Raw genomic sequence first — 57,671 nt, forward strand, 5'->3', positions numbered from 1 at the left:
CAAGGGCTTGGCTTCGCCACCGACCAATTGCGTGGCCAGCGCATTGCGGTTGATCGCATGGTTGATGGCCTGACGCACCTTGAGGTTTTTCATGGGCGAGTTTTCAGTGGAGGTGCCCCGGGCATCCAGAATCAGGAAACCGATGCGCATGGTTTCGCCGCTGGTCACGGTCAGGCTCTGCATACCTTTAAGGTCGACTGCCTGATCCGGGGTCACGCGCCAAGTCCAGTCGACACCGTCGGTCATCAACTCGGCCAGGCGGGTTTCCGCATCCGGGATCACCCGGAACTTGAGGTGGCCGATATGGGGCTTGCCTTGTGGGCTGTCCGGAAAGTAGTCCTTGTTGATCTCCATCGTCACGCCTTCGCCAGCCACCACCGACACGGCTTTGTACGGCCCGGTACCGATTGGCTTGCGACTGAATTCGGCCAGGCCGACCTTCTCGAAATACTGCTTGGGGAACATCGGAACGGCGTTGGACAGGTATTCCAGGGCCGGAGGGAAAGGCTTCTTCAAATACAGGCGGACGCTGTAGTCACCGGTTTTTTCGGCGCTCTTGATCCAGTCGACGTTTTGCACGGTAACGACTTTCGCTTCAGGCGACACCACGTAGTTGAGGGTGAACACCACGTCGTCGGCGGTGAAGGCGTCGCCGTTGTGAAATTTGACGCCTTTACGCAGCTCAAAATCGATGGTGGTGTCGTCGACCTGTTTCCAGCCAGTGGCCAACATGGGTTGGTATTGGCCGCTTTTGGGGTCGCGGTAGATCAGGTTGTCCCAGATCAGCCGCCCGAGAATCACGCCTTCGCGTAGATCGTTGTGATAGGGGCTGATGTTTTCAGGCTCACTGTCGGAAGCGTAAACCAGGGTGTCGTTGGCTTTACCGGCGTGAGCCGGAAAACTGCTGATGAAGCCCATCAGCGCAATAGTGCAGGCGAAACCTTTGATGCCCATGCCGTCGTCTCCGTTGGCGAGAGTGGTTGAATCAAAGGGCAGCGAATCGCAAAAGCGGAAAGGGGGTAAAAAGATCAGGCTGTATTTTTTTTGATCTGGACACGAATGTAGGGAAAGGCTATCAATGCCACAAGAATAATATTTCGATACTTCCTTTGCCAAAAAGGCAAACCTTGGGGGCGCCGATGCAGCTGTATGGTGTGCAGTCCACGGCACTGCGCTATTTTCTTGAAGTGGCGCGATGCGGATCGATCAGCGAAGCCTCGGTACGGCTGAATGTCGCGGCGTCAGCGGTGAGCCGGCAGATTGCCAAGCTTGAATTGGCCCTGGATGCCAGCCTGTTCGAGCGTCGTGCCCGGGGCATGGTGCTGAGCGAGGCGGGGGCACGACTGGCGGCTTATGCGCGCAAGTCGCAGCTTGAGGCCGAGCAGGTGGTGCTGGAAATTACCGAGCTGCATGGCTTGCAACGAGGTCATGTGCATGTGGCCTGCTCGGAAGGCTTTGCACTGGAATACATGCCCAGGACCATCAGCGCGTTCCGGCGTGAGTATCAGGGTATTCATTTCACCTTGGAGGTCTGTGCGCCTGCCGAAGCGACCGAGAAGGTGCGTTCCGGTGAAGCCGATCTGGCGATGACCTTCAGCCTGACGCCGCAAAAGGAAATCAAGGTCGAACATGTCCTGAGCGGGGCGATTTTTGCCGTGGTCTCCAACGCTCATCCTTTGGCCGGGCGTGAAGCGGTCAGCCTCGCTGAGCTGCAACCCTGGCCCATTGCGTTACCCAAGGCCGACACCACGATACGGCAACTGTTCGACATCTGTTGCGGTGTACAGGGGCTGTTGTTCGACCCGGTGTTGACCACTAATTACGTTGCCTCGCTCTATAGCTTCGTCCGCGAAGAGGGGGGTATCAGCCTGGCCAGCGAAATGACCTTGCACAAGCAGGTGGCGGACAAGGCCCTGCAATGCTTGCCGATCCTCGATGAAGGCATGCATGCGCGGCGCATCGAACTGCAAAGCATGGCTGGACGCAATTTACCGGCAGCGGTTTGTGCCTTCAGGGATTTTCTGATTGCGGATCTGGCGAAAGCGAAGCTCTGAGTCGGGTGAATGTGTTTTCAATGCTTGAATGACGTCATTCGATTTTCTTGACCATCAGCCGCCGCGCTGTATTTGCTCCAGGATCAGGCTATCGGTGATGTTCATGTCATCCAGCAACAGAAACATCTTGCTCAGCACCTCGGCCATTTTCCTGTCGGTGTCGGCGAACGGCAGGTAGAACGCCGTGACGCCGCTGCCTGCGGGCACGCTGCACAGATAGTTGCCAGGTTCGATGTGGATGGCCGCGCTGCCCAAATGAACGCGGTAGTTCGCACGCTGGCCGCCAGCGCGAGCAAGCCCGTCGCTGCTCAGCTTGCCTACAACGACAGACGCAAAGGCGCTAGCATGAGCGTTTACTCATAGAAGGGACCATCATGCGAAACCTCCCTCCTTCCTCAAGCCTGCGCGCCTTTGAAGCCGCTACGCGGCACGCCACATTCACCGCGGCAGCAGAGGAGTTGCATGTCACACAGAGCGCAGTGAGCCACCAGCTCAAGCATTTGGAACAGCTCTGGGGATTGCAACTGTTTCATCGCGGTAGCTCGCTGCACCTGACCTCGGCAGGCGCAGCGCTTGCGCCCATCGTGCGGGAGTTCTTCATGAAGCTCGAGGCCACCTTGGCCGATCTGCGCGAGCAGAACGGGCGGCAGCGGCTGAGCGTGAGCACGACCTATTCTTTCGCCTTGAAGTGGTTGCTGCCCAGGCTGCCTGATTTGGCGCAAGCGCATCCGGAAATTCTGCTTACCTTGGACAGTACCGATAGCCCCATTAATTTCTCGACGACAGACCCGGACGTGGCTATCCGCCTGGGCAACGGGCATTTCCCTTCGCTGTTTTCAGAGTTTTTGTTCCGCGAGCAGATTTTCCCGGTCGCCAGCCCAGCCTTGCTTGCACGCTTTGGTACGCCTCAAACGGCCGCCGAATTGCTGCGCTATCCGCTGCTTACGCGCGATGGCGCAGCGTTGGTGCCGAAATGGGAGCAGTGGTTTGCCCAGGTGGGCGTTGAGGTTACGAGTTTGAAGGAAAGCATTCGTTACGCAGATACCAATATGACCATCGAGGCGGCGCTCCTGGGACAAGGGATCGCGCTGGCACGCAGCGGGCATGTCGAAGCCGAACTCAATGACGGCCGTCTTGAAAGGCTTTTCGAACTGCCGTGTGCATCGCCCCTGGCGTATTACTTCGTATGCCCCAAGGGGATCGAGACCCAGCCTCATATCACCCACTTTCGTCGTTGGCTGGTTACCCAGGCCCTGGACGCGCAGCACGCTTATGCATGAGGTTTTCTTCATGTCGGGATGAAGAGACTTTGCTTTTTTGGCGCTACTCGATCGGTCTAGGATGATGCATGCCTTTACACATCATCTGCCTGGTCTTGTTCGCCGCGCTGCTGCACGCCAGCTGGAATGCCATGCTGCGTGGGGGCACCGACCGTTTGTGGTCCATGACCATCATGTGCGTGGCGATAGCCTTGGCGAGCGTCATCGTGGCGGCGCTGCTGGCGCCGCCCGCCCGTGCCAGCTGGTTCTGCGTCGGACTCTCCGCTGTATTGCACGTGGGTTACAACCTGTTCCTGGTGCGCAGTTACAAGTCCGGCGACCTGGGCCAGACCTATCCAATCGCCCGCGGTGTATCCCCGGTCCTGATCGTCCTGGCCGCTTCGCTGTTCGTGGGTGAGCGGGTGGCGCCGAGTGGACTGCTAGGTATTGCGTTGGTGTCGACCGGAATCCTCTCGCTGGCTTATACCGGGCGCCGGCGGGCGTTACCTGACTTGCCCTACGCACTGGGAACCGGTTTTTTCATTGCCGCCTACAGCGTCGTCGATGGCATGGGTGTTCGCCTCTCCGGGGCGCCAATGGCCTACACCGCCTGGATGTGCCTGTTGTGGGGCGTGATGATGCCCCTGGTTTATATCGGACTGCGAGATGCCAGCAGCCTCTTTGCCTGGCGGCCAGGTATCGCCGCAGCCTTCGCTGGCGGGTTGGTTTCATTGCTGGCCTACGGCGTCGTGATCTATGCCATGGCCCATGCCCCGATGGGGGCGGTGTCCGCCCTGCGGGAAACCAGCGTCATGTTCGCCGCTTTGATCGGGTACGCCTTTCTTGGCGAAGCATTGACCTTGCGCAAGCTGCTGGCATGCGCCGTTATTGCGCTCGGTACGCTGGTTATCGGTTGACGCCACTTTTTTCATTGGGCTGTGAGGATTGATCATGAATGACCGTTCGCAAAACCCTATGATCCTGATCACCGGAGGCGGGCGCGGGATCGGGGCGGCGACGGCCCTGCTGGCCGCTGAGCAAGGTTACAACGTCATGCTGACCTACATCGCCGATGAGGCGTCGGCGTTGGCGGTGGCAGCGCAAGTCGAGGCCAAGGGGAGCCGTGCCTTGGCGGTACGTGCCGATAACGCCGACCCAGCCCAGGTCGCCGAACTCTTCGCCACCCTTGACCTGCGCTTCGGACGAATCGATGTGCTGGTCAACAACGCTTCGATATTGGCACGCCAATCTCGCTTGGAAGATCTTGGCTTCGAGCGCATGCAGCGAATCTTTGCGGTCAACACCTTGGGCCCGATGCTCTGCGCGCAACACGCGACCCGGCGCATGGCCTACCGTTATGGCGGGCGTGGCGGTGCCGTCATCAATATCTCTTCGGCGTCAGCCCGCCTCGGTAGCCCGAATGAATACGTGGACTACGCAGCGTCCAAGGGGGCGGTTGAAACGTTCACGACCGGTTATGCCAAGGAAGTGGCCCGGGAGGGTATTCGTGTCAACTGCGTTCGCCCCGGGCATATCTATACCCAGATGCATGCCAGTGGCGGAGAGCCGGGCAGAGTCGACCGGGTGAAGGAGACGATCCCGATGGGGCGTGGCGGCCAGCCGGAGGAGGTGGCGCGGGCCATTCTCTGGTTGGCGGGGCCGGAGGCTTCGTTTGTGACGGGCACCTTTCTGGATGTGACCGGAGGGAAGTAGACCGGCTGGCGAGGTCGTCCTGCAGAGAATAGGATTTGGGCTTGCAAGTCGCCGCTAATCCCTTGTCGGGATCGCGGCGAAATGAGGGGCCTGTCGCTACTTGTAATGTTGCTCAAACACCGCCAATTGCTCAGGCTTGATCAACTGAAACGGCACCCAGACGTCCGTTTCCACCGGCTCTCCCTTGATCATCTTGAGCGCTGCTTGTACCGCGCTGCTCGCCTGGGCCTTGGGGTCCTGGAACACCGAGGCGACCAGCATCCCGCGCTTGATCGCCGCGAGGCCGTCGGGCAAGCCGTCAATCCCGACGATGGCGACCTCGCCCTTGGCTTTGCCGGCCTGCTGCAAAGCCATGGCTGCACCGATGGCCATCTCGTCGTTGTTGGCGACGATGGCGTCGAACCGACTGCCCGCCAGCAGCCAGTTGCTGGTCAGGTCCATCCCCTTGTTGCGCTGCCACTCGGCACTTTGCTGCTCGACAATCTTGATTCCGGGATAGTCCTTGAGCACCTGTTTGACGCCTTCGGTGCGGTCGTGGGTGGCGTTTTGTGCCAGGTCGCCCATGATGATCGCGAGGTTGCCCTTGCCGCCGAGCTTTTCGGCCAGGTAGCGCATCTGCAGCTGTCCGGCCTCGATGTCATTGGACGCGACCGTGACGACGCCCTTGGGCAAGGTGCGCTCGTCCGGGTGACGGTTGACATAGACCAGCGGCGTCTTCGCTTCGACCGCGGCGCGGGTGATATTGGCCGTGGCGGAGGTGTCCACCGGCAGGACAATGACCGCGTCCACTTTCTGGTTGATAAAGCCCTGGACCTGGTTGAGTTGGCGCACCACATCGCCTTGGGCGTCCTCGAACTGGATCTGCACGTTTTCCTTTTTCGCGGCCTGGTCCAGGCCGTTACGCACGTAGGTCATGAAGTTGTCGTCGACCCTGGCGATGCTGACGCCGATGCGGTAGTCGGCGGCGGCCCATTGGCTGAACAGCAACAGCAGGGTGGCGAAAAGCAGTGTGCAACGACGCATGATGATTGTCCTTTTGTTGTTATGAGTTGTACGTCACCAAGAGATGAAAATCTGCCGCACGTCTTGAACACGGCGCGGCTTTATCCATCAAGCGTGAAGGCCTGCCGGAAACGCTCCAGCGCGACCTCGCTGTCACCGCTGGCCCAGCCTTCGAGGCCGACGACACCGCTGTATCCCATTCCGAACAAGGCCCTGGCAATGGCGGGATAGTGGATTTCACCGGTGCCGGGCTCCATGCGTCCCGGCACATCGGCGACCTGGATTTCGCCGATGGCGCTGCCGGCGCGCTGGATCAGTTCGATCAGGTTTCCTTCGCCGATCTGTGCGTGATAGAGGTCCAGGTTCATCTTCAGGTGCGGGCTGCCCACGGCTTCGATCAGCGCCAGGGTATCGTCAGCGCGGGCGAACGGCGTACCCGGGTGGTCGACTTCGGTGTTGAGATTTTCCAGCAGGAACACCCGACCCGCGTCTTCGCCCAGGCGGGCAATTTTTTCCAGCGTCTTGCAGGCGTTCAACCACATGCGCCCGGTGGTCTGGGCCACGGGTTTGACCGGCAGGCCCTGGTCACCCAGGCCGGTGCCATGCAGGTTCAGGCTGGGGCAGCCCAATTGAGCGGCGACCGCCAAGGATTCCTGGGCGCTGTCGAGCAGTTGCTGGATGCCCTCGGGATCGGTCAGGTTGCCTGAGATGTAGCCGGTCATGGAGGTGAAGTCCGCGCCGCTCGCTACGAGGGCTTGGATGTCCTTGGTCGTCCAGTTCCATATCTCGACGCTGAAGCCCAGGGCATGAATGCGTTTGACACGCTCGATGAAGGGCAGGTCGAGGAAGACCATTTCGGCGCTGATCGCCAGTTTGAACGGGCTGAAACTCATGACCGGGCTCCTTGCACGCGCACCGCCTTGCCCTGTTGGAAGGAATCGATACAGGCACGGGCAATGGCCAGTGCCGCCCGCGCGTCTTCACCGCTGGCAAGAGGTTTTTCACCGCTGCGCACGCAGTTGGCGAAGTGGTTGAGCTCGGCCACATAGGCATCCCGCAGCAGGTCGGTGTCCATGCGCTGGGTGTCGGCCTGGACCCCATTGGCCAGGTACCGCAGCAAGTCAGAGTCGTTGACGTTGCCCATGGTCAGCATGCCAGCGCTGCCGAATACTTCGCCGCGGACGTCGTAGCCATACACGGCCTGGAAATTGGCCTCGGCCGTGGCGATGGCGCCGTTATCGAAACGGATCGTGACCACCGCAGTGTCGAGAAACCCTTTGGCCTTGTAGGCCGGTGCGATCAGGGCATCGGCCATCACAAAAACCTCAACCGCCTCGGCGCCCGGATTCAGGTAGCGCAGGGTGTCGAAGTCATGGATCAGGGTTTCCAGGAAGATCACCCATTGTGGTGACGCAGCCGGGTTGTTCAGCGCTGGGTCGCGGGTCAACGAGCGCAGCAGTTGTGGCGTACCGATCCGGCCGGCGACCACGTCCAGGTGGGCGGTGCGGAAGCTTCTGGCGAAGCGCCGGTTGAAGCCGACTTGTAGCGTCACCCGAGCATCGGCAGCGGCGGCGATGGCGCGGTCGGCTTCGTCCAGGGTGATGGCCATCGGTTTTTCGCAGAACACGCCTTTGCCGGCCCGGGCCGCACTGATCACCAACTCGGCATGGCTGCGTGCCGGGGCGGCGATCAGCACGGCGTCGATGTCCGGGTCATCGAGTAATTGCTGTGGGTCGGTATAGACCTTCTGCACGTCCAGTTCTGCCGCCAAGCGTGCGGCTTGGCCGGGCGTAGGGTCGGCGATGGCGGCGAGGCAGGCGCCGGGGATGTGCCGGGCGGCGGTCAGGCCGTGAAAACTGCCCATGCGGCCGGCGCCGATGAGGCCAAGGCGAAGGGTCTTGGATGTGCTCATGAACATGACTCCCTTTATTGTTTTAGCGACTCGGCGGTAAGAATGTCCTCGTCTGTGCAAGCAGGGAGCAAGCGCTGTGCCAATAATTAACTTATTGATATTAAAGGGGATTTATTTGGTTTTATTCAAAATCATGTTCATTTAAATGACATGTCTATACTGACATGTCGAAAATATGGACATGGGGCCGAATAATGAACCAGCAACCTGCAGCATTGAGCGCCGAAGACCGTGACTACCTCACCACGCTGGGCCCCGCGTCGTTGAACCAAGGGCCAGGCACTGCGCTGGATGAGGCTTGGCGCGCGTGTTTGCAGGGGGCTATCGAACGGCCTGCGGGGATCCGTCGGGTGATTTGGGAATCCTGGTTGCGCAGCGTCCATGCCGGCCTCGACCCAGAAGACGGCGAGTACCGTTTTGTCGCGCCTGCCGACCTGACCGCGACACTGGCCGCCAACCGGGTGCTGATCGCCGCTGCGGCGCAAGTCATGCGCGGTTTGCTCGCCTATAACCCCAGGGGCCATATCAACCTGACCGATGCCGAAGGCACGACGTTGTATTTCTGTGGCCTGGACCTCACACCCATCGGCAGTCGATTGCTGGAGTCGGTACAGGGCACCAACTGCACCGGGCTGGCTATTGTCGAAGACCGTTTGGTGTATGTGCTGGCCGAGGAGAACTTCGGGCTTGGCCTGCGCCAGCGCCGGATGCATTGCGCCGCCGCGCCAATCCGCGATGCCCAAGGCCGGACGCTGGGTATGTTGACCTTGACGGCAGAGCCCGGCTGGTTTCATTTCCATACGTTGGGCACCGTCCAGGCTGCGGCCGAGGCGGTCTCCAGGCAGATGGCGCTGCAAGCCTTGCTGGAAGAACAACAGACAGTCCTTGAGGTGCTCAACGAGGGCTTGGTGGTTTTGGATGAGCAGGGCCGCATCAAGGCCCTCAACCATTACGCTCGACAACTGTTCCGCGTCGGCCATGACCTGCTCGGCAGTCCGTTCAAGAGCCTGGGCCAGAGCGAATTGACCGATGCAGTCCTGCTCGCGGGCGGGGACGGCGTGCGCGACCTGGACTGCACCTTTGAATTGCCCGACCGCAGCCATCTGGCCTGCCTGGTGTCGGTCTGCCCGCTGGAGCAAGGCGGGCGGATTGTGTCGTTGCGCGAGAACCGACGCATCCGGGAAATCACCCGGCGGATCATTGGCACCCAGGCCAGCTACACCTTCGAAACCATCCTCGGCCGTTCACAGGCGATTGAGGATGCACTGCACCTGGCGCGGGTTGCCAGTCGCAGTGATTCGACCACGCTGATCCTCGGTGAGAGCGGCACTGGCAAGGAGCTGTTCGCCCAGGCCATCCATAATGGCAGTGACCGTTGTGGCGGGCCTTTTGTGGCGGTTAATTGCGGCGCCATTCCCCGTGACCTGGTGCAGAGCGAACTGTTTGGACATGTCGAAGGCGCTTTCACCGGCGCGGCGCGTGGTGGGTCGGCAGGCAAGTTCGAATTGGCCGATGGTGGGACGATCTTCCTGGATGAAATCGGTGACATGTCCTTTGATGCGCAGGTCAGCCTATTGCGTGTCCTGCAGGAAGGCGAGGTGACACGGGTGGGGGCGAAAAAATCGCTGCGGGTCAACGTGCGCATCATCGCCGCCACCCATCGCAACCTGAGCCAGGCCGTGGCCGAAGGCGCCTTTCGGGAGGACCTTTACTACCGGCTCAACGTGCTGAACCTGACGGTGCCGCCACTGCGGATGCGCCGCGAAGATGTACCGTTGCTCGCGCGGCATTTTCTCGCGCGGTGCGCGCGGTCGCTACGCAAGTCGATGCAGGACCTTTCGCCCGCGGCGCTGGACATGCTTGGCGCCTATCACTGGCCAGGCAATGTCCGTGAGCTGGAAAATGTCATTGAGCGGGCGACCAACCTGGCGATGACTGAACTGATCGAGCCGAGCGATCTTGCCCTGGAAATCAGGCAGCGAGGGCGCCCATCGACATGGGGAAGTGCCCCCGGGCCGCGGATGGCGCCGGACCTGGGCACCCATGAGATGAATGCCATTATCGCCGCCCTTAAAGACACGCGCGGAAACATCCGCCTGGCTGCTCAACGGCTGAATGTGTCGCGTGGCGGGTTGTACAACAAGATGAGTCGGTTTGGGCTCAAGGTTGATGCGTTCCGTTCTTAGTGGGTGACGCATAGTAGGAATATCCCTACACGACCCTCTGTATTCCCTAGTCCTAAATAAGATTGCTCCGATTATTCATGGGGTGGCACCTAGCTATTATTCAAGGGCTGGGGTGGCATCCTGGTGCGAATCCAAGACAACCGCGCCTCGGGCAGTTCAGGGTGAGCGGTTGCGGACAGAGGAGGATCTGCATCGTGTTGAAATATATCGGTGTGACCGATCTTTGCGTAGGAATGTATGTCCAGGAGCTGTCCGGTTCCTGCATAGAGCGTCCGTTCTGGAGCAAAGGCTTCCTGATTCAGAATGAGGAGGTGCTGGAGAAAGTCATTGCCTCGGACATTGATGGTGCATGGATCGACCTGTCCAAGGGAGTGGACGTACAAGCCTCTGCGCCTGCTGAACCCACTGTGCAGGCTCAGCAGTCCCCGCGCTTGCCGACCCGATCGTGCACCGAAGTACCCGGACCGCGTCCGAGGGTGGCAATGAGCGAAGAGTTGTTGAGGGCGGTCAACCTTTGCTCCAGTTCCAAGGCGGCTGTCATGGAGATGTTCGGCGATTTGCGCATGGGCCGGATCGTTCAACTGGATCGAGTCACGGACATGGTGGGTGAAATCTCCGACTCGCTGTTACGTCATCCTGATGCACTGCTCAGCCTGGTGCGCCTCAAGACCGTCGATGAATATACCTACATGCATTCGGTAGCCGTCTGTGGGTTGATGATTGGTTTGGCACGTCAGTTGGATTTACCGCCGCTGCTGGTACAAGAAGCCGGGCTGGCGGGCTTGCTGCACGACGTGGGCAAGATGGTGATACCCACGGCCATCCTGGCGAAACCATTGCCCTTGAATGACACCGAACACATGACGATGCGCAGGCACCCCGAGGAGGGTGCCAGGATGCTGGCGGACAGCAGGCATTTCACCTCCCGTGTGCAGGACGTTTGCTTGCATCACCATGAGAAGGTCGACGGCAGTGGCTATCCCCATAAGTTATGTGGCACCCAGATCAGTCTATTCGCGCGCATGGCCGCTGTCTGTGATGTGTATGACGCCGTGACGTCTGACCGTCCTTATCGGGATCGCTGGGGCCCCGCCGAATCGATTCGAAAAATGGCGGGATGGAGCGGGCATTTCGATCAGAAAGTGTTTCACGCCTTCGTCAAATGCATTGGTATCTATCCGGTTGGTGCTTTGGTTCGCCTTCAAAGTGGCAGGTTGGCGGTGGTGACGGAGCAACACGCCGATTATTTGCTCACGCCCAGGGTGAAGGTTTTCTACTCGGCGTCGAGTCGTGTGCCGCTGCCTCCCGAATGTATTGATCTGGCCTGTGGGCAGGACAGCATCGTCAGCATTGAGTCGGAGAAGACCTGGGGCTTCAAGAGTCTTGAAGCGCTCTGGGTGGCCACGGGGCAGGGCAGCGAGTCGCGATTTGGCTGACGCGTGCGAGTCCCAGTTTGTTTACCAGCGCCTGTCGCTGGTTTTTTTTGCTGTCGTTTTGGGGGGCTGTCACCTTCGGGTAGGAATTCTCCTACCGCACCAACCGCAATCCTTAGGTGTAAATCAGGATGCTCCGATAGTTTCGCCGCCATCACTTGGCCATTATCTCTCCAAGTCAACAAAACCAGGCATCCCAAGGGTGGATGTCTTGCGCGGGGTCCCGTCGGATCCGCACTGAACTGGAGAGATGAAGGTGAAAGGACAGGCAATTTCTTCCCCCCTGATCTTGATGCTCCCCGCGGGACTGACGGGAGTGCTCGGGTGTGTCGCGATTCTGGTCAGCACGGACTTCAGTCTGCGCAATGCAGCCAGTTGTGCACTGGTCTTGCTCGGCGCGTTGCTGATGGGGGTGTGGAGCCTGCGTTTATTGAGCAATCGGCCGCACGCAGAGCAAGGCGACGATCAGCCACTTCACGTTGCGCTGACCGCTTCGCCGGATGAAGGATTGGGCGAGGTATGCGCGCAGGTACTGCCGATCTGGAGACACCAGATCGATGCAGCGCGCATCCTCAGCGAGGAGTCGATCCTCAAGCTGAGTAGCCGTTTCGCGACGCTGTCGGGGGACATCAGTGCTTCTGCTTCCCACGGCGCGGACCAGAGTTCGGGCGCGCGGTTGCTGGAAATTCTTGAAGTCGGCCAGCGGGACCTGGACTCGATCATGGTTGCCCTTCGCGATGCGCTTTTGCGCAAGGAGTCGCAACTCAAGGAGGTAATGCTCCTTTCCGATTTCACCTCTCAATTGCAGGAGATGGCCAAGTTCGTCGGTGATATTGCCCAGCAGACCAATCTGTTGGCACTCAACGCCGCTATTGAAGCGGCGCGGGCAGGGGATGCCGGACGCGGCTTCGCGGTAGTGGCGGATGAGGTACGCAAACTGTCCAGTTTATCCGGGGGGACGGGGCAGAAAATCAGCGAAACGGTCAATGCCGTCAACGCTGCCATCTCTCGCACCGTCGAGCTATCCCAGCACCAGGCGCAGCAGGATTCGCAAACCCTGGCTCATTCAGAGCAATTGGTGTCCCAGGTGATCGAGCACTTCCGGCACAACGCCCAGGCCATCGTCGATACCAGCAGCAGTCTTCAGCAGCAGAGCGAAAACGTTGCCACCGAGATATCGGGGGTACTGGTCGCCCTGCAGTTCCAGGATCGAGTCGGCCAGATGCTTTCCCTGGTCAACAACGACCTTGGCAAGCTGCACGGGCATATCGTCGAACGCCAGCAATTCGCGCTCGCCGGCGGCGCACCGGCCCCGATCATCGCGGATGCCTGGCTTGAGCAATTGGCAAGCACCTACACCATGCCTGAACAGCATGCGATCCATCACGGTAAGCCTGTGGTGAGCAGTACTTCATCCGAGATCACTTTTTTCTAGGGAGTTTCCCCATGAGCAAAACCATCCTGATTGTCGATGACTCTGCTTCCATTCGCCAAGTGGTGAGCATCACCTTGAAGGGCGCCGGATACGAGGTCATCGAAGGTGTTGACGGTCGTGACGCCCTGACCAAGCTCGACGGACGCAAGATCCACCTGATTGTCAGTGACGTGAACATGCCGAACATGGATGGCCTGAGCTTCATCAAGGCCGCTAAACAACTGCCGGCCTACAAGTTCACGCCCGTGATCATGCTGACCACCGAAACCGGAGAGGCCATGAAGCAACAGGGCCAGGCCGTCGGTGCCAAGGCTTGGATGGTCAAGCCCTTCCAACCGGCGCAGATGCTCGGTGCCGTCTCCAAACTGATCATGCCGTAGCACCGCCCAGAGTCCCTGGAAAGGAGGTTGTCATGACAAACACCACGGCTTGTCTGCGTCGGATTCTGGTTCTCGAAGGGCCGCTGACCATTTACACCGCAGCCGAACGCAAAGACCTGTTGCTGGAGCTGTTTCCGTTGGCTCAGGAAGTCGAAATGGATCTGGGCGGCGTGGACGAAATGGATACCGCCGGGCTCCAGTTGTTGGTGCTGATCAAACAGGAGTCGCTGCGCCATGGTTCCAACCTGCTGCTGAGCAACCACAGTACGGCGGTGCTTGATGCACTGGACATGAGTGGGTTGCACAGCTTTTTCGACCAGTCGGCTCCGGCCCTTCAGCAGAGAGGTTGAAGCCATGAGTTCGCCCATGAATCTGGACGACGTGCTACGAACGTTCATCGCCGAAAGCCAGGAGCTTTTGCTCCTGATGGAGGAGGCGTTGCTGCAGATCGAACAGGCGCCGGATGATGTCGACACCATCAACGCCTTGTTTCGCGTCGCCCATACCATCAAAGGTTCTGCCGGCCTGTTTGGCTTCACGCCGATCGTTGCCTTTACCCATGTGGCAGAAAGCGTGCTGGATCGGGTCCGTGGACATGAACTGCGGGTGGACGAATCGCTGAGTGCCTTGTTCCTGGACGTGCGGGACCACTTGTGCACGCTGATTGAATTGCTGGCCAGCCACGGCGACCTGCAAGGCATGACCGCAGAGCACGAGCGGCTGGGAGCGGCGTTGGTCGAGCGTCTCAACCGCTACCTGGAACCCAGTCCGGAACCGGTGCAGTCCCTGGCAACGTTCGAACCGCTGCAATCGACTTGCGTCATGCATTGGCATATCTCCCTTCGCCTGTGTCCCGACGTTTTGCGCAACGGTATGGACCCGCTGTCGTTGTTGCGTTACCTCAACAGTTTCGGCCAGATCAGCGCGGTCGTGTGCATCACCGAGGGCATGCCGGATATCTCGGCGATGGATCCGGAAACGTGTTACCTGGGATTTGAGCTGGGGTTTGTCAGTGACGCCGACCAGGCCACCATTGAAGGGGCCTTCGACTTCGTTCGTGAGGGCAGTCAGATCTGCGTGTTGCCGTGCAACGGTGACCTGACCGGCTTGCGGGCTTTGATCGGTCGTCTCGACGCCGAGCCCGATGCCATGGTCGAGGCCTTCATCGCCTGTGGTTCCGTCACCCGTGAGGCCTGGCTGGCCAGTCCTTCTTCTGGCGAGTCGACAGCCATTGCGGTTGCCCCCGTGGCACCAGACCAGGCAGCCCGCGAGGACGTCACCAAGAGTCGGGGGGCAAAAGAGGCCCGTCCGGCCGAAGGTAATCTGATTCGGGTCGACGCCGGAAAACTGGATCAATTGATCAACCTGGTGGGCGAGCTGATCATCGCCGGCGCTGGCGCCAATCTGGGGGCCATCCAAAGCGGCATTGGCGAGTTGATTGAAGCGACCAGCTCGCTCTCGCGTCTTGTCGAGGAGGTGCGTGACTGCGCCCTGACCCTGCGGATGGTGCAGATCGGCGGCACATTCAACCGCTTCCAGCGGGTGGTGCGCGATGTCTCCAAGGAACTGGGCAAGGACATTGCCTTGCAAGTACTCGGCGCCGAGACCGAGCTGGACAAGACGGTAGTCGAACGCATTGGCGATCCCCTGACCCACCTGGTGCGCAACGCCATGGACCACGGCATCGAATCTTCCCAATTGCGCCGAGACCGTGGCAAGCCGGAGCAGGGCACGGTTCGCCTCAACGCTTATCACGAGGCCAACAGCATCGTCATTGAAGTCAGCGACGACGGTGGTGGCCTGAACAAGCAACGCATCCTGGCCAAGGCGATGGAACGCGGTCTCGTCGCCGAAGGGCAACAGTTGCCCGACAGCGACATTCTCAATCTGATTTTCGAGCCCGGCTTTTCCACCGCCGACCAGGTCAGCAACCTGTCCGGACGCGGCGTGGGGATGGATGTCGTCAAACGGAACATCGTCGCCCTGCGCGGCTCGGTCAATCTGGAAAGCGAGGAGGGGGTTGGCACCACGGTGCGTATCCGCCTGCCGCTGACCCTGGCCATCATCGATGGCTTTCTGATCGGGGTAGGCAATGCCTCTTATGTCGTGCCGCTGGACCTGGTCGAGGAGTGCATCGAGCTGTCGACCGACGACGGCAGCAGTCAGGACTTCCTGGACTTGCGAGGCTCGGTTCTTCCAGTCCTGCGCCTGCGCGAGATGTTTGCCATCGACGAGCCTAACCATGGCCGTGAAAACATCGTGGTCGTGCATTACGCGGGGATGCGGGTGGGCCTGGTCGTCGATCAATTGCTGGGAGAGTTCCAGACGGTGATCAAGCCGCTGGGCAAGATTTTCGGTACGGCCCATGGATTGGGCGGCTTCACCATCCTGGGGAACGGAGCAGTAGCGTTGATCCTGGATATTCCCAAACTACTCGGGCAAGTCGCCAGCCGGCAGAAACACGGTATGACCCTCAGCCCTGAATTGACTCAATAGTTCTCCCTGGAGTACAGCATCATGACCGTCAAAAAAAATATCTCGCTGCTGGTCGCCTCAGCCCTGTTGGGCATCCTGATTCTGGTCAGCCTCAGTCTTTACCTGATGGGCGGGGTCAGGAGCACGGCCAGCTATGCGCAAGTCAACACAGTGCCCAGCCTGCAGTTGCTGGATCACGTGGCCCTGGCCCTGGCGGACAGCCACAGCCGGCAATGGCAGAGTCTGTCCGGAACTGCCGGTAGTGCCCAGCAAAGCGACAAGGAAACGGTGCTCCAGGCGCTGGATCGCTACCAGAAAGAGTTCGTCTCCGATGATCATGATGCGACGCTGCTCAGCGCCTTGCGCAGCACGGTCAATGAATATAACCGAGGCACGGAACGTTTCGATAATGCCCTCAAGAATGCCGTCCCCGAAGCCCGTAATCTGCTGCTCGACCTGGAGGTGACGCGCGAAAAGGTCACTTCCGCCTTGAACGATATCCGTCAGTACAACCTGGACCTGGGGCGCAAGAATGCGGCGGTCGCGGCATCGACCGAACAGACGGCGATCTACAGCATCGCGTTGGTCGGCGGCGCCACCTTGCTGGTCATCTGCTTGCTCGGTTTCTTCCTGGTACGCCGGCTGCTCCACACATTGGGTGGCGAGCCCGATGATCTCCGGCGGGTGGCCGAGCGGTTGGTGGCCGGGCAACTGGATGTGCAGGGCGGCAACAATGGCCCTGAACGTACCGGGCTGATGGGCTCCCTGGACCGGCTGAGCGGGACCTTGAACCAACTGATCAGCGAAATGAATCACATGTCCGCAGAGCACGATAAAGGCGACATCGACGTGCAGATCGATGCGGCACGCTTTGCTGGCAGCTATGGACTGATGGCCCAAGGCATCAACGATATGGTCAGTGGGCATATCAGCGTCAAGAAGCAAGCCATGGCCTGCATCAAGTCGATCAGTGAGGGCGACCTGCAGGCGTCCCTGCAAGCGTTCCCCGGCAAGAAAGCCTTTATTAACGTCACCATCGAGCATCTTCGCAGCACCATCACGGCGTTGATCGAAGAGATGCATCACATGTCGGACGAGCACGAGAAAGGCGACATTGATGTGCAGATCGACGTACAGCGATTCCAAGGCTCGTACCGTCAGATTGCCCAGGGCATCAACGACATGGTCAATGGTCACATCAGCGTGAAGAAACAGGCCATGGCTTGCATACGTTCCTTCGGCGAAGGTGACCTGTCGGCACCCCTGGCCCAGTTCCCGGGCAAAAAAGCCTTTATCAACGACAACATCGAGCAACTGCGCCGCAACGTCCAGGCGCTGATCGAAGACACCCAGATGCTCAGCGAGAATGCGGTAGTCGGTCGGCTCGATACCCGTGCGGACAGTACTCGCCATCAAGGGGATTTCCGCCGCATCGTGGCGGGGATCAATAGCACGCTGGACTCCATCGTTGCCCCTCTCAACGAGGCGATGGAGGTCATGGTGGCCCTGTCCGGTGGTGACCTGACCCGCAGCGTCAAAGGTGATTACCAGGGCAGCCTGCAAGACCTGAAGCACGCGGTCAATGAAACGGTGAGCAAGCTTTCGCAGATCATTGGCGAGGTGCGCAGTTCCGCCGATTCGCTGTCCAGTGCCTCGGAAGAGATTTCCGCCACGGCCCAAAGCATCAGCCAGTCGGCTTCGGTACAGGCGGCGTCGGTTGAAGAGACGTCGGCGTCGATGGAACAGATGTCGGCGTCGATTTCCCAGAACACCGAGAATGCCAAAGTGACCGATGGCATGGCCGGCAAGGCGAGCAAGGAGGCAAGCGAAGGTGGACAGGCCGTCAAGGACACCGTCTCGGCCATGAAAACCATCGCCGAGAAGATAGGAATCGTTGATTCGATTGCCTACCAGACGAACCTGCTGGCGCTCAACGCGGCCATCGAAGCGGCCCGTGCCGGCGAGCATGGCAAGGGCTTCGCGGTTGTCGCCGCTGAGGTGCGCAAGCTCGCCGAACGCAGCCAGGTCGCGGCACAGGAAATCGGCCAGGTGGCCAAGAACAGTGTTGCCCTGGCTGAGCGGGCCGGCAACTTGCTTGATGAAATCGTGCCCTCGATTACCAAGACCTCTGATTTGGTTCAGGAGATTGCCGCTGCATCCGAAGAGCAGTCCATCGGCTCGGAGCAGATCAATACCGCCATGTCGCAGATGAGCCAGATCACTCAACAAAACGCCTCTGCGTCCGAAGAGCTGGCTGCTACCGCCGAGGAAATGAGTAGCCAGGCCGAGCAGTTGCAAGAGTTGATGGGCTTTTTCACCTTGCAGGGTCGGGTTGCGGTTTCCGCCGTTCCACGGGCCGCTTCCTCCAGTCTGGGCGGCATGCAAAGCAGTGAGCATGCCCAGGAAGGCGGTTTCATTCGCTTCGGGAGTTGAGACATGGAACCTGCAGTCTTGAGCCATTTCGAGCATGCGCAGCAGAGTCCGTGTGACAGCGAATTCCTGCAATTCCTGACGTTTGTATCCGCCAGGGAGGTCTATGCGATCGATACCTTGTGCGTGCGAGAAATCATCGAGTACGGCCAGGTTACGAGCGTACCGATGATGCCGGATTTTATCCGCGGAGTGATCAATCTGCGCGGTTCGGTGGTGCCGGTGATCGATCTGCAGGCGCGCTTTAGCAAGGGCGCCACGCAGCAAGGCAACAGAACCTGCATCGTTATCCTGGAACTGGTTCAGGAAGACGAGCCGCAAGTGCTGGGTATCGTGGTCGACTCGGTGAGCGAGGTGATCGAAATCGAGTTGGCCGACATCAAGGCCGCTCCGGCGATCGGAAACCGGATCCGTGAAGACTTCATTCGAGGGATGGTCAAGGTGCGAGGTGCGTTCCTGACTGTGCTTCAGATCGACCAGGTGTTGTGTGTCAGTGAGATCGCTCGCCAGTTGCACTGAGTTGTAGCGCTCAGGCATGCCTACGTTGTCTTGAGATGGATGCTGCCGTCTACGGTGGATCCCTAGGAGTGAACCATGTCCATATCTGCCTCGCGCCTGCCTGCCCCGGGGACGGCAGCGCCACAGTACCTGACCTTCAGCGTGGGCCAGGAGATGTTCGCGGTAGGCACCCTGTGCGTACGGGAAATTGTCGAATACGGACCGATTACGCCGTTGCCGATGGCGCCAGCGAAGGTTCGCGGCATCACCAATCTGCGCGGAGCGGCCATTCCTGTGCTGGACCTCGGGCTGTGTTTTGGGGGCGTCCAGACCCTGGAAAACCCACGTACCTGCATCGTCATGCTGGAGGTCCACGGCAGCGGCGGCGCAGGCCTGGTGGGCATCATCGTGGATGCAGTCAGCGAAGTGCTGGAGATACCGGCCGAGCAGATCGAGCCGGCACCGGCACTCCAGGGCCGCCTTAGTCCTGCATTTGTGGTGGGAATCGGCAAGCTCAGTGACCGTTTCGTCTTGTTACTGGACATCGAGCACATGCTCAGTAGCGAGGACTGGTCGGCGCTGCTCCCTTCGAACATCAATGCCGACGGGCTAAGACCATGAACGTCGTGCTCTCCGACAACGAGTTCCAGCAGTTTCGAGCAATGATTCATGAAATCGCCGGGATCAGCCTATCCGTTGCCAAGAAACAGCTGGTCAGCGGCCGCCTGGCCAAGCGCTTGCAGTTTTTCAACTTGACCACCTACGGCAGCTATTACCGCCTGTTGATGAAGGACCGGACCGAGTTGCAAATGGCAGTGGACTTGCTGACCACCAACGAAACCTACTTTTTCCGCGAACCCAAGCATTTTGAGTTTCTGCGCGACGTGGTACTTCCCGAACTTCGTGGCAATGCCCCGGTACGTATCTGGAGTGGTGCCTGTTCCACGGGGGAAGAACCCTACACCCTGGCCATGGTGCTGGCCGACAGGCTGGGCACCCGGCTATGGGAGATCCTCGCTTCCGATATCAGTAGCCGGGTGTTGGAAAAAGCCCAAAGCGGACGCTACCCACTGGACGGTATCCGCGGCATTCCCGAAGCGCTGTTGAACAAGTACTGCTTGAGGGGCGTGGGTTGCAACAATGGCATTTTCATGGTCGACCGCGCGTTGGCGTCACGGATTACTTTTACTTCGATCAACTTGAACAATGCGCTGCCTTCGGTAGGGCAGTTCGACGTGATCTTCCTGCGCAATGTGATGATCTATTTCGATAACCAGACCAAGTCTGAAGTGGTGAGGCGCTTGAGCAAACACCTGCGGCCAGGCGGCTACTTCATCGTGAGCCATTCGGAAAGCCTGAATGGCATCAGCGATGAATTGCAGTTGGTCAAACCCTCTATCTACCGCAAACCGGACGCTTGAGATGGTTCAGGTGACCGAATATTTCCTGCAGCCCGGTGATGTGGCGTTCGGAGGACGCCAAATGCGCTTATGTACCGTGCTGGGGTCTTGTGTCGCCCTGGTGTTTTGGCATCCGCAACGCTTGTTGGGCGGCATGTGTCATTTCATGTTGCCTCGTCGGGGCGGGCGCGGCGCGGGACACCTGAACGGTCGTTACGCGACGGATGCGTTGTTGCTGTTGTTCGAGTGCATTCATCAGGCGGGCGCTCGGCCCGAGCAGTTTGAAGTGAGTCTTTTTGGCGGGGCTGACATGTTTCCCGGGGTGTATCGCGGTGACGCTACCGGGATCGGCCAACAGAACGTCAATGCCGCCAGGAGCCTGATCCAGGACCATGGGTTGCAGTGCCGGGCCTATCACGTCGGTGGCCAGGGGTATCGCCACCTGGTGTTCGATGTAGGCACTGGATGCCTTCAACTCAATCATGCCGACTCGGTACGCAAAGTATTCGAGTCGCCCAAGAGTAAAGCCATATGACGGATATCAAGGTCTTGATCGTGGATGATTCCGCCGTGGTGCGCCAGGTGCTGAGTGCAGCCCTGAACCAGGCCAGTGGAATCCAGGTTATCGACGTCGCCGCCGATCCGGTGTACGCCATGGAGAAGATGAGCAGGCAATGGCCTGACGTCATCGTGTTGGACGTCGAGATGCCACGAATGGACGGCATTACCTTCCTGAAAAAACTGATGGCGCAAAAGCCTACGCCGGTGGTGATCTGTTCGACGCTGACCGAGAAGGGCGCCAAGACCACCTTGCAGGCGCTGGCGGCTGGTGCAGTCAGTATCGTCACCAAGCCACAGTCCAACCTGCGACAGTTCCTGACTGAAAACGCGGACGAACTGATCCAGGCCGTCAGGGGCGCAGCGAAGGCCAACCTGCGACGCCTGGTGGGTGCCGCGGCGCCTGTCGAGGTGCCGCCCCGGCTCAGTGCCGACTCGATTCTGCCCCCTGCGTCCGTGGCCATGGCGCGTACGACTGAAAGTATCGTTGCCATCGGTACTTCCACTGGCGGCACCCAGGCTCTGGAACAGGTACTCCAAGGGTTGCCGCGGGTGTGTCCGGGCATTGTCGTGGTGCAGCACATGCCAGAGAAATTTACCGCCGCATTCGCCGAGCGCCTCAATCACGTTTGCGAAATCGAGGTTCGCGAGGCGGTACAGGGTGATCGCATCATTCCCGGGCGGGCGCTGATCGCACCGGGTGGCACCCATATGCTGGTCAAGCGCAGCGGTGCCCAGTACCAGGTGGATATTGTCCAGGGACCTCCCGTCAGCCGACATCGACCCTCGGTGGATGTCCTGTTCCGTTCGGTCGCACGCAGCGCCGGCAGCAATGCCCTTGGAATCATCATGACGGGCATGGGCGATGATGGTGCTCGTGGCCTCAAGGAAATGCGCGATGCCGGCGCCAGGACCCTGGGGCAGGATGAAGACTCTTGTGTGGTGTATGGCATGCCACGCGAGGCCTTCAAGCTGGGCGCGGTCGAGCGCGAGTTGCCACTGGAGCAGATTGCTTCGGCCATCCTTGGCGTTCGCGGACATCAGCCCTGAGATCGTGCCGTCGTTTCAGACCAGTCCTTCGTTCAAGGCGTAGCGCACCAGGTCTGTGCTGGTGGCAAAGCACATCTTCTCCATCAGCCGAGTCTTGTGGGTGCTGACGGTTTTATTGCTGATCACCAGTTGTTCGGCGATTTGGTTGACGCTCAGCCCTTGAGCCAGCATGCGCAGGATCTGGAATTCACGCGAGGTCAGGCTCTGCGAAGCGCTTTCGGGCGTTACGCCGCTGCTCTGAAGGGCGATCTGCTCGGCCAGTTGTGGATCGAGATAGCGCGCGCCGGTGCTCACCTTGCGGATCGCTGCCAGCAGCGCTTCCGGGTCGCGGTCCTTGGTCATGTAGCCCGAGGCGCCGGCGCGCAGCGCACGTTGGGCAATGTGGGCTTCATTGTGCATGCTCAAGATGAGCATCGGCAGCTTGGGGTAATGGGCGTGGATACGGCCGATCAGATCCTCGCCACTTGAACCGGGCATGGTCATGTCGAGCAGTAGCACGTCGATGTCTGTGTGGCGCAGCAACTCCAGGACCTGGGCACCATTTTCCGCTTCCGCCACCACGGAAAAATCCTTGACCAGCGCGAACAGTTGCTTGAGGCCTTCGCGCATGATCGTGTGATCGTCGGCCACCATTAAACGGATCATGAGTCGTGACTCCTTGAGACAGGTACGCGCAATTGAACGGTAGTACCGCTGCCGATGCTGCTGGAGATGGTGGTGGTCCCTCCCAAAGTCAGGCCCCGTTCGCGCATGCCCAGCAAGCCGAGGGTCCTGGACGATTGTTCACGTTGCTCGAAGCCTTTGCCGTTGTCGGCGATTTCCAGCGACCAGCCATTGTCGCCTTGCTCAAACGTGATATTGACCCGGGTGGCTTCGGCGTGCCGGGCAATGTTGGTCAGCGACTCCTGGGCGATTCTAAATGCGGCGGTTGCGCTGGCATCGTCCAGGCGGATTGTCGGCGGATGAATCTGCAGGTTGCAGTCGATGCCCCATTGCTGCTTGAAGGTGTCGGTCAGCCATTCCAGTGACGCGGCGATACCCATGTTGAGGATGGAAGGGCGCAGGCTGGTGGAAATATTTCTCACCACCTGCACCGTCTGGTCGATCAGTTGCAGCAGGCGTGCGACTTGTTCACTGAGCTGGGGCAGTTGTTCGCCGTACTGGAAGCGCAGCAGCGAAGTGCCCATGCGGATTGCGGTCAGATGTTGCCCGAGCTCATCGTGGATCTCCTGGGCGATCAGCTTGCGTTCCTCTTCCCGCGCACTTTCGCGGCTGGACATCAATTGGCGCAGTTGCTTGTTGAGCGATGCCAGGCGCAGTTCGGCCAGGCGCAGCTGTGATATATCCCGAACGACCGCCAGCACGGTGGCAATTTTCCCCTGGATGTCCTGCTCGGGAACGAGGCTGATGTGATAGACGCGTTGCAGTCGATGCTGCTCGGTGAGCACATACTCATGCTCCAGGGGCTGGCCCTTTTCCACGGCTTCGATGACGGCTGCATGGAACAATTGGCTCTGCAGGTTTTTCGGCAGGATTTCGAGCAGGTCCTTGTGCAGCAAGTCGATTTGCGGGCGATCCAACCAGGTTTCCAGCGCCGGATTGATGAACAACAGTTCACCCGTTCGACTCAGGCGTGCAATACCATCTGGAGAGTTCTCAACCAGTGTGCCGATTTCCTGCTGCCGGGCCAGTTCGTTGCGCTGCGCTTCCCGGATATCGGTGATGTTGCGAGCAATGCATACCAGGCGATGCAAGTGCCCATTTGAATCGGCGACGGGCACCAGATTGAAATGCACAACGAGTGAGCGCTGACCGCAAGGCAGATGCGCATCCAGTTCGATGGGCGCGCCCACGGCAATGCAATGCAGACAGATAGCCTCGACAATACTTGCGGCTTCTTGCTCCAAGCATTGGCCCAACGGTTGGCCGATCATGTCCGAATGGCTCTTGGCGAGCATCTCGCACAGCTTCGGATTGGCCTCCAGGCAACTGAGTTGCTGGTCGGCATCCACCGCGAGCAGGCAAAGCATGTCTTGTGAATGGTCGAAGACTTCGCGGTAACGACGTTCGCTTTGGGCCAGGTGGCTGTGGGCTGAGCAGCGTTCCCAGGCGATGGCAGCGATATGACTGGCCATTTGCGCATGCTTGCGGTCCTGCTCGCTCAGTGGGGTGTCGTCACCGACGAACAACAGGATGGCGCCCAGCGTGACGCCGGTCTTATTGATCACCGGTTCTACCCAGCAACCCCGGTAGCCTGCCTGCAAGGCGGGCTGGCTGAAAGCGAAGCCCGAGGCATCGCTTCTCAAATCGGCGATGAAACGATGGTGTTCGAACAGCTCGGGATGTCGATCGAGATCTTCGGCCAGGCAGGTTGCAATCGAGGGCGTATCCGTAGGCGGCGCGCCAGGGGAGTCGTCGCCAGGGATAGCCTTGAACGCCATGGCGTTGTGAAACTCGGGTGTCAGAATATCCAGGTAGGCGCCGAGCAGGGGCAGCACCTCAAGGAGAGAGTCGTGGGTGACCATCTTCTGGAAAATGGCCGAGCGCGCATTCTCGGCGCGCTCCTGCCGGCGCAACGCACTGATATCCTGGGCGGTGACCAGCACCCCGCACAGCTTGCCTGTTTCGTCATGCTCCGGGGTCAGGTTGCACAGGAAATCCATGGAACGACGTGAATGCGAGTCCTTGTTTTCCAGCAGAAACGTGTTCGCTACGCCGGTTGATAACGTGAGTTCCACCTGCGTGCGAAAGTACTCGTCGAGCTGATTGGGCGTCGAGGCGCGTTCGGTGATATGAGTGTTGGGAAAACCTCGGGCGCGTTCAAGCTCTGGATTGGCATAGATCTGTTGTCCTAGCCGGTTGTAGCGAAGGATGATGTTTTGTGAGCTTTTGGCCAGTGAGAGGTACTTCTGTTCGTTATTGAACAATGCCTGGCGCAAGGCGAGATGTTCACTGATGTCTTCCAGCTGCGATACGAAGTAAAGCGCTTCAGCATCAGCGTTACGGGCGATGCCCACGGTCAGGCGTGCCCACAGCGTGCTGCCGTCCTTACGGATGTAGCGTTTTTCCAGTGTCAGGCTTGCGCGGTGTCCCTGGATGAGCCTGTGCAATTCTTCCTTATTGAGGTCGGCGTCGTCCGGATGCGTCAAACGCTGGAAAGAGGTGGCGCGAAGTTCTTCTTCGGTGTAGCCAAGCATCTGGCACAGCATTCGATTGGCCGCGATCCATTCACCGCTCATCCGCAACAAGGCCAGGCCCGTGCCGGCGGAGTCGAACGCCAAGCGATAATCCTGTTCGGCAAGATGGATGTGTTCGGCGCGGTGGATCTTTACCAGGTAGGTGGATTGTTGCGCTTTGTAGTCGAGCTTCACACTCAGCGTGTCGCCACCGGCCGACATGCCCTGGAAATGCCAGCTACCCTTGAGTCGGGCATGGGTGATGTGCTGTTCAAACATCAGCGGCTTGAGGGAAAACAGGGAAGGCAAGGGAACCAGGAATGCGGCGGTCTCGCTTAGCCCCAGCAATCCGCTGGCGCAGTCGTCCATAATGAGCAGGGCCCCCTGGGCATCCAGCAACAAGACACCCACGTCATCCGCACCCTGCGTGTCCGGTGTTGCTACCGCAATGGCTGAATCCATTCGTCCATCCTCTGGTAACCCGCTCTTGAGCATAGCTTAAAGTCTTGAGAGCAAAATCCAGTGTTCGACTATGGTCATAAGGCTGCTCACGGTTTTTTGTCCGGGCGGACGAAAGGAGCAGGGTTCCCTTGGACAGATATCAAGGACAAGACCACAATGATGTCATTGTGATATTGATTGTGTGGCCAGCGCAACGAGCGTGCCTATGCAAGCAGCTTCAAAGAAGAGGGTCAGTTTGCGCAGATGGATCTGGCGGGCATTTGCCAGTACCAGCCTGTTGCCGCTCGTCTTGGTAGAAGGCGTGCTGATCACCACTTACTTCATCACGAACCAGTCCATTCGAAATTCCCAGATCGAGCACCTGCATCAAAGTGCAACTCGCGACATACAGGTATCGGTTCAGCAGAATGCGCTGTTGGTGCAAGGACAATTGGAGCAGGTTCACAAAGCGATCAGTCTTTATGCCAAGTCCACTGAGCATGAACTCACCGAAAACCAGCCTCCCGTGGCGGCATCGCTTGCAGTAAGTGCCGATGGTGTCCGCTACAGCGCAGCGAACGACGGGGCGTCCGCCTCGTATTATTCGAATGTCACCCCGCTGCAAAAGCAGGACCTCTACAAGATATCGCTGCTGGCGAACCAGGACTTCATGATGAAGCAGTTGAAGGACGGGGATCCTCTGATTGCCAGCATCTATTTCAATACGTGGGACAGCTATAACCGGATTTATCCCTGGTTTAATACGCTCGAGCAGTACCCACATGATATGGACATCACCCAATACAACTTCTACTACTTGGCCGATGCAAAACATAATCCTGATAAAAAAGTAGTCTGGACGGATGTCTACCTGGATCCCGCCGGCCAGGGGTGGATGATGTCTGCCATTGCGCCGGTCTACAGCGGCGACTTCCTGGAGGGCGTAGCCGGGATCGATGTAACGGTCGACGGGATCTTGAAGCAAATCGAGCAGTTGAAGATGCCTTGGGGTGGCTACCTGATGCTGGTCAACAATAAGCTCGATATCATGGCCGTGCCCAAGGCGGGGCAACGTGATTTTTCCCTGCGAGCCGCCGAGAACCAGCCCGCTGGAGAGCCTGTCGATCACGAGCGCTTGCAATCGCCGGATTTGAACCTCACTCGTTATCCGGACCTCGCCAGTCTCAATAAGAACTTGCCGGGCCATCCAGAGGGCATCGTTGCGCTGACGTTGAATGGACGGCCTCATCTGGTCGCCTGGAGTGGGATCCCCACCACCGGCTGGCTCTTGTTGGCGGTAGTGGACGAAGCCGCGGCCATGCAGGAAACCAATCTGCTGGCCAGTCATTACCGCGATGTGGGGTACCTGTTGATCGCGGGGCTGGTGGTGTTCTATGCCTTGTTCTTTGCCTTCATGTGGTGGCGTACGCGTGACCTCAGTCGCCAGTTGAGCACACCGGTGCAAGGGGTCTCACGCATGATGCGAGAGATCGGCCGGGGTAACTGGCAACCAGCGGCAAGTCCTTCCGATATCACCGAACTGTGGTCAATGTCCAACCAGGCACTGGGGATGGGCAGGCAGCTGGCCCAGGCCGAGTTCATTCGCAGCTCCACACAGCAACGTCTGGAGTTGGTCATGGAGAGTTTTGCCGAAGGGCTCTGGGAGTACTACCCGAAACGGCAGCGTTTTATTCTCAAGGGTGCCCTGTGCCAGCGCTTCGGTTTTGCCGCCAATGAAGTGCCCATGGCGACATTGCTGCAGAGCATTCCCATTGAGGATCGGCAAACCTTCACCCAGTTCCTGGAAGAGGCCAGGGGCAGTGCAAGCGTGGCGCCGGAAGTGGAGTTCCGGATCAGGGACGTGCATGGAAAGCTGATCTGGATCCTTTGCCGGGGCCGTACGCTGGAATCCTCCCGGCTGGAGGATTCCAGTGTCGTGGTCGTGGCGTGTGTCGACATCACGACACTCAAGCAGACCCAGTTGGATCTGCGGGAGAAAACCCTGGAGGCAGAGGCCGCCAGTACCGCCAAGTCCAAATTCATCTCCAGCATGAGCCATGAGCTGCGGACGCCATTGAATGCGATCTACGGGTTTGCCCAGTTGGGGCTCATGCAGTCGCCTGCCCCGGCATTGGAAGAGACGGCCAACCTGCAGGAGATCATCAAAGCCAGTGAGCACCTCATGCAGTTGGTGGACGATCTGCTTGATCTCTCCAGCTTGCAGGCCGAGAAACCCCTGCTCGATCTCAAGCCCGTACACGTGGCAAGCCTGTTATCCAACTGCGCTGACCTGGTCCAGCAGCAAGTCGCGGCGCATGGCCAGACCTTGCACATCAATGCTCCTCTGGATACATGGCATGTCTGGGCGGATAAGCGCCGCCTCAAGCAGGTCCTGATCAATCTGTTATCCAATGCAATCAAGTACAACCGGCCCGGTGGAGACGTCACTCTGGGGGCTTCGGTTGTCGAGGACGGAGCCAGGCTTCGTCTTTATGTGACAGATACCGGGATGGGCATTTCCCCGGCTTTGCAGGGCGAGCTTTTCAGGCCCTTCCAGCGTTTGGGAAAAGAGAACTCGTCCATCCCGGGAACTGGCATTGGCTTGGTGTTGTGCCGAGACCTGGCGCTCCTGATGCACGGCACCATGGGCTTCGAAAGCGACGTCGAAGGGGGGACGACCTTCTGGATCGACATGTGCTCGGCGGCGCTTCCTGTGCCGGGGAACGCGTCCAAAGTGTCGACGATAGCCTTGCCACGCGTCCTGTTGGTGAGTAACGACCCTCAGGATGGTGACGTGGTTCGAGAGGCGTTGATCGGCGATTTTGAGTTGGATCGGGTCAATACCTTGGCCGATGCCAGTCTCGTGCTTGATGCCACGGCGGTCAGCGTATTGATCGTCGCCACTACCGACCCTGTACCCGTGCTGAACACTTTTTTCAGCGGCTTGCGCACGAGTATCCCAACGACTGCAATGTCGATCATCGTGGTCCGTGCGGCCGTCGATCACGCTTCGGTTGGCCACCTTGAATGCCAGGCCATCGTCGCTTCTCCATTGGAGAGGCAGAGTATTCGTAGTCTGGTCTTGACGCTCGCCACGGGGAGGGCGGATGTATGTTTGCCAAAGTAAATTCGCAAAGCAGGATCGTCATTATCGACGATGTGGCCACCAATCTCCGGCTTCTGGATTCATGCTTGCGAGCCGTGGGCCTGCAGAACATCACCACATTCAGCGACTCTGCCAAAGGACTGGACTGGTTGCTTGCGAACGCCTGGGACCTGCTGTTGTTGGACCTGGACATGCCCGCACCCGACGGCTTCGAGATCCTTGATCGCCTCAATACACGTGACCGCACGGAGTCACCGGTCATCATCGTGACGGCCTTGAGTGATCAGCAGAACAGGCGCAAAGGATTGGAAAGGGGCGCCAACGACTTCATCTCCAAACCCATTGATCTTCCTGAAGTGTTGCTCAGGGTGCGTAATTGCCTGGAGCTGGCGCAGGCGGCCAAGCTGCTGCGCGACGTCAATGCTGAACTCGAGCGCAAAGTGGAGCTGCGCACGGCCCAGCTGGCTTCCAGCTACAAGGCGATCAGCAGCAGCTTGAGTCGAGCAGCCAGCTATCGTGATGACGACACGGGGCAGCATATTATCCGTATTGGCGAGTCCGCGGCTTTGTTGGCCAAGGCTATCGGCATGCCCGCTCAATGGTGTGACCTCATGAGGATGGCTGCACCGATGCACGATGTTGGAAAAATTGGCATTGTAGATGCCATTCTGCAAAAGCCTGGAGCACTGACGCCGCAGGAGCGGGTGATCATGCAGGAGCATGCCCGCATTGGTTATGAAATCCTGCATGACCCAGAGGGTTCGCCGTTGACGGACCTGGCAGCGGAAATTGCCCTGTCGCATCATGAGCGTTGGGATGGCACCGGCTATCCAAAGGGATTGCGGGGCAAGGAAATCCCGTTATCGGCAAGGATTGTGTCGATATGCGATGTGTATGACGCCATAAGAATGCCTCGAGCCTATAAGCAGGCTTGGGATGTCGAGTGCTCAAGGCGTTTCATCACTGATCAAGCCGGTACCCAGTTCGATCCTTTCCTGGTGGACGTCTTTTGTAATCTCTTTGACGAAATAGATCGCTTGCGCCTGCCCGATGCGCGAGAGGGCTGATGAGACCCGGGAGATGTCGCCGATGATCCGGGTGTCTGCTTCATCGGCGACAGGTTTCATTGCCCGCTTTTAATCCGGCTCCAGACCCGTGTGCGCAGCCGGTCGTTCTCTAATGGCATTGCCTCCAGTACAAAGAGTTTTTTCATCACGCTGTCAGGCGGGTACACCATCGGGTCGTTGCGGATGGCCTTGTCGACCAGCCCCTCGGCGGCAGTGTTGCCGTTGGCATAGTGCACATGATTGCTGATGCCAGCCATGACCCTGGGGTCCAGCAGGTAGTTGAGAAATTCGTAGCCGGCGCCTTCATTCGGCGCATCGGCGGGCATGGCGACCATGTCGAACCACATCGGTGAGCCTTCCTTGGGGATGGCGTAGGCGATCTGCTGGCCATTCCCGGCCTCATTGGCTCGCGCTGCGGCCTGCATCACATCGCCGGAAAATCCTACGACCAGACACACGTCACCCGTCGCAAGGTCACTGGTGTACTTGGAGTTGTGGAAGTAACTCACATAGGGGCGCACCTTGAGTAGCAAGGCCTGCGCCTTCTCGTAGTCGGCCTTGTCCTTGCTGTGATGCGGCAGGCCAAGGTAGTTCAAGGCGATGGGAAGGATCTCGGGACCATTGTCGAGCATCGCCACGCCGCATCGGGCGAGTTTCTTCATGTTTTCCGGCTTGAACACAATGTCCCACGAGTCTATCGGTACATCGCCCAGGACCGCCTTGACCTTGGCCACGTTGTAGCCGATGCCGGTGCTGCCCCACAGGTAGGGAAAACCGTAGCGGTTACCAGGGTCATTGGCCTCCAGAACCTTCATCAGCGTCGGGTTGAGGTTGTGCCAGTTCGGGAGCTTGCTGCGGTCCAGCGGTTTGAGTGCGCCGGCCGTGATCTGCCGGGCCATGAAGTGGTTGGACGGAAACACCACGTCATAGCCTGAATGGCCGGCCATCAGTTTGGCGTCGAGCACCTCGTTGCTGTCGTACAGGTCATATTGGGTCTGGTGCCCGGTCTGGGTGGTAAAGTTTTGCAGGGTATCTGGAGCGATGTAGCTGCTCCAGTTGTAGATCCTGACGGTGTCTGCTGCCTGAGCGGTAGACGCGATCAACAGTAACGGAAAGATCGACTTCAACATGCGAGACCTCAACCTTTGTTCTAGGCGTTATGGATGAAGGCAGTTCAGAAAATCAGTACGTAGCTCTTGCGAACGGTTTCTTGTACATCCCAGATTCCCGCCGTGTTCGCAGGGAACATCAACGCGTCGCCGGCCTGGATATGTAGGGCCTCACCACCGTCCGGGGTGAAGGTGCAACGCCCCTGAATGAAATGGCAGAACTCCTGTTGCACAATCTGGCGCCGCCAGCGGCCGGGGGTGCATTCCCACACGCCGGCCTCGACGCCGTCGTCGCGCTCGACGCATGCCGTGGCAACCTGTGAAAGCGGCTCGCCCAGCGGTACACCAACAGCGCCAGGCTCACCGAGCGGCAAACGGGCGGTGTCGCGAAAATGATCGATCTTCATGCAAACGGCTCCTTGGACTTCATCAGACGTTCCATGCAACCGGCCAGCCCTTCAGCCATTCGGCGACGCCAGCGTGGCGCATGGAGGTTGGCCAATACCTGATCCTCGTGAACGAAGCTCTGGATAATGGCGTTGTAACCCAGCCAGCGCAGAGGCTCGGGCTCCCATCGTGGCAACGAGGCCAGGGGACGGTCATCCAGCACCCAGGGCTGGCGAGTCAGTTCGTTGTCCTGGCCAAGAATCAACGCTGCCACGGTTCGGCCGCCCAGATTGCTGGCGCCTACACCTTCACCTCCGTAGCCACCCGCCAGGGCGATCCGCTGGCGACGGTCGGCGAGCATGTGCGGGTGAAAGGACCGGGCAACCCCCAGATTGCCGCCCCAGGCATGGGTCAGGCGCACATTGCGCAAGATCGGAAAGAGTTCACTAAACAGGTGTTGCCGCAATGCTCGTTCGGCCTGAGTGAGGTTGAAGTCACTGCGCAGGCGACCGCCAAAGCGATAACCACCGCGGGCGCCAAACACCAGGCGATCGTCTCGGCTGCGCTGACCGTAGGTGACTTGTCGGCTGTTTTCGCTGAACGCCTGGCCACGGGTCAGGCCGATTTCGGCCCATACATCGGCCGGGAGCGGCTCAGTCGCAACGATCAGGCTTTGCGCGGCCAGTTGATGCTTGTTCAACGGGGGCAGGGTACTGGCATAACCTTCTACCGCCGGCACCACCCAATCGGCGCTCACCCGACCGTGCTCGGTTCGGACCTGGCCTGGCTTCCAGTCGAGCACCGGGCTTTGCTCGTAAATGCGTACACCCATCCGTTCGACGGCTTCGGCCAGGCCCCGTACCAACCTTGCAGGCTGGATGGTCGCGCAGTGAGGTGAGTACAGGGCGCCGTACGCCTGGGCCACATTTAACTGTTCACGCAAGGCCTGAGGGCTCAACCAGCGGTAGTCGTCTTCACCCAGGCCTTGCCCGCGGACTGCATCGAGCTGTTCGCGCAGGCGCCGTTCTTGCTCGGGATAACGCGCCGCGCAGTACAGCACGCCGCCTTTGCGCAGTTCGCAATCGATGCCTTCGAGGTGGCACACGCGCGCCACCTCGTCGGGGATTGCATGCAGCAGTTGGTAGCCTGCGTGACGTTGCGCGGCAGGTAGTGGGCCCAGGAGCCGGTCTTCGCCCAGCAGGTTGCCCATCAACCAGCCGCCATTGCGACCGGAGGCGCCGAAGCCGGCAATCTGTGCTTCAACGATGACGATGTTCAGGTGCGGTGCTTGCTGTTTAAGGTAATAGGCCGCCCAGAGACCACTGTAACCGGCGCCGATAATCACAACGTCTGCTTGCAGATCCTGATACAACGCCGGGCGCGGCGTCAGCGCCTCGCCGAGTTGCTCCATCCACAAACTCACACCACCCCAGCCAGACATCCCATGCTCCATCGGTTGATTGCCGACAGAGATTAATGCGCTGTGACGGGGGCTGTGTTATCTGCGGGCACGCGCGCAATTGGCTTTCAACCACGCCTTGGGTGTGCAACCGGTGTGACTGCGGAAGGCCTTGTAGAACGCCGAGGTGGAGTTGAATCCGGCACTCGCCGCAAGGGCATCGATGGGCGCGTTTTCACCGTGATTGACGAGGCGCTCAAGCAGGTAGGCCAACCGGGCTTGGGTCACGTAGCGATAGAAGCTTTGCCCCAGCACTTGATTCAGCAGGTAAGACAGCTGATTGCGACTGTACCCGGTGGCGCTGGCAATCCGTGCGAGGTCCAGATCCGGGTCGAGGAAGGGCTGCTGGCGCGTAAAATAGTCGGCCAAGTCTCGCGCCATGAACGTCAGCTGACGCGCCGAGAGACCCAGTTTACTGATGGCGGGCGCGTGGCGCCCAGTCTGGGGCTCGCTGTCGCGCACCAGTGAGGCATATTCGTTTATACGAAGGATCAGGCCATCACATACCGTGATGGCTTCACTGGTGCGAAAAACCACCCGCTCGCCACTGCCTTTCAGCGCTGTCTGGTACTGGATGAATGCGGTACAGCCATCTGCACGGATGCGGTCGTTGTGTTCAAGATACTCATCGGGATGACGCGGCAACGTGCTGGTGATGTAAGCGCGCAACTCGGCCAGGCCCATGCTGCGGTTCTGGAAGAAATCGTTGTACTGCACTTGCGGGTGATACATCGCCAGAATCGCCTCCAAATCGCGGCGTTTCCACGCCATGTGGTAACGCAGCACCACTTCGCGGGTCAACGTTGTCTGTTCGGCGGTATCTGGCGGAGGGAGAGGCATTGGTTGACCGGCGTAGAGACTGGGCTGGCGCCAGTCTAGCCCTGCAGTGGCTCACTGAACAAATACAGCCGCCTCATACCTGAGCCCGCCAAGGGCTAGGCAAGCAAGTGCACGTGCATTTCCATGGCGGCATGAAGGCGTCGGATAATCAAACTCATCACCCATGATGCCGATCACGGTCGCCTGACGCAGGGCCGCAATAAGGTGAACGCCCGTTAGCTTCAAGCCATAATCGGTAATTCGATAAGGTTGGGGCGACCTGAGCGAATGCCATCCTCGACCGCTTCAGCAATATCCCTGGCGCGCTCGACCCTGCGCGAAGCAACCCCCAGGGAAGAGGCGAGGGCCTGGAAGTCGATGGCCGGGTCCCGGATGTCCATGCCGATGAACTGGTTCGTACCGGCACTTCGGTAGTGCGTCTGGTTACGCGCGTAGTTTTTCAGGATGTTGTATTCGCCATTGTTCATGACCACAAAGGTGACGGGCAAACGCTCGTGTGCCGCTGTCCAAAGCGCTTGGGGTGAATACATCGCCGAGCCATCGCCGACCAGGCAGACCACCGGGGTGCGGTCCAGGCCAAGGGATGTACCGACAGCCGCCGGCATGCCCCAGCCGAGGATGGCGCTGCGCGTAAACAGGTACTGGCGGGCCGAATGCGAATCCAGGCACGCACGCACATGAGCGATGGTGACCGGTGCTTCGTCGACGATCCACACATCAGGGCCGATTGCCCGGACAGCTTCATGGGCCGCAACGAAAGGCGTTGTCACGGGCCCATTGAATTCGCGCTTCGCGCGCTCGGCCACTTCGATTCGGCGGGTACCGCGCTCGCGTGCAGCGACATTTCGCAGCGTCGCGATTGCCTGGCTGTGCGGGGCCAGTGCCTGATCCAGTAATGGCAGCAACAATTGCAAGGACAGCTTGATGTCGCCTATCAATCCCAGCGCCGTTCCATGCACTCTGCCCAGTTGGTGGCCATCGCCGGTCAATTGAATGAGACGGCAATGAGGGGGGATCGCCGGGCCTTGCGAGTATTGGTAACTGATCAGCGAATGGCCGCCGAGAAGCAAGACCGCATCGAAGTCAGCGAACGTTTCGCGGATATCGGCAGCTTTGGGTGGCAAGGCTCCGCGCCATTGAGGATGAGCGGTGGGGAAGGGGATATGCCCGGGCCAGGATGGCCCGAAGACCGGCGCGCCAAGTGCTTCGGCGAGGCTCACCGCTTCCACTTGGGCATTCGACTGGAATACCTCTTCCCCGACGATAATCGCCAGACGGCCGGGGGTAACCGTCGATAAGGCGTCAGCCAACGGGTCAATCGCCGCGGTCACCGCACCTCGTTCGATTCGCGACGGCTGGCCAGCATCGGCATCGGTGTGCTGCTCCATCACGTTGATCGGTAGCGAAAGGAAAACCGGGCCGGTCGGCCCTGTGCGGCAATCTTGAAGAGCGCGACGCAACAGCATCGGGATATGTTGGGGGTGCTGGATTTCCTCCGCCCATTTGACGCTCGGTCGGGCCAGGCTGACCAGATCACCATGAAGCAGCGGGTCGGTCACGCCATGGCGGGTATCCTGTTGGCCCGCAGTGATCACCAGCGGCGTGTTCGCCATCTTCGCGTTCAGGATGGCGCCCATCGCATTGCCAAGGCCTCCTGCTGTATGGAGGTTGACGAAACCGGGGCGGCCGGAGGCCTGGGCATAACCGTCGGCCATCGCCACGACGGAGGCCTCCTGAAGGCCGAGCACGTAGTGAATATCGGAGACGCCCGAGAGCGCATCGAGCAAAGGCAACTCCGTTGTTCCCGGATTGCCGAACACATGGCGGACGCTTTCGCTGTGCAGTACTTCCACGAGCAGGTCCGCGCCGCGTTGCCCACGGATGCTGGACGGGACACCGGGAGTCGAAGGCATGGCGCGAAATCTCACTCAGTTGGAAGAAATACTTTACCCAGCTTTTGTGGCCATCGGATTGCCAAATGGTAATGAACCACCCGTGCGGCGCCGCTGAAAGCCCTGACGCTGGGGTTATTTGAAGCCGGCAGTGACTTAACGTCCGCCCATTCTTTCGAGGGATTGGCTTTTTAGCGGCAAATCGCTGGTACGCTTGTCCGAGGCTTTGCGAATCGCATTGCACAAGGCCCGGACGATGGGTACGTAGCTCAGCTGGCTGGGCTGGCAGGCCTGGAGCGCACCCGTAGGGTTGATCAAATGTACCGCGATGTGGCCTGGCAGCCATGAGACGAGTGGCCAGCGGGGGCGTTGGGCGATCGTCGGGCACAGATCCGCCGCCGTCATATCAAATTCAGAAGATGCCACGAATGCGACCCCCATCAGGCACGCGCCTTCAAGCTGGGCGCGTAGGCGACCGGGGTTTTCTACAGCGCCCAGGTCAGCGACAAATACCGTGTCATGCACAATCAAGCGCCCCTCGTCGCTCAGCTCGACATCAAGTACCGCGGCCATGCAAGTCTGCGCATCGTAGTGTGCGGCGATGCCCTGGGTTCGGCAACCGCCTGAGGGCTTGCCCCAATGGCTTCTCGTGGCCGCTTCAGTGATGACGCTACGCATTCGCCGGGCATCGAAACCTGAGCGTTGCGCGGCGCCGTCGGCCCGTGTTGATACCGAATCGATCAGGGAAAGCAGGTAGTCTTGTTGATCGAGCCTGCATGCAGGGTCCTGTGCGGCCATGAATCGCTGTTCGGCGCGCAGGCGAAGCAACAGGTCTTTGCGGTTCAGGATACCGCCTGGCGATGGCCAGATGAATTGATCAAGCGCGCTGTCGTGCCCGTCAGGGTGGTTCATTTGCGTTTCTCCTTCCGCCTGATGACAAGAGCTCCGGCAAAAAGCAACCAAGGGTGCGGAATCTCTGGTTAAGCCAGGTTCCTGCGGGAGCGGGCAGGCTCGCTCCCGCAGGTTCACGCTGTCGCCGCAGGAGCAATCCTGGCATTACTTTAGGCGCAACGATCTGACGTCAGGGTGACGGGAGGCTGACAGGAACATGTCAGGCAATAAAGGGGGCCGGGCAGGTGATGCATACAGTTGAGTCTGGCCTTCTTGTCGTCGGCTTGCATCACCCGCCCACGTTCAAGCCACGATCTGCGCTGCTGCGCGAGCCCAAGGGGTCGCTGTCCTTGCTGGCATCGAAGGAGACAAGCTGCTAACGGTGTCGAGCCGATGAATCTGCTCGGCTGACAGTTCAACCGACAGGGCAGCGAGGTTGTCGGCCAACTGCTCGACCGAGCGTGGCCCGATGATGGGCAACGACCCGTGCGTGCCGGACCAGGCGATGGCGACCTGACCGGGGCTGACGCCCAGTTCGTTGGCGATGGCGATCACCGTATCTAGGACCTGTGTACGCTGCTCGCTATTCTCTGCCTGGAACACCTTGCCACCGAGGCCCTCGGCGCGTCCTTTCTCGCCCTTGCGGTACTTACCGGTCAGCATGCCTCCGCCGAGTGGCGACCAAGTGACGATACCCAATCCCAACGCCTGCGAAGCCGGGAACAGATCAGCCTCGGGCTCGCGGTGGACCAGGCTATGCTCGAATTGCGCCGCGGCGATCGGCACCGAGTGGGTGAGTTCGGCGAGGGTGACTGCTCGCGATAGCCGCCAAGCAGGAAAGTTGGAGAGGCCGGCATAAAGAATCTTACCCGCGCGGGCGAGATCCTCGAACCCACGGACGATTTCTTCGGTGGGCGTGACATCATCCGGCCAATGCGCCCAGTAGAGATCGATGCGATCGGTTCCGAGTCGCTTCAGGCTTGCCTCTACCGAGGCCACCATGGCTTTACGACTATTGCCCGTGACGAGGCGATCGGCATTTGGCTGCGCGCCTTTGGTGTACTTGGTCGCCAGGACGAAATTCTCGCGTCGGCCCTTCAGAAGGGTCCCGAGCAGCTCCTCGGATTGTCCGAACTGGTAGATATCGGCCCCATCGATGAAGTTGCCGCCGGCCTCCGCGTAGGCATTAAAGATTGCCGTGCTGACATCGGGATCCGCGCCGTAGCCCCAGCCTGTGCCAAAGTTGCCTGTCCCGAGCGCGACCTGGGACACACTCAGTCCTGTTTTGCCGAAGGATGCATATTTCATGTTTTCACCATTGATCAAGTCGGGATGGTATTTTCAGACAGTGCCGGCGCAAAGGCCTGGGCGTCGCGTGTTTCGCGGGTAACGGGTGCGCCAGGATCGGTCTCAACCTTGGCCATGAGAGATCCCCTGTGTGGCTGCGGGATGATCGAAGATCAGGCAGGTGGTCGTCGCGTGCGCGTACAGTTTGCCGTCGGGGCCAATGATCCGGCCCTCGGCCGTCGCCACTGTACGCCCCGCATGGATGACCTTGCCCTCGGCACGCACCAACGGGACCTGGTCGTTCAGGGGGCGCACCATGTTGACCTTCAGCTCCAGCGTGGTGTAGCCCTTGCCTGCGGGCAAGGTCGAGTGCACTGCGCAACCTACTGCCGAGTCGAGCAGCGTAGCGAACCATCCACCGTGGACGGTGCCCAGTGGGTTGTAGTGCCTGCGCTGTGGGCGACCTTGAAAGACGGCAATGCCGGGCTCCATGTGAATCGGCACGAAATCGAGCGTGTCGCCGATGGGTGGGGGAGGCAGTTCTCCAGCAAAGATCGCTTCGAACACTTCCATGCCTGTTCGACCGGCGATCTGATCCTGCGGCGCGGTATCGGCGACCAGCAAGCGCGCACGAACCGATTTTTCCTCCGCGTTCCAGTGAGCAACGACCTGATCGACTTCCATCGGCATTTCCTTCTCTCCAGACAATTGCATATGCAAATATTGCAGGTACAATATACCCCATGAAAAATACTATCAAGCCACAGGGCTGCACCAATCTGAAGCTGCGCCAGCTCAATCGCATGGTGACGCGTCACTACGACCGCTACGTCGCCGAGTCCGGCCTCAAGAACACGCAGTACGCACTGTTGTCGCATGTCGTCAGGCTGGGGCCTATTCGGCCGAGTGACCTGGCCAGGCAAATGCAGATGGATAATTCGACCCTGACCCGAAACATGCAGTCCCTGACCACTCAGGGGTGGCTGGAGATTGGTGCAGGAGGCGATGCCCGCAGTCGTCTTGTCGAAGCGACCGAGGCTGGACGCGTAAAGCAAGCCGAAGGCCAGCGGGCCTGGAAGGAGGCACAGCGCGCGCTCAATGGTCTACTCGGCGTGGAGCGCGTGGCTGTATTGCACGAATTGCTCGACGCATGCATTGCGAGCCTTGACGACGATCTTGATGAGTCCCCATCAGAATGACTCGCCGGCTTGCTTGAGCGATACACCCCATCTCGGGTGTGAGGATCCAATCACACCCAGTTCAGACCCGCATGAATTTCTTGATTCTCTCGCCGCACTGATCAGCTCGGATCATTCCAGGCTTCGCATCCAGTTTGACCAGGCCGTCCTCCATGAAAACCACCCTGTCGGAAATTGACATGGCGAAGTCCATTTCATGGGTCACGATCAACATGGTCATGCCTTCTTTTGCCAGGTCGCTGATCACCTTGAGCACATCGCCGACCAGTTCCGGGTCAAGGGCTGAAGTAGGCTCATCAAACAGCATGATGTGGGGATCCATCGCCAATGCGCGGGCGATTGCCACGCGTTGTTGCTGGCCGCCCGACAACTGATGCGGATACTTTTGCGCGTGAGCCAGCAGCCCGACCTTGTCCAGCAGGGCGTAGGCGCGCTGCTCGCTGATGGACTTGTCGCGGCCGTGATAGCGCGGCGCGAGGGTGACGTTGTCGAGAATGGTGCGATGGGGAAACAGGTTGAAGCTCTGAAACACCATGCCGATGCGCTGTACCCCGTGGCGTACTTGTTGCGTGTTGGTGTTGTCACCGGCGTGGATATAGCTTTCGCCGAACAGAATGATCTCGCCCTGGTCGATGCTTTCCAAGGCGTTGACGGTCCGAATCAGCGAGGTTTTTCCCGATCCCGACGGACCGATAATGGAGATCACCTGACCCACGTTGACATCAAGGTCGATGCCCTTGAGCACGGCGTGCTGGCCGTAGCGCTTGTGAATGTTGACCAGTCGCAGGGCGGGTGCCGAGCCAGGCCCCGGCGCTGTACGAGCGTCCGCCGGAGAGGGCGCCGCCGGTGACGCGCGCAGACGCCGCAGGCTGATGTCATCCAGCGTTTGTGGTTTGCGGTTGTTGAGCTCCAGGTGTTGCTCCAGCCAATGAAATAGCCAGCCGAGCACGGTCACGATCAGCACGTAATACACCGCCACGGCCGACAGGGTTTCCATGACCAGGAAGTTTTGCGCGTAAAGGCGCTGGCCCACGGTCAACAGTTCGGTCAAGGAAATCACCGAGACCAGCGAGGTCAGTTTCACCACGGTGATGTATTCGTTGATAAGTGTCGGCAGGGAAATGCGGAACGCCTGTGGGATCACGATCAGGCGCTGCAGACCGATCAGGCCGATGCCCAGCGCTCGGCCGGCTTCTTTCTGGCCTTTGGCAACGGATATCAAGCCGCCACGATGAATTTCCGCCATGTACGCCGCCTCGGTCACCACCAGCGCGAACAGGCCGGAATAGAACGGGTTGGACAGTACGCCACGGGTGATCGGGAACATCTGCGGCAAGTTATAGACGAACACCACCAGTACCAGCAGCGGCACGCTGCGAAAGAACCAGATATAAACCGACGCCGGCACGCTGACCCAACGCGTGGCCGAAAGCTTGGCCGACGCCAGCAGGAAGCCCAGCAGCATGCCGATAAACCAGGCCAGCGTGCTGAGTTCCACCACCGTAATGCAGGCTTTCCAGAAGTCCGAGACCGAAAACAGAGAAAAAAAGTAGGGCCATTCAAATTGCATGTGTACCTCCAACTGCTGGCGTCGACGGAGGCTTCACCTATGCCGGGCAGTCAAGCGAACGCCGCCGACTGTGGGAGCGGCCTCGCTCCCACAGGGCTGCACTGAGTCAGTTAGTCGGTTCTTCCAGGTTGTATTTCTTCAACAGGGCGGCGTATTCACCTGACGCTTTCGTCGCGTCAAAGGCCTTGAGCAGCGCCTGATAGAGCGCGTCGTTGTCCTTTTTGACGTAAATACCCAGTGTCTGTTGATAGATCGAGTGCTCGGTGCTGATCACTACCCGGCCTTTGGTGCGTTCCGCGATCATGCCGGCGGCGCCGTCGATCTCCACCTGAGCCTGCACGTTGCCGGAGAGCAGCGCTTGGGTCACTTCAGGGGCGGACGGAAATTCGCTGACCATGATCGCGCCCTTGTTATTCGGGACGCAGTAATCGGTCGAGAGTTTGTTGAATTGCGTCACCCAAGTGGTGCCTTTTTCCAGGCCGACCTTCAGGCCGCAGAGGTCTTCCGGTACTTTCGGTTTCAGCGGGCTGTCCTTCAGCACCATGATCGCTGCGCCGGTCTTGGCGTATGGGATGGTTTGCGCTTGAGTCTGCCGTTCGGGTGTGATGTACATGCCCGAGATGATCGCATCATAGTGACCGGCGTTCAGGCTCAGCAGCAGGTTGGAAAACTTGGTGTCAACGAAGTCAGCCTTGAGGTCCAGATGTTTGGCGAGTAACCGCGCCAGTTCGGGGTCGGAGCCGACGACATTTTTTTGTTCGTCGTATGATTCGAAGGGCGGATAGGTGATTTCCATACCGACCTTGAGGGCGCCGGGTGTCACCGTCGTCGCTGCGTGGGCTCCTGCCGCACCGAGGATCGCGAAGGCCAGCAGGGACAAGCGGACAGCGATATTCATTGGATTGCGCATCATCGGTGACTCCACGTCGAAAAAGTAGGATTGGACTGGTTTTGAAACAGGGCTGTTTTGGAACTGGGCGGGGGCATCAGGACGCTTCCTGCGTCTGGTTCTTCAAGTGACCGAAGCTCGATGGCTTGCGTGCGCGCTCATACAGCTTGAGTTCGCCGCGTTCGACTTTGCGGCGCAGGTATTGATAGGTTTGCAACGCTTGACCAAACATGTGCTCACCGATGGTGATTTCCTCGTAATCCTTACCGCCTTCAAGAAACTGCGGCAGTGGCTTGATTTGCGTGTGGAAGTCGCACGCATAGAAGAGTGGGAACGAGTAGCGCTCTTCGCTGACGCTTCGCACTCGGTGAGCCGTAGCGACGAATGTGCCTGCGGTCATGACCTCCAGCATGTCGCCGATGTTGACCACAAAAGTACCGTCCATGGGCGGCGCATCAATCCATTGCCCCTGGTCGTTCATCACCTCGAGGCCTGGCTTGTCGGCAAGCAAGATGGTGAAGCACTCGTAGTCGGTATGCGCACCAATGCCGGGCGCGTCTTGAGCCGCCAGGTCAAACGGGTAATGGATCAGGCGCAGCTTCGACGGGGGGCGAGTCACCATTGCCTCGAAATAGTCTTCCTCCAGGCCCAAGGCGAGGGCGAAACCCTTGAACAAGCGACGACCTAATGCAAACACCGCGGCGTAGTAAGCTTCGACGGCGGGACGGAAGCCCGGCAAGTCTGGCCATTCGTTGGCCCCGATCAATGGCGTGCCGGCAATGACCAGCGGATCGTCTTCGCTCACTTCGAAACCGATATCGAAAGCTTCCTTGTGATCCGGTTTGCCTTTGGCATAGACCTCTTCACCTTCAGGCACAAAACCCTTGTGGCTGCGTGAAGTACCGATGTAATGCTGCATTTTGTACTCAAGCGATTGGGCAAACAGGTCCTTCGCCGCTTGACGCAAGCCGTCGATCAGTGACGGCTCGATGCCGTGGTTCTTGATGTACAGGAAACCGACTGCGCGGGCGGCGTTACCCAGTTCTTCGGCCACTGCCTGGCGCTGAGTGATGTCGTCGCTGTACAGCCCGGCGATGTCCACCACCGGAATGCGATTGAAGTTGGCGGTCGTTGGTGTTTTGTCAGGCATGAGGCAGCGCTCCTTATCGGGTTGAGGTGCAGGCGAAACGCCGAAAATGCTCGCGCTCGGTGTTTGCCATCCACACGTTCAGCGACCACAGATCGGCCACCGGCACGTTGGTGAAGGGCAGGTGATGCAGATAGCCGTCGGCGCCGAACTCCGGTGTCAGCGTGCTGACCTGATACCCGCGTTTTTCCTGGGATCGCCAGATGGCCTCCCAATGTTGCTGATGGAAGGCAAGCGCTTGGCTGTACTCGGGGGCGGCGGGGTGAGGCACTTGCGGTCCCTGGTCATAACCGACTCGGGCCTGGATATGGTGAACGCGTTCGACGAAGGCGCTGAGGTCGTCTTCCGGATCGTTGAGCAGGCGTTCGCAGGTGACGACCCAATGACTGATGTCGCTGGTGAAGCGCAGGTCCGGCAGTTGACGAATCAGCTCGAGGGTGACCCAGGGATTGAATAACGAGCGAGCGCGATGGGTTTCAAAGGCGCACACCTGGCCATGCTTGCGCGCGACGTCCATCGCGCGGCCAAAGAAGTCGACTTGCTGTGCCAGTGGCCAGCGGTCGTTGCCAGCCAGCAGATTGACGAAGCGCGGTGCCAACTCAGCCGCCCAGCCGAGTTTTTTATCGAGGTCCAGAAGGTGTTCGTCGACGGTTGCCGACTGTTCCGGTAGAACGTCGTAGGCGCTGAAGACGGTGCTGATATAGCTGACTTTGTTGATGCGTAGAAAGGCTGCGAACTCGGCGCGTTCGCTGGCGGTCATGGGCAGGCGGGCTTCCATGCCATCGAACCCGGCTTCAAGCAACTCATCGAGCGCTTGTGCCTTGCTCGCGGTATAGCCCCACAACGTTCGGAATATTTCCAGCTTCATCGATCGACTCCAAAGGTTCCTTCGCATGATTGACACAGCGACGTTGCGGCGCTAACCGAAACGCACAACGAACGGCAGTGACAATCAGAAAAGGCAAGCTTCGGGCCGCATCTCTATGGAAAGGCTCCTTTGTTGCCGCAATAGTAGGGAGGGGCGGTTGGCGGAAAGAATAGGGAAGCGCAAAAAGATAGTTCAGAGATTTCTAAACTATTGGTCAATGGCCGCGACCCTGATCGTCTGCACGCCCATGATGTCGATTGAGGTCATTTTTGTGTCACGACAGGCGTGTCATTAAGCTGTGGGGAGCCGGATCACCGATAGCATGCGCCCTTGCAAAGATGAAGAGTCTTTTGCTCTAAGGATAAGGTCTGCTGAGTAAAGAGGTCCGGTCGAATTGATCATATAAATCAGCGAACATTTTTCCGTGCAAATAGTGTTTGTATCGCTCTCGATCGAATCGAAGTTGCCGCATTTCTTTTTCCTTGCTCGGTGGAAGAGCCAGGAATGCACCCTCTTGCAATGGACCTATAGCGTGGGCTTGTAGCAATTCATCTAGCCCATCGATACTGGTTTTTGAACCGACGAAGTCAGCACCTTGTTGGGAAAACAGATCGTAACGTTCGTGTAGCTGGAACATTCGCAGGGTATTGACTGACTTGGCGCAGGTAGGGTCATAGGTGATCCGAACTTTCAACTGATCTTTGATGTTTTCGAAATCGCTTACAATGTCGACTATAGTGCTACCCGGCTTCTCGCAACGAAAATGCAGGGATTCCGAGTCGAACAGAGGGTGCAAATAGGAATGGTCGCCTGTATCCTCGGCGCCCTTCAGGCGAGAGTTACAGATCGAGCAGCTGGGAATGAGATTGTGCAAAGCCAATGCAAGATACGGGTAGCGATGCTGAGGATAATAATGATCCAGGTCTGGCCTGATGCCTTTCTCTGCTTCCTTTGTGGTGAGCATGTAAGCGTGATGACAATAGGGGCATATTTTGTAAGTGCTGCTTTTGCACAGTTTGTATGCTGACCAGCAATGTACACGCTTGGAAGTGAATTTTTTGTAATCGAATGTCTTTCTTAGAAAGGAATCCAGTACGGAGCGTTCGTGTCGAGAAATCTTTCGCTTCAGTTTCTCATAATAACGGATGGAGGACTGCAGTCCGCTCGGACTCTTAGCGGTTAACTGGATTTTGAGGAAATTCAAAAATTGCGTGGCGGGTTTCTCGATAGATGTTTTTTTGAGCGACTTTATTCCTTCGTTGATACATTTTTCCAAGTAACGATTGTGCGAAGCGTATGCCGTTTTCCAGACGTCCGATATATTGATCAGCATTACGAGCGCTCCTTGTTCAGCAGATAATCAATTTCCCTTGAGATGATAGGGTCCTCGATGATGCTCCGGACATACCTGTCTCGCTCCGTCATTTGGCCTTGGGCGGCATTGTGCAGAGTCTTATTAATTTCTCGGATGGCAAATGCACCCATCGAACGGGCACCAAACGAGCGGTTTAATACTAGTTGCATGGGGGCGCCGAAGGATGGCTGCGGTTCATCACTGTCAAAAGTCGCAACGAACTCTCGTGGCACATCAGTAGCCAGTAGAGGGGAGTGGGATGCCAGAATCAATTGTAGACAATCGATCTGGAGTTCCTCCTTGCATTGGCTCAAGAAGTCGTTGATTTGATAGACATATTGCCGTTGCCACTCCAAATGTAAAAATGCGTCGCCTTCATCGATCATTACCAGTAACTTGCGGAACCCACGGGTTCGCAATTCCTTCAATGATTCGTACAAAGCGATGATTTGTTGCATGATCGCCCATTGTCCTGAGCTGATATGAGGATACCCAAGTCGACAAAGCTTGAACGCTTCCAATCGTTCGAGTCTGACACGTTGCTCTTGGGTAATCAGGGGCCGAGTGTAGATTAGAACATTGCTGCTACTGCCTGGTGCTGGTTCGAAGTGCTCATGCCTAAGCAGGTATTCGGTCATTTTGGCAAGTCGGTGCAATTCAGGCAGGCGTGGATCATCTTGCGGCGAAGGTAAGAACTCAAAATCCAGATATGTTTTGAGAAAGCTGATGACCAAAACGATACTGGCTTGGCGCTTCTCCAGTAGTTGGGTAACTACAGCAAGGCAAGCAAAAACCTGATGCGCCCTGGCGCTTTGGTGTAGCTTGCGTAGCAGTAACTCAACGAGGGTCTGAAATTGTTCGGTATAGCGGGAATCTGCAAGGTTGTATTCCGACTGGCTGGCTTCAAACTCCGAGACATTATCAAATATTCGCTTGCGCTCTTCGAGTTCGGCGAAATTAAAAGCATCGAGGATGGCGGCGGTACGAAACTGCCGGTTTTTCAACAATGCTTCAGCTAACAGTCGAGCAATTTTTCGGTATTCAGCTCGCAATGTAGCGGTCAACTCTACGTCGAGGCCGAAGGCAGCCAGAATGTTAGAGTAGCGGTCTAGATTATTGAGATTTTCCACTGGACGCTTTGAGGCGTTGATGAAGTTTTTGGTACTGCGAAGGCTTGGCCTGTTTTGTGCGGGCGTGTAGTACAGGATTCCCCAATCGTTTAGCTGCTCCGGTGTGGCCAGGCGTTCGGTGTTGAGGATAATCTTACAGGGTTCGTCCAGTGATTGATTGCGTCTTGTGCCGAAAGCTTCAGCGATTTCTTGCAAGGTTCGAGTCTTGCCGGATCCATTCTTGCCAATGAGCAGAGAGATCGAATCGATGTCAAACAGGTTGAGAGCGCTGCTTCTTAGGTTAAGGGTTTTTCGCCCGGTTAATATTGTCCTGATCATGTGCTGGAGTCCATTGCGAATGCCGTCGATTAGAAGCCGCTCAAACTGGCAGAATCGGCTATTGCCAATTCGTGAATAGCGCCTACGCGCTACACCTGTGCCGCCACTGTAGCGCTACTCGCTACACCTGTAGCGTCTTTCATGGATGAATAGCGCTTCGCCCCATCCCTGAATCCCATCAAATCAAGCTGTCGGCCCTATTTCAAGTCAGTGGCATGGTCATTGCTCCTTCACGGGTGCGCATCGATATGACCGCGCCACTAATAAGAAAAGGACTACGCCCATGAGACAGATTGGCCATGCCTCGTTTTCCGGTGTTCGATCTACCGTCGCCGGTATCCCTCTGAAATCCCTGGCCGGCGCTTTGCTGTTGAGCCTGGCCACTGCGTCCGCCTTGGCTTCTGAGACGCCAGCCAATGTCGACAGTCAGCGACTGATTGCGGCCGATAAAGAACCCGGCAACTGGATGAGCACCGGGCGGACCTATGATGAGCAGCGCTACAGCCCGCTCAAACGGATCAGCGACCAGAACGTCGGTCAGCTTGGGCTGGCCTGGAGCTACAAGCTCGATCTGGATCGTGGTGTCGAAGCCACGCCGATCGTGGTCGATGGCGTGATGTACACCACTGGGCCGTTTTCGGTGGTGTACGCGCTGGATGCCCGTAACGGTAAATTGATCTGGAAGTACGACCCGCAATCGGACCGTAACCGCGCGGGCGAAGCCTGCTGCGACGCGGTCAACCGTGGCGTGGCCGTGTGGAAGGGCAAGGTCTACGTGGGCGTGCTTGACGGGCGCCTGGAGGCCATCGATGCCAAGACCGGTCAACGCGCCTGGTCGGTCGATACCCGGGCCGATCACAAGCGCAGCTACACCATCACCGGCGCGCCCAGGGTGGTCAACGGCAAGGTGGTGATCGGCAACGGCGGCGCGGAGTTTGGCGTGCGCGGCTATGTCACCGCCTACGATGCCGAGACTGGCAAGCAGGCCTGGCGGTTCTATACCGTGCCCGGCGACCCCAAGCTACCATCGGAAGACAAGGGTATGGCCATTGCCGCCAAGACCTGGCATGGCGACGCGTTTGTCGAGCAGGGCGGTGGCGGGACGGCCTGGGATTCGTTTGCCTTCGACCCGGATTTGAACCTGCTGTACATCGGTGTCGGCAACGGTTCGCTGTGGGACCCGAAATGGCGCAGCCAGGCCAAGGGCGACAATCTGTTCCTGTCGTCGATTGTCGCGGTCAACGCCGATACCGGTGAGTACGTCTGGCACTACCAGACCACCCCGGGTGACGCATGGGACTACACCGCGACCCAGCATATGATCCTCGCTGAACTGCCCATCGACGGGAAACCGCGCAAGGTGCTGATGCAGGCGCCCAAGAACGGTTTCTTCTATGTGATCGACCGCGCCACCGGCCAGTTGCTGTCGGCCAAGGGCATCGTGCCGCAAAGCTGGACCAAGGGCATGGACATGAAGACCGGTCGGCCAATCGTCGATGACGAGAACGCTGCGTATTGGAAGGACGGCAAGCGCAAGCTGGTGACGCCGGCCTTCTGGGGAGCGCATGACTGGCAGCCAATGTCCTACAACCCGAACACCGGGCTGGTGTATATCCCGGCCCACATCATGTCCGCCTACTACGAGCACATTCCCGAGGCGCCCAAGCGCAACCCTTTCAAGAGCATGTACCAGTTGGGCCTGCGGACCGGGATGATGCCGGAGAATGTCGACGGCCTGCTGGAAATGGCCAAGGGCTGGTCGGGCAAGCTGATCGCCTGGGACCCGGTCAAGCAGCAGCCGGCCTGGGAAGTGCCCTACGTAACCATCTTCAATGGCGGCACCTTGAGTACCGCCGGTAACCTGGTATTCGAAGGCAGCGCCGATGGCCGGGTGATCGCCTACGCGGCCGACACCGGCAAGAAACTCTGGGAGCAACCTGCGGCCAGTGGGGTGATGGCAGCACCGATCACCTACAGCGTCGATGGCGAGCAGTACGTGACGTTCATGGCCGGTTGGGGCGGGGCATTTTCCACCTTTGCCGGCGCCCTGTCGCTGCGTGCCGGGGTGCAGCCCTTTTCCCAGGTGCTGACCTACAAGATTGGCGGCACCGCCAAGTTGCAGGAACCGGCGCCGCGTCCCGACACCCCGAAACCACCCGCGCTGAGCACCGACACCGCGGCCATCGAGGCCGGCGGCAAGCTCTATGACGGATATTGCTCGCAGTGCCATGGCATCCACGCGGTCAGCGGCGGGGTGTTGCCGGATCTTCGCAAGCTGACGCCGGAGAAACACCAGATGTTCCTCGGCATCCTGTTCGGTGGGCGTGTGCCCGATGGTATGCCGTCCTTTGCCGATGCCTTTACCCCCGAGCAGGTCGACCAGATCCATCAGTACCTGATCAAGCGGGCCCACGACCTTCAGGACGAAGGACTGGCCTGGAAAAAATTCAGCGCCAAGCAATAAGCCTCCGGCCGGCCGGTAGCCTTGCCGGTCGGTCGCACATCCTCGACAGGAGAGACGCGGATATGAGTCACATCATCTACCAGAACTACATCGCCAATGCCTTTGTCGCCAGCGACGAGCATCTTGAGGTCCATAACCCGGCCAACGGCCAGTTGCTTGGGCGCGTGCCCCAAGGCAGCACCGCCGAAGTCGAGCAGGCCATTGCAGCCGCGCGCCAAGCCCAAAGGGCCTGGGCTGCCCGCCCGGCTATTGAGCGTGCGGGCTATCTGCGCAAAATTGCCAGCAAGGTACGCGAGCACGGCGAGCGCTTGGCTCGGACCATTACTGCTGAACAGGGGAAGGTCCTGGAGCTGGCGCGGGTGGAAGTGAATTTCACGGCCGACTACCTCGACTACATGGCCGAGTGGGCGCGGCGCCTGGAAGGCGAAGTGCTGAGCAGCGACCGGGCCGGCGAGAGCATCTTTTTGCTGCGCAAACCCCTCGGCGTGGTCGCCGGGATTTTGCCGTGGAATTTCCCGTTCTTCCTGATCGCCCGCAAGATGGCGCCAGCGCTGTTGACCGGCAATACCATCGTCATCAAGCCGAGTGAAGAAACGCCGATCAACTGCTTCGAGTTCGCTCGCCTGGTGGCCGAGACGGATCTGCCCGCTGGCGTCTTCAACGTGGTTTGCGGCACTGGCGCAGCGGTCGGCCATGCACTGAGCAGTCACCCGGGCATCGACCTGATCAGCTTTACCGGCAGCGTCGGCACCGGTTCGCGGATCATGGCCGCTGCGGCACCGAATATCACGAAACTCAATCTGGAACTGGGCGGCAAGGCACCCGCCATTGTTCTGGCTGACGCTGACCTGGACCTGGCGATCAGGGCCATTACGGCCTCGCGGGTGATCAATACCGGGCAAGTGTGCAACTGCGCCGAGCGAGTCTACGTCGAGCGCAAGGTGGCCGATGCGTTTATCGAAGGTATTGCGGCGTCCATGGCGGCCACCCGGTATGGCGATCCTCTGGCCGAACATGGGTTGGACATGGGGCCGCTGATCAATCGCGCGGCGCTCGACAAGGTGGCGCAAATGGTCCGGACCGCGAGCGGGCAGGGTGCGCAGATTATCACCGGCGGCGCGGTGGCCGATCTAGGCCAGGGTTTCCACTACCAGCCAACCGTTTTGGCCGGGTGTTCCGCGAACATGGAAATCATGCGCAAGGAGATCTTTGGTCCGGTGCTTCCGATCCAGATTGTCGATGACCTCGATGAGGCGATTGCACTGGCCAATGACAGCGAATATGGCCTGACCTCGTCGATCTACACCGCGAGCCTGAGCGCTGCCATGCAGGCAACCCGCTTGCTGGATTTCGGTGAGACCTATATCAACCGCGAGAACTTCGAAGCCATGCAGGGCTTCCACGCCGGGACGCGCAAGTCAGGCATTGGCGGCGCCGATGGCAAGCACGGGTTGTACGAGTACACCCATACCCATGTGGTGTACATCCAGGCGTGACAGTTCCACCGCCGTCAAAAAGCGCCCGGGCCGGATTGACGGTCTGGGCGTTTTGCATAGGGGATCAGAGACGGTCGTTGGGTTGCACTAAACGTTGCTTTTTCATCTGTCGATAGAGCGTCGAGCGAGCGCCCCCCAACTCGGCGGCTGCCGCGCTGATATTCCACCGATGCCGGCGCAAGATTTCCAGCAGATTCGACGCGGGTGGTTCGCTGCCCACGGACGGGCTGGCCAGCCGGGCATACGCGTCGCCCTGCAGCAGTTCGGCGGGGAGGCAGTCGACATCGACATTGCCGTCCTCGGCCAGCGCCACCGCGTAGCGCAGGGCATTGATCAGTTGGCGGATATTGCCGGGCCAGGACGCCTCCAGCAGGCATTGGCGGGCCTGGGCGGTGAGCTGCACACCCTTGGCTTCGGCTTGGCTGTCGAGCAGACGCTGGATCAGTTGCGCGCGGTCACTGCGTTCGCGCAAGGGCGGTAGACTGAGGTTCATGCCGTTGAGGCGATAGAACAGATCCTCGCGAAAGTGTTTGTCGCGCAACATACCTTGCAGGTCTTGGTGCGTGGCGCAAATCACCTGGATGTCCAGTGATACCGGCATTGGAGCACCGATGGGGCTGATCTCCCGTTCGGCCAGTACGCGTAGCAGACGGGTTTGCAGATGGGCTGGCATATCGCCGATTTCATCGAGAAACAGCGTGCCGCCATTGGCCAGTTCCAGCTTGCCCTTCATGCCTTTTTTATCGGCACCGGTGAAGCTACCGCCACGGTAGCCGAACAGTTCACTCTCGATCAGGCTCTCGGGGATTGCCGCGCAGTTGAGTGCGATAAAGGGCTCGTCCCGACGCGCGCTGGCCTGGTGAATGGCTCGTGCGAAGGCTTCTTTGCCAGTGCCCGTCTCGCCGGTAATCAGGATGGCGATGTCTTTGTCGATGACCTTGCGCAAACGGCGCACGGCCTGCTGTAGCGTCGGGTCATCACCGGCCAGTTGCTCCAGATCGGGGGGGCGGGGCCGCTGTGCCTTGGCCGGCGCTGGCGCCAGACGGTGATGGCTCGCGGGGATGCGCAGGCTCAGGTCCAGCAGCGCTTCGTCATGCCGCGCACGCAGGCGCAGGCCGCGGGCGCCGCCGTTGGTCAGGCGCAGTAGCTCGTCGACGCCCATGGGCAGCAGTTGGTCGATAGCGCCGCCCAGCAGATGGGGGCCATGGGCCTGGTCATGGGCAACAAAGGCCGCGTGATTGGCACCGATCACTCGACCACTGTCATCCAGCGCCAGCAATTGCTCGTTGGCGAGATCGGCAATCTCGTCAATGGGCTTGAGCGAGAGGGTCAGCCGATCGCGGTAGTTTTGGCGAAAGTGTGCGTTCTCGATCAAGCGGGCATACAGGATCACCAACTGCAGGGTCAGGTATTGGCTTTCCTTGGGTCCATTGCTGTTCAGGCAAGTAGCGTTCAAGCAACCCTGCAGAAGGCCCTGGGCGTTGAAAATCGGCGCAACGGAACAGCTCAGGCGAGCATTCGAGGTGAGGAAGTGCTCCTCGCGGTGGATGATCAACGGCTCGGCCGCAGCCAACGTGGTGCCGATGCCGTTGGTGCCGGCGATGGACTCGTCCCAGCGCGCCCCGACCACCAGGCCCGAGCGGACATAAGGAACAGGCTGGTCGGGCAGGCGAGCATCGAGGGTGATGCCGTGTTCATCGCTGAGCAACACCGCGAAGCCGGCTGGTACCACGCGCCGGGCCAAACCGCTGACGCCCTGGCTGGCGATATCGAGGTACTGCTGGTGTCGTTGCTGATGCTGGCGGATATCTTCGGCGCAAAGAACATCCAGGCGCGCGGACGAGGAGGGATCGAGTCGATGTTTTATGACGCTGCGATACCAGGACTGGGCAATCACCCGGTCCGGCCTGATTCGCCGCTCAGGGAAATGCTCGTTGACGAAGGCAGCGAGTTCGCTCGGATGGGGCTGCGCGCTATGCCGAGTCATGGGAGGCTCCGTGTAGCGTGCCGCTTCAGAGGGCGGGCACGGCGTTATTGTTATAGGTGCGACGAGCCACGGCCGTCAGGGCTTTAAGATAGTCCCTGTTCGCGGTTGACGCTATGCCAGGCCACATCTCAAGCACCCGGAAGGATTAAGTGACGCCACCGCTTACATCCGGTGATGTTCCAGCAGGAAATCCACGAACAGCCGCACCCGCGCCGGCATTGCCGAGCCCCCCACGAACACCGCATGGATCGGTTCTCGGTCGCCTGGGTTCCAGGCTTCCAGCAGCGGTATCAGGTCTCCGCGCTGCAGGTCCTCGCTCACGGTGAACTCGCCGATACGGGCAATGCCGGCACCGACTCGCGCGAATTGTGCCAACGCTTCACCACTGCTGCATTCGATGTTGCCGCTGACCTTCAGGGAGAACTCTCGTCCGTCGCGGATGAATGGCCAGTTGGGTTCGGCGCGCCGAAAGTTGAAGCGTAGGCAGTTGTGCCGTAGCAGGTCCTCCGGTTCCACCGGGGTGCCATGGCGCTGCAGATAGTCGGGCGATGCCACCACGACCTGGCCGGTGTCGCCCATCCTGCGCGCGGTCAGCGGGCTGTCGGGTAGATGACCAAAGCGCACCGCCACGTCGGCCTGGCCGCCGAGAATGTCGACCACTTCGTCGCCCAGGGTGAGGTCGACGACGATGTTCGGGTAGCGGGCGCTGAATGCCGCCACCAAGGGAACGATGGCCTGCCGCCCATGGCCAAGGGCGGCGCTGACGCGCAATCGGCCCCTGGGTACGCCCTGGTCGGCGATGGCTTCTTCGACCTCGTCCATGTCGGCCAGGATGCGCCGGGCGCCGCGCAGGAACGCCTCGCCCTCGGCGGTGAAGGTGATCGCTCGGGTGGTGCGCAACAGCAGGCGGGTACCCAGGCGTTGTTCGGTACGCGCGATGATCCGACTGACCGCCGAGGGTGTCAGCCCTAATGCACGCGCGGCGGCTGACAGGCTGCCTTCCCGCGCCACGGTGGCGAACACGCTCATTTCACCTGACCTGCCGTTGAAGTCCATTTGTGCCTCTTGCGCAAAGGTGATTGCCAGAAATGCTATCTACCGCCTGAAAAGACGGGATCGTAGCATTCGCAGCATAGATGAGGAGCCTTCCATGCGTATCAATCCACCACTTGTTGCACTCGCCATTGGTGCCTTTGGCATCGGCGTGACCGAGTTCGCCCCCATGGGCATGTTGCCGGGCATCGCTGCGGACCTCGGCGTTTCCATTCCCGCCGCCGGTCTGTTGGTCAGTGCCTACGCCCTGGGCGTACTGCTCGGCGCGCCGTTGATGACCCTGACCACCGGCAGGATTCCCCGGCGCTATCTGCTGATCGGGCTCATGGCGATTTTTACCCTGGGTAATCTGATGTCAGCCCTGGCGACCGATTACTACAGCCTTATGGTCGCCAGGGTGGTGACCTCACTGAACCACGGTGCGTTCTTTGGCGTTGGCTCCATCGTCGCCGCCAGCGTGGTCGCTCCGGAGAAACGTGCCGGGGCGGTGGCGGCCATGTTCATGGGCCTGACCCTGGCGACCATCGGCGGCGTGCCGCTGGCCACCTGGTTTGGCGAACTGTTCGGCTGGCGCACGGCATTCTGGGGTATCACCGGCCTCGGCGGGGTGACCATGGCCGCGTTGTGGTTCGCCTTGCCCAACCTGCAAATGCCGCAAGGCGTCGGCGTGCTGGCTGAAATTCGGGTACTGGGCCGTGGTCCGGTGCTGGGGGCGTTGGCCCTGACCGTCGTCGGCTCGGGGGCAATGTTTACCGTCTTCACTTACATCGCACCGATCCTCAGCAACGAGACCCACGCATCCACCGCTTACATCACCGCCATGCTGGTGCTGTTCGGTGTGGGATTGACGCTGGGCAACATGTGGGGTGGCAAGGCCGCCGACCGCTCGATAGACCGTACCCTGATCGTTTCGCTGAGCGTGCTGATTCTCGTCTTGCTGGCGTTCACCGCGCTGATGCGTTGGCCACTGCCGGCCGCCGTGGCCATCCTGATATGGGGTATCGCCAGTTTCGCCCTGGTGCCGCCGCTACAGATGCGCGTCATGGAAGCCGCCAAGGACGCGCCCAATCTGGCCTCGGCGGTGAATATCGGTGCCTTCAATCTCGGCAACGCGATAGGTGCGGCGCTGGGCGGAGCGGTGATCAATGCCGGGTTGGGTTATCCGGCGATTTCCCTGGCCGGAGCGGCGATGGCGGGTCTGGGGCTGCTGATGGTGTTGGCTTTTGCCTGGCGTTCCAGAGCGGCTGCAACGGCGGTTGCGTGACGATGCTGTGAGGGGGGGACTGTTAGTCCCCTTCGCCTCACGCGCCTGCTTGGCCATCGTGCGGCTAAACCCGCTGACGGATTTCCAGAGACAAAATCGAAGGCGGCTTGGGTGACGGCCGGCAGTGGGAAGCGATGCCGCGCACCGGGCTTGCACCCAATCCAAAGCGGGCTCATGAAGCCCGGGTGAGGAGACCGGGCATGACCCGAGAGCCTGAAGCCGGGCCACGGTTTGACTCCAGGCTATCTGGCGTTGCGGGAAAAGTGACAGACAAGAATCACTTCGCCACGGCCGACATCAGTAGCTTGCGAATCTCTCCGGTAATCGCACTTTTGGTGCCCTGTTCCAAGATCCCCACCCGACGTACGGCCAGGTCGCCCGGTAGTGGTAGCACCCGCAGACTGGGGTCTTTGTGCCAGTCGAAGTTTTTCAGCAACGGCACGATTGCCACACCGACTTGTTGGCGAACCAGATCGGCGATGCCAATGATCGAGTTGAGCTCCAGGATCTCCAACGGCTCGACCGATTCGCTCTTGATGATCGACTGCACTTTTCGGCCCACTGCCGTGGATCTGTCGTAGCGAATGAACGGCTGCGTCCTGAGCAATTCCACGGCGTCGTCGATACCGGCGGTTTGTGTGGCATTGGCAAGCATGACGATCGGTTCGTTGTAGAGCAGGGTCCAGCTCAAGCCATCGAAGTTCTGCCGCGTGGTCTCGATCAGCAAGGCGGCGTCGAGCTTTGCGGCCTGTACGAGGTTGACCACTTCATCGGAGCGAGCGGTCATCAGATTGACCGATATCCGTGGGTGCAGCTTTTTCAGTTGCACCAGGCAATTGGCGAGCAAGCCCATACCGGAGGTAATGCCGCCGATGGACACTTCACCCTCCATGGCCATGTCATCGGGCGCTTCGGCGATCATTTGCTCGTAGTCCGCCAGCAAGCGCTTGGCTTTGGGCAGCAGCAACACGCCATCGCGATTCAGCTTGATCTGCCGCTGGCTGCGGTCGAACAGCGGCCGGCGCATCTCTTCCTCGAGTGCGCGCATTTGCTGCCCGACGGCGGCGTTGGTGAGGGCCACGCGTTCAGCCGCGGCGGCAAAGCTGCCGTACTCGGCAACGGCGATAAACGTCTTGAAAAAACGGATGTTGCTCATGGGGTGGTCCCGTAGCCGTGGGCAGGTCTTATTGTAAATATTTTGTTCAAGATCGATAAAGTTTAATTAGTTTTTCTTTTTGTGGCGCCCGGCCAATACTCAAACCCGAACTGACTTGGCGAATTTTCCACACATGAGCAATCCAGAGAACAATCCTATCGACGCCGCCTTGCGCGCTGCCAGGAGCGTCTATCACCTCGGCGTCACGACGGTGTACTCGCACCAGGAAGACAGCCGTTTTGCCTACACCCTCTATGTGCCCGAGAGCATCGAGGACAGCACTCGACCCGTGGACCTGGTGGTGTCGTTGCACGGTTCCACCCGTGCGATGGAGATTTATCGCAATGGCTTCGCGGAGTTCGGCCGCTGGAACGACTGCGTGGTTCTGTCTCCGCTGTTCCCGGTCGGTGTGCTGGGTGATGGCAATGGGGATGGTTATAAGCAGTTGGTCGAGGGCGACATTCGCTACGACAAGGTTCTGCTCGACATGATTGCCGCCGTGGGTAAGCGCTACGGGCGCTGCTTTGACACCTTCGCGTTGTTCGGTTACTCGGGCGGCGGGCAATTTGCGCATCGATTCTGCTATCTGCACCCGGAGAAACTTTGGGCAGTGTCTATCGGCGCGCCGGGTTCGGTTACCTTGCTGGATGCCGACCAGGACTGGTGGGTCGGGGTGCGGGACTTCGCGACGCGCTTCGGCAAACCACTGAACCTGCAAGCCTTGCAGCAACTGCCGGTGCACATGGTGGTGGGTGATGCGGACCTCGAAACGTGGGAAATCACCCACCGCGAAGGCGGCAAGCACTACATGGCAGGCGCCAACGCCGCCGGATGCACGCGCCCGGAACGCCTGGCGACCTTGAAGGCAAGTTTCGAAGCCGCCGGTGTCCAGGTGCACTTCGACCTGTTACCCAATGTGGCCCACCAGGGCATCAAGGCCATGCCGGCGGCCCAGGATTTCTTCGCCAGGGTATTGCGCCACAAACGCAGCCTTGGCTGATACAACGCTGGTAGATGCACTCAGAACAGACCGTATAACAATAACCAAGGATTCAACCATCCTGATGCCGGTCCTGCCTTGGCCCTCGCCATTGACCGGAATATTTCTTCAAGGAGTCTTTCTCCCGTGAACAGTTATGTGAAGGCGGCGCTGGCCGTCGCGATGTCGGCGTGCACAGTGTCCATGGCCGTGGCGCAAGACAAGGTCATCCGTGTTGGCCTCAATGGTGATATCCGTAGCACCGACCCGGGCGTCAACCGCGACGACAATACCGACGCAGTGATGATGCATATCGTCGAAGGGCTGGTGGCGTATCGCGAAGACACCAGCATCGCGCCAATGCTGGCCCGTACGGTCGACATTTCGCCGGATGGCCTGCGCTACACCTTCACCTTGCGCGACGGGGTGCACTTTCAAAATGGCCAGTTGATGACGGCCAGGGAGGTGCAATGGACTTGGCGGCGCTACCTTGATCCCAAGACCCAGTGGCGCTGTCTGGCGGAGTTCGATGGCCGTGGCGCAGCCAGGATTGTCGATGTCTCCACCCCCGATGCGAAAACCGTGGTGTTCCAGCTAGACCAGGCCAACGGCTTGTTCCTGGCGGCGATGGCCCGCCCGGATTGTGCCGGCAGCGGCATCCTGCACCCGGACTCGGTGGCGGCTGATGGCAGTTGGCGCACACCGATCGGCACCGGCCCGTTCGCCCTGGGCAAATGGCAGAAGGGCCAGTACGTCGAGCTGGATCGCTTCAAGGCGTACACCCCGCGCACGGAGGCAGAGGCGGACGGTTACACCGGCAACAAGCAGGCATTTATCGACAAGGTGCGTTTCGAGGTGATCCCCGATTCGGCGTCGGCCAAGGCCGCCTTGCTGTCTGGTGGCGTGGACTTGCTGCCGGACGTGACGGCGATGGACGCTGCACAACTCAAGCAGGTCAACAACCTGGAGATTCAGGTCAGCCCGATCATGACCATCAGCGGCTTGTTGTTCCAGACCCGCGACCCGTTGCTCAAGGACGTGCGTATTCGGCGTGCGGTGGCGCTGTCCCTGGATTACGCGCAGATGGTTGCAGCATTGTCCGATGGCTTGTCGGTGGTGAACAACTCGGTGATTCCTACCGCCAGCCCCTATTACGACGCCGCTGCGCACCAGGGTTACACCTACAACCTCGACGAAGCGCGGCGCCTGTTGAAAGAGGCGGGTTATGGCGGCGAAAAAATCCGCATGCTGGTCAACAAGCGTTACCCGCAGATGTTCGATATGGGCTTGCTCAGCCAGGCCATGACCCAGGCGGCGGGGCTCAATATCGAGATGGAAACCCTGGAGTGGGGCACGC

46 protein-coding genes and 3 pseudogenes (2 of these 49 cut by a window edge) are annotated in these 57,671 nt (G+C 59.4%); 25 read left to right on the forward strand and 24 right to left on the reverse strand.

Annotation, left to right across the window (positions count from 1 at the left end):
- Positions 1–954, reverse strand: the 5' portion of a protein-coding gene (locus tag BLU76_RS04795) for an ABC transporter substrate-binding protein (RefSeq protein ID WP_092142400.1). It extends 567 nt beyond the left edge of the window; only the first 954 of its 1,521 coding nucleotides appear in the window; its start codon is at positions 952–954; its stop codon lies beyond the left edge, outside the window.
- A gap of 185 nt (positions 955–1,139) precedes the next feature.
- Between BLU76_RS04795 and BLU76_RS04800 the strand changes: the two genes are divergently transcribed.
- Positions 1,140–2,054 carry a LysR substrate-binding domain-containing protein gene (locus BLU76_RS04800; RefSeq protein ID WP_092142397.1) on the forward strand — a complete coding sequence of 305 codons (915 nt, stop codon included), beginning with the start codon at positions 1,140–1,142 and terminating at the stop codon, positions 2,052–2,054.
- 54 nt (positions 2,055–2,108) lie between these two features.
- Here the strand turns inward: BLU76_RS04800 and BLU76_RS04805 are convergent, their stop codons facing one another.
- A complete protein-coding gene (locus BLU76_RS04805; RefSeq protein WP_256572641.1) occupies positions 2,109–2,309 on the reverse strand; it encodes a DUF7737 domain-containing protein in 201 nt (66 codons plus the stop codon).
- A gap of 119 nt (positions 2,310–2,428) precedes the next feature.
- Here BLU76_RS04805 and gcvA point away from each other — a divergent pair, with 119 nt between their 5' ends.
- The 3 genes from gcvA (at position 2,429) to BLU76_RS04820 (ending at position 5,026) form a co-directional block, all read left to right on the forward strand.
- On the forward strand, positions 2,429–3,334 hold the full coding sequence (gcvA, locus tag BLU76_RS04810) for a transcriptional regulator GcvA (protein ID WP_092221668.1): 906 nt from the start codon (positions 2,429–2,431) through the stop codon (positions 3,332–3,334).
- A 68-nt stretch (positions 3,335–3,402) separates the two neighbouring features.
- Positions 3,403–4,230 carry a DMT family transporter gene (locus tag BLU76_RS04815; RefSeq protein WP_092221670.1) on the forward strand — a complete coding sequence of 276 codons (828 nt, stop codon included), beginning with the start codon at positions 3,403–3,405 and terminating at the stop codon, positions 4,228–4,230.
- 34 nt (positions 4,231–4,264) lie between these two features.
- Positions 4,265–5,026: an SDR family oxidoreductase gene (locus BLU76_RS04820; RefSeq protein ID WP_092221672.1), complete on the forward strand. Its 762-nt coding sequence runs from the start codon at positions 4,265–4,267 to the stop codon at positions 5,024–5,026.
- A 96-nt stretch (positions 5,027–5,122) separates the two neighbouring features.
- Here BLU76_RS04820 and BLU76_RS04825 read toward each other — a convergent pair whose 3' ends face one another.
- The 3 genes from BLU76_RS04825 to BLU76_RS04835 all read right to left on the reverse strand — a co-directional run bounded on the left by BLU76_RS04825 (position 5,123) and on the right by BLU76_RS04835 (position 7,940).
- Positions 5,123–6,049, reverse strand: coding sequence for a sugar ABC transporter substrate-binding protein (locus BLU76_RS04825; protein WP_092221674.1), 927 nt, complete (start codon positions 6,047–6,049; stop codon positions 5,123–5,125).
- 80 nt (positions 6,050–6,129) lie between these two features.
- Positions 6,130–6,921 carry a TIM barrel protein gene (locus tag BLU76_RS04830; RefSeq protein ID WP_092221676.1) on the reverse strand — a complete coding sequence of 264 codons (792 nt, stop codon included), beginning with the start codon at positions 6,919–6,921 and terminating at the stop codon, positions 6,130–6,132.
- Positions 6,918–7,940 carry a Gfo/Idh/MocA family oxidoreductase gene (locus tag BLU76_RS04835; protein ID WP_092221678.1) on the reverse strand — a complete coding sequence of 341 codons (1,023 nt, stop codon included), beginning with the start codon at positions 7,938–7,940 and terminating at the stop codon, positions 6,918–6,920. Before BLU76_RS04835 ends, BLU76_RS04830 begins: the two co-directional genes overlap by 4 nt.
- Positions 7,941–8,134: 194 nt before the next feature.
- On the opposite strand from BLU76_RS04835, the gene BLU76_RS04840 reads away from it, so the two are divergent.
- The 13 genes and pseudogenes from BLU76_RS04840 (at position 8,135) to BLU76_RS04895 (ending at position 21,785) form a co-directional block, all read left to right on the forward strand.
- Entirely contained in the window at positions 8,135–10,126 is a 1,992-nt protein-coding gene (locus BLU76_RS04840) for a sigma-54 interaction domain-containing protein (RefSeq protein ID WP_092221680.1), read from the forward strand.
- Positions 10,127–10,320: 194 nt separating this feature from the next.
- On the forward strand, positions 10,321–11,562 hold the full coding sequence (locus BLU76_RS04845) for a cyclic di-GMP phosphodiesterase (RefSeq protein WP_092142328.1): 1,242 nt from the start codon (positions 10,321–10,323) through the stop codon (positions 11,560–11,562).
- Between the two features lie 823 nt (positions 11,563–12,385).
- Positions 12,386–12,994 (forward strand): annotated as a pseudogene (locus tag BLU76_RS32175) (methyl-accepting chemotaxis protein); the annotation flags it as partial.
- A gap of 11 nt (positions 12,995–13,005) precedes the next feature.
- The gene (locus BLU76_RS04855; RefSeq protein ID WP_013692986.1) at positions 13,006–13,374 is read left to right on the forward strand and encodes a response regulator; all 369 of its coding nucleotides are present in this window, start codon (positions 13,006–13,008) and stop codon (positions 13,372–13,374) included.
- Between the two features lie 32 nt (positions 13,375–13,406).
- Complete coding sequence (locus BLU76_RS04860) at positions 13,407–13,724, forward strand: STAS domain-containing protein (RefSeq protein ID WP_063321785.1); 318 nt, start codon at positions 13,407–13,409, stop codon at positions 13,722–13,724.
- Between the two features lie 16 nt (positions 13,725–13,740).
- On the forward strand, positions 13,741–15,870 hold the full coding sequence (locus BLU76_RS04865) for a chemotaxis protein CheA (RefSeq protein WP_092221682.1): 2,130 nt from the start codon (positions 13,741–13,743) through the stop codon (positions 15,868–15,870).
- An 891-nt stretch (positions 15,871–16,761) separates the two neighbouring features.
- A pseudogene (locus tag BLU76_RS32180) lies at positions 16,762–17,433 on the forward strand (HAMP domain-containing protein); the annotation flags it as partial.
- 12 nt (positions 17,434–17,445) lie between these two features.
- A pseudogene (locus BLU76_RS32185) lies at positions 17,446–18,282 on the forward strand (methyl-accepting chemotaxis protein); the annotation flags it as partial.
- A gap of 3 nt (positions 18,283–18,285) precedes the next feature.
- On the forward strand, positions 18,286–18,798 hold the full coding sequence (locus BLU76_RS04875; RefSeq protein ID WP_092221686.1) for a chemotaxis protein CheW: 513 nt from the start codon (positions 18,286–18,288) through the stop codon (positions 18,796–18,798).
- A gap of 75 nt (positions 18,799–18,873) precedes the next feature.
- Positions 18,874–19,398 (forward strand): chemotaxis protein CheW, encoded by a 525-nt coding sequence (locus tag BLU76_RS04880; RefSeq protein WP_063321781.1) that lies wholly within the window; start codon positions 18,874–18,876, stop codon positions 19,396–19,398.
- Positions 19,395–20,198: a CheR family methyltransferase gene (locus tag BLU76_RS04885; RefSeq protein ID WP_092221688.1), complete on the forward strand. Its 804-nt coding sequence runs from the start codon at positions 19,395–19,397 to the stop codon at positions 20,196–20,198. The genes BLU76_RS04880 and BLU76_RS04885 overlap by 4 nt, the downstream gene beginning before the upstream one ends.
- A gap of 61 nt (positions 20,199–20,259) precedes the next feature.
- Positions 20,260–20,712 carry a chemotaxis protein CheD gene (locus BLU76_RS04890; RefSeq protein WP_086936772.1) on the forward strand — a complete coding sequence of 151 codons (453 nt, stop codon included), beginning with the start codon at positions 20,260–20,262 and terminating at the stop codon, positions 20,710–20,712.
- Positions 20,709–21,785 (forward strand): protein-glutamate methylesterase/protein-glutamine glutaminase, encoded by a 1,077-nt coding sequence (locus BLU76_RS04895; protein WP_092221690.1) that lies wholly within the window; start codon positions 20,709–20,711, stop codon positions 21,783–21,785. Before BLU76_RS04890 ends, BLU76_RS04895 begins: the two co-directional genes overlap by 4 nt.
- 15 nt (positions 21,786–21,800) lie before the next feature.
- On the opposite strand, the gene BLU76_RS04900 is transcribed toward BLU76_RS04895, so the two are convergent.
- Together BLU76_RS04900 and BLU76_RS04905 are read right to left on the reverse strand one after the other, a co-directional pair.
- Entirely contained in the window at positions 21,801–22,430 is a 630-nt protein-coding gene (locus BLU76_RS04900; RefSeq protein WP_092221693.1) for a response regulator, read from the reverse strand.
- Positions 22,427–25,423, reverse strand: a complete 2,997-nt coding sequence (locus BLU76_RS04905; protein ID WP_256572642.1) for a sensor histidine kinase — start codon at positions 25,421–25,423, stop codon at positions 22,427–22,429. Before BLU76_RS04905 ends, BLU76_RS04900 begins: the two co-directional genes overlap by 4 nt.
- A 205-nt stretch (positions 25,424–25,628) precedes the next feature.
- On the opposite strand from BLU76_RS04905, the gene BLU76_RS04910 reads away from it, so the two are divergent.
- Both BLU76_RS04910 and BLU76_RS04915 read left to right on the forward strand, forming a co-directional pair.
- Complete coding sequence (locus tag BLU76_RS04910) at positions 25,629–28,529, forward strand: sensor histidine kinase (RefSeq protein ID WP_092221697.1); 2,901 nt, start codon at positions 25,629–25,631, stop codon at positions 28,527–28,529.
- Positions 28,514–29,575 (forward strand): HD-GYP domain-containing protein, encoded by a 1,062-nt coding sequence (locus tag BLU76_RS04915; RefSeq protein WP_092142299.1) that lies wholly within the window; start codon positions 28,514–28,516, stop codon positions 29,573–29,575. The genes BLU76_RS04910 and BLU76_RS04915 overlap by 16 nt, the downstream gene beginning before the upstream one ends.
- A 56-nt stretch (positions 29,576–29,631) precedes the next feature.
- Here the strand turns inward: BLU76_RS04915 and BLU76_RS04920 are convergent, their stop codons facing one another.
- The 8 genes from BLU76_RS04920 to BLU76_RS04955 all read right to left on the reverse strand — a co-directional run bounded on the left by BLU76_RS04920 (position 29,632) and on the right by BLU76_RS04955 (position 38,124).
- Entirely contained in the window at positions 29,632–30,705 is a 1,074-nt protein-coding gene (locus BLU76_RS04920; RefSeq protein WP_092221699.1) for a polyamine ABC transporter substrate-binding protein, read from the reverse strand.
- A 44-nt stretch (positions 30,706–30,749) separates the two neighbouring features.
- A complete protein-coding gene (locus BLU76_RS04925; protein ID WP_092142294.1) occupies positions 30,750–31,091 on the reverse strand; it encodes a cupin domain-containing protein in 342 nt (113 codons plus the stop codon).
- Entirely contained in the window at positions 31,088–32,512 is a 1,425-nt protein-coding gene (locus BLU76_RS04930; protein WP_092221701.1) for an NAD(P)/FAD-dependent oxidoreductase, read from the reverse strand. The genes BLU76_RS04925 and BLU76_RS04930 overlap by 4 nt, the downstream gene beginning before the upstream one ends.
- A gap of 57 nt (positions 32,513–32,569) precedes the next feature.
- On the reverse strand, positions 32,570–33,370 hold the full coding sequence (locus tag BLU76_RS04935; RefSeq protein WP_092142288.1) for a helix-turn-helix domain-containing protein: 801 nt from the start codon (positions 33,368–33,370) through the stop codon (positions 32,570–32,572).
- A gap of 221 nt (positions 33,371–33,591) precedes the next feature.
- The gene (locus BLU76_RS04940; RefSeq protein WP_092221703.1) at positions 33,592–35,283 is read right to left on the reverse strand and encodes a thiamine pyrophosphate-binding protein; all 1,692 of its coding nucleotides are present in this window, start codon (positions 35,281–35,283) and stop codon (positions 33,592–33,594) included.
- 135 nt (positions 35,284–35,418) lie between these two features.
- Positions 35,419–36,174 (reverse strand): molybdopterin-dependent oxidoreductase, encoded by a 756-nt coding sequence (locus BLU76_RS04945; RefSeq protein WP_092142282.1) that lies wholly within the window; start codon positions 36,172–36,174, stop codon positions 35,419–35,421.
- Between the two features lie 282 nt (positions 36,175–36,456).
- Complete coding sequence (locus BLU76_RS04950) at positions 36,457–37,461, reverse strand: aldo/keto reductase (protein WP_092142279.1); 1,005 nt, start codon at positions 37,459–37,461, stop codon at positions 36,457–36,459.
- 102 nt (positions 37,462–37,563) lie between these two features.
- Positions 37,564–38,124 (reverse strand): PaaI family thioesterase, encoded by a 561-nt coding sequence (locus BLU76_RS04955; protein WP_092142276.1) that lies wholly within the window; start codon positions 38,122–38,124, stop codon positions 37,564–37,566.
- A 59-nt stretch (positions 38,125–38,183) separates the two neighbouring features.
- Here BLU76_RS04955 and BLU76_RS04960 point away from each other — a divergent pair, with 59 nt between their 5' ends.
- Positions 38,184–38,639 carry a MarR family winged helix-turn-helix transcriptional regulator gene (locus BLU76_RS04960; protein ID WP_060742910.1) on the forward strand — a complete coding sequence of 152 codons (456 nt, stop codon included), beginning with the start codon at positions 38,184–38,186 and terminating at the stop codon, positions 38,637–38,639.
- Positions 38,640–38,700: 61 nt separating this feature from the next.
- Here BLU76_RS04960 and BLU76_RS04965 read toward each other — a convergent pair whose 3' ends face one another.
- The 6 genes from BLU76_RS04965 to BLU76_RS04990 all read right to left on the reverse strand — a co-directional run bounded on the left by BLU76_RS04965 (position 38,701) and on the right by BLU76_RS04990 (position 45,915).
- The gene (locus BLU76_RS04965; protein WP_092221705.1) at positions 38,701–40,209 is read right to left on the reverse strand and encodes an amino acid ABC transporter permease/ATP-binding protein; all 1,509 of its coding nucleotides are present in this window, start codon (positions 40,207–40,209) and stop codon (positions 38,701–38,703) included.
- 106 nt (positions 40,210–40,315) lie between these two features.
- Positions 40,316–41,122 carry an ABC transporter substrate-binding protein gene (locus BLU76_RS04970; protein ID WP_371914645.1) on the reverse strand — a complete coding sequence of 269 codons (807 nt, stop codon included), beginning with the start codon at positions 41,120–41,122 and terminating at the stop codon, positions 40,316–40,318.
- A gap of 73 nt (positions 41,123–41,195) precedes the next feature.
- The gene (locus BLU76_RS04975) at positions 41,196–42,248 is read right to left on the reverse strand and encodes an isopenicillin N synthase family dioxygenase (protein ID WP_092221707.1); all 1,053 of its coding nucleotides are present in this window, start codon (positions 42,246–42,248) and stop codon (positions 41,196–41,198) included.
- 13 nt (positions 42,249–42,261) lie between these two features.
- Positions 42,262–43,113, reverse strand: a complete 852-nt coding sequence (locus BLU76_RS04980; RefSeq protein ID WP_092142267.1) for a sugar phosphate isomerase/epimerase family protein — start codon at positions 43,111–43,113, stop codon at positions 42,262–42,264.
- A 355-nt stretch (positions 43,114–43,468) separates the two neighbouring features.
- Positions 43,469–44,446: a hypothetical protein gene (locus BLU76_RS04985; protein WP_092142264.1), complete on the reverse strand. Its 978-nt coding sequence runs from the start codon at positions 44,444–44,446 to the stop codon at positions 43,469–43,471.
- Positions 44,446–45,915 carry an AAA family ATPase gene (locus BLU76_RS04990; RefSeq protein ID WP_092221709.1) on the reverse strand — a complete coding sequence of 490 codons (1,470 nt, stop codon included), beginning with the start codon at positions 45,913–45,915 and terminating at the stop codon, positions 44,446–44,448. Before BLU76_RS04990 ends, BLU76_RS04985 begins: the two co-directional genes overlap by 1 nt.
- 283 nt (positions 45,916–46,198) lie before the next feature.
- Here BLU76_RS04990 and BLU76_RS04995 point away from each other — a divergent pair, with 283 nt between their 5' ends.
- Both BLU76_RS04995 and aldA read left to right on the forward strand, forming a co-directional pair.
- Positions 46,199–48,379, forward strand: coding sequence for a PQQ-dependent dehydrogenase, methanol/ethanol family (locus BLU76_RS04995; RefSeq protein ID WP_092221711.1), 2,181 nt, complete (start codon positions 46,199–46,201; stop codon positions 48,377–48,379).
- A 62-nt stretch (positions 48,380–48,441) separates the two neighbouring features.
- Positions 48,442–49,875 carry an aldehyde dehydrogenase gene (gene aldA, locus BLU76_RS05000; RefSeq protein WP_092221713.1) on the forward strand — a complete coding sequence of 478 codons (1,434 nt, stop codon included), beginning with the start codon at positions 48,442–48,444 and terminating at the stop codon, positions 49,873–49,875.
- A gap of 64 nt (positions 49,876–49,939) precedes the next feature.
- On the opposite strand, the gene BLU76_RS05005 is transcribed toward aldA, so the two are convergent.
- Together BLU76_RS05005 and BLU76_RS05010 are read right to left on the reverse strand one after the other, a co-directional pair.
- The gene (locus tag BLU76_RS05005; protein WP_092221714.1) at positions 49,940–51,862 is read right to left on the reverse strand and encodes a sigma-54-dependent Fis family transcriptional regulator; all 1,923 of its coding nucleotides are present in this window, start codon (positions 51,860–51,862) and stop codon (positions 49,940–49,942) included.
- Between the two features lie 162 nt (positions 51,863–52,024).
- Complete coding sequence (locus tag BLU76_RS05010) at positions 52,025–52,918, reverse strand: LysR family transcriptional regulator (RefSeq protein WP_092221715.1); 894 nt, start codon at positions 52,916–52,918, stop codon at positions 52,025–52,027.
- Between the two features lie 94 nt (positions 52,919–53,012).
- Between BLU76_RS05010 and BLU76_RS05015 the strand changes: the two genes are divergently transcribed.
- Positions 53,013–54,179, forward strand: a complete 1,167-nt coding sequence (locus BLU76_RS05015; protein ID WP_092142245.1) for an MFS transporter — start codon at positions 53,013–53,015, stop codon at positions 54,177–54,179.
- A 277-nt stretch (positions 54,180–54,456) separates the two neighbouring features.
- On the opposite strand, the gene BLU76_RS05020 is transcribed toward BLU76_RS05015, so the two are convergent.
- Positions 54,457–55,335 (reverse strand): LysR family transcriptional regulator, encoded by an 879-nt coding sequence (locus BLU76_RS05020; RefSeq protein WP_092142241.1) that lies wholly within the window; start codon positions 55,333–55,335, stop codon positions 54,457–54,459.
- A gap of 133 nt (positions 55,336–55,468) precedes the next feature.
- Between BLU76_RS05020 and BLU76_RS05025 the strand changes: the two genes are divergently transcribed.
- Positions 55,469–56,335, forward strand: coding sequence for an alpha/beta hydrolase family protein (locus tag BLU76_RS05025; protein ID WP_092142238.1), 867 nt, complete (start codon positions 55,469–55,471; stop codon positions 56,333–56,335).
- Between the two features lie 126 nt (positions 56,336–56,461).
- Positions 56,462–57,671: the 5' portion of an ABC transporter substrate-binding protein gene (locus BLU76_RS05030; RefSeq protein ID WP_092221717.1), read on the forward strand. 359 nt of this gene lie beyond the right edge of the window; 1,210 of the gene's 1,569 nt are visible here — the first part of the coding sequence; it begins with the start codon at positions 56,462–56,464; its stop codon lies off the right edge, out of view.

This window comes from Pseudomonas sp. NFACC08-1 (assembly GCF_900106735.1).
Lineage (GTDB): Bacteria > Pseudomonadota > Gammaproteobacteria > Pseudomonadales > Pseudomonadaceae > Aquipseudomonas > Aquipseudomonas fluorescens_Q.

What these genes read in the sequence shown, in the direction of transcription:
- BLU76_RS04800 (WP_092142397.1), top strand. Translation starts at nt 1,140, where the DNA reads ATGCAGCTGTATGGTGTGCAGTCCACGGCACTGCGCTATTTTCTTGAA.
- gcvA (WP_092221668.1), top strand. Translation starts at nt 2,429, where the DNA reads ATGCGAAACCTCCCTCCTTCCTCAAGCCTGCGCGCCTTTGAAGCCGCT.
- BLU76_RS04815 (WP_092221670.1), top strand. Translation starts at nt 3,403, where the DNA reads ATGCCTTTACACATCATCTGCCTGGTCTTGTTCGCCGCGCTGCTGCAC.
- BLU76_RS04820 (WP_092221672.1), top strand. Translation starts at nt 4,265, where the DNA reads ATGAATGACCGTTCGCAAAACCCTATGATCCTGATCACCGGAGGCGGG.
- BLU76_RS04825 (WP_092221674.1), bottom strand. Translation starts at nt 6,049, where the DNA reads ATGCGTCGTTGCACACTGCTTTTCGCCACCCTGCTGTTGCTGTTCAGC.
- BLU76_RS04830 (WP_092221676.1), bottom strand. Translation starts at nt 6,921, where the DNA reads ATGAGTTTCAGCCCGTTCAAACTGGCGATCAGCGCCGAAATGGTCTTC.
- BLU76_RS04835 (WP_092221678.1), bottom strand. Translation starts at nt 7,940, where the DNA reads ATGAGCACATCCAAGACCCTTCGCCTTGGCCTCATCGGCGCCGGCCGC.
- BLU76_RS04840 (WP_092221680.1), top strand. Translation starts at nt 8,135, where the DNA reads ATGAACCAGCAACCTGCAGCATTGAGCGCCGAAGACCGTGACTACCTC.
- BLU76_RS04855 (WP_013692986.1), top strand. Translation starts at nt 13,006, where the DNA reads ATGAGCAAAACCATCCTGATTGTCGATGACTCTGCTTCCATTCGCCAA.
- BLU76_RS04860 (WP_063321785.1), top strand. Translation starts at nt 13,407, where the DNA reads ATGACAAACACCACGGCTTGTCTGCGTCGGATTCTGGTTCTCGAAGGG.
- BLU76_RS04865 (WP_092221682.1), top strand. Translation starts at nt 13,741, where the DNA reads ATGAATCTGGACGACGTGCTACGAACGTTCATCGCCGAAAGCCAGGAG.
- BLU76_RS04875 (WP_092221686.1), top strand. Translation starts at nt 18,286, where the DNA reads ATGGAACCTGCAGTCTTGAGCCATTTCGAGCATGCGCAGCAGAGTCCG.
- BLU76_RS04880 (WP_063321781.1), top strand. Translation starts at nt 18,874, where the DNA reads ATGTCCATATCTGCCTCGCGCCTGCCTGCCCCGGGGACGGCAGCGCCA.
- BLU76_RS04885 (WP_092221688.1), top strand. Translation starts at nt 19,395, where the DNA reads ATGAACGTCGTGCTCTCCGACAACGAGTTCCAGCAGTTTCGAGCAATG.
- BLU76_RS04890 (WP_086936772.1), top strand. Translation starts at nt 20,260, where the DNA reads ATGCGCTTATGTACCGTGCTGGGGTCTTGTGTCGCCCTGGTGTTTTGG.
- BLU76_RS04895 (WP_092221690.1), top strand. Translation starts at nt 20,709, where the DNA reads ATGACGGATATCAAGGTCTTGATCGTGGATGATTCCGCCGTGGTGCGC.
- BLU76_RS04900 (WP_092221693.1), bottom strand. Translation starts at nt 22,430, where the DNA reads ATGATCCGTTTAATGGTGGCCGACGATCACACGATCATGCGCGAAGGC.
- BLU76_RS04905 (WP_256572642.1), bottom strand. Translation starts at nt 25,423, where the DNA reads ATGGATTCAGCCATTGCGGTAGCAACACCGGACACGCAGGGTGCGGAT.
- BLU76_RS04910 (WP_092221697.1), top strand. Translation starts at nt 25,629, where the DNA reads ATGCAAGCAGCTTCAAAGAAGAGGGTCAGTTTGCGCAGATGGATCTGG.
- BLU76_RS04915 (WP_092142299.1), top strand. Translation starts at nt 28,514, where the DNA reads ATGTTTGCCAAAGTAAATTCGCAAAGCAGGATCGTCATTATCGACGAT.
- BLU76_RS04920 (WP_092221699.1), bottom strand. Translation starts at nt 30,705, where the DNA reads ATGTTGAAGTCGATCTTTCCGTTACTGTTGATCGCGTCTACCGCTCAG.
- BLU76_RS04925 (WP_092142294.1), bottom strand. Translation starts at nt 31,091, where the DNA reads ATGAAGATCGATCATTTTCGCGACACCGCCCGTTTGCCGCTCGGTGAG.
- BLU76_RS04930 (WP_092221701.1), bottom strand. Translation starts at nt 32,512, where the DNA reads ATGTCTGGCTGGGGTGGTGTGAGTTTGTGGATGGAGCAACTCGGCGAG.
- BLU76_RS04935 (WP_092142288.1), bottom strand. Translation starts at nt 33,370, where the DNA reads ATGCCTCTCCCTCCGCCAGATACCGCCGAACAGACAACGTTGACCCGC.
- BLU76_RS04940 (WP_092221703.1), bottom strand. Translation starts at nt 35,283, where the DNA reads ATGCCTTCGACTCCCGGTGTCCCGTCCAGCATCCGTGGGCAACGCGGC.
- BLU76_RS04945 (WP_092142282.1), bottom strand. Translation starts at nt 36,174, where the DNA reads ATGAACCACCCTGACGGGCACGACAGCGCGCTTGATCAATTCATCTGG.
- BLU76_RS04950 (WP_092142279.1), bottom strand. Translation starts at nt 37,461, where the DNA reads ATGAAATATGCATCCTTCGGCAAAACAGGACTGAGTGTGTCCCAGGTC.
- BLU76_RS04955 (WP_092142276.1), bottom strand. Translation starts at nt 38,124, where the DNA reads ATGGAAGTCGATCAGGTCGTTGCTCACTGGAACGCGGAGGAAAAATCG.
- BLU76_RS04960 (WP_060742910.1), top strand. Translation starts at nt 38,184, where the DNA reads ATGAAAAATACTATCAAGCCACAGGGCTGCACCAATCTGAAGCTGCGC.
- BLU76_RS04965 (WP_092221705.1), bottom strand. Translation starts at nt 40,209, where the DNA reads ATGCAATTTGAATGGCCCTACTTTTTTTCTCTGTTTTCGGTCTCGGAC.
- BLU76_RS04970 (WP_371914645.1), bottom strand. Translation starts at nt 41,122, where the DNA reads ATGATGCGCAATCCAATGAATATCGCTGTCCGCTTGTCCCTGCTGGCC.
- BLU76_RS04975 (WP_092221707.1), bottom strand. Translation starts at nt 42,248, where the DNA reads ATGCCTGACAAAACACCAACGACCGCCAACTTCAATCGCATTCCGGTG.
- BLU76_RS04980 (WP_092142267.1), bottom strand. Translation starts at nt 43,113, where the DNA reads ATGAAGCTGGAAATATTCCGAACGTTGTGGGGCTATACCGCGAGCAAG.
- BLU76_RS04985 (WP_092142264.1), bottom strand. Translation starts at nt 44,446, where the DNA reads ATGCTGATCAATATATCGGACGTCTGGAAAACGGCATACGCTTCGCAC.
- BLU76_RS04990 (WP_092221709.1), bottom strand. Translation starts at nt 45,915, where the DNA reads ATGATCAGGACAATATTAACCGGGCGAAAAACCCTTAACCTAAGAAGC.
- BLU76_RS04995 (WP_092221711.1), top strand. Translation starts at nt 46,199, where the DNA reads ATGAGACAGATTGGCCATGCCTCGTTTTCCGGTGTTCGATCTACCGTC.
- aldA (WP_092221713.1), top strand. Translation starts at nt 48,442, where the DNA reads ATGAGTCACATCATCTACCAGAACTACATCGCCAATGCCTTTGTCGCC.
- BLU76_RS05005 (WP_092221714.1), bottom strand. Translation starts at nt 51,862, where the DNA reads ATGACTCGGCATAGCGCGCAGCCCCATCCGAGCGAACTCGCTGCCTTC.
- BLU76_RS05010 (WP_092221715.1), bottom strand. Translation starts at nt 52,918, where the DNA reads ATGGACTTCAACGGCAGGTCAGGTGAAATGAGCGTGTTCGCCACCGTG.
- BLU76_RS05015 (WP_092142245.1), top strand. Translation starts at nt 53,013, where the DNA reads ATGCGTATCAATCCACCACTTGTTGCACTCGCCATTGGTGCCTTTGGC.
- BLU76_RS05020 (WP_092142241.1), bottom strand. Translation starts at nt 55,335, where the DNA reads ATGAGCAACATCCGTTTTTTCAAGACGTTTATCGCCGTTGCCGAGTAC.
- BLU76_RS05025 (WP_092142238.1), top strand. Translation starts at nt 55,469, where the DNA reads ATGAGCAATCCAGAGAACAATCCTATCGACGCCGCCTTGCGCGCTGCC.